Annotated in this window: 48 protein-coding genes (1 of these 48 cut by a window edge); 22 read left to right on the plus strand and 26 right to left on the minus strand. The window is 41.9% G+C overall.

The genetic code is table 11. The annotated features are described in order from the left end of the window. From FHS10_RS11850 to FHS10_RS11870, 5 genes are all read right to left on the minus strand, one after another. Positions 1–101: the beginning of a multidrug effflux MFS transporter gene (locus FHS10_RS11850; protein WP_259090770.1), read on the minus strand. It extends 1,123 nt beyond the left edge of the window; only the first 101 of its 1,224 coding nucleotides appear in the window; the start codon lies at positions 99–101; its stop codon lies off the left edge, out of view. Positions 102–215: 114 nt separating this feature from the next. Continuing rightward, the gene (locus FHS10_RS11855; RefSeq protein WP_259090772.1) at positions 216–1,436 is read right to left on the minus strand and encodes a BamA/TamA family outer membrane protein; all 1,221 of its coding nucleotides are present in this window, start codon (positions 1,434–1,436) and stop codon (positions 216–218) included. Between the two features lie 177 nt (positions 1,437–1,613). Further along, positions 1,614–1,964 (minus strand): YMGG-like glycine zipper-containing protein, encoded by a 351-nt coding sequence (locus tag FHS10_RS11860; protein WP_259090773.1) that lies wholly within the window; start codon positions 1,962–1,964, stop codon positions 1,614–1,616. 223 nt (positions 1,965–2,187) lie between these two features. After that, a complete protein-coding gene (locus tag FHS10_RS11865; protein WP_259090774.1) occupies positions 2,188–3,000 on the minus strand; it encodes an alpha/beta fold hydrolase in 813 nt (270 codons plus the stop codon). 6 nt (positions 3,001–3,006) lie between these two features. Beyond that, on the minus strand, positions 3,007–4,323 hold the full coding sequence (locus FHS10_RS11870) for a gluconate:H+ symporter (protein WP_259090776.1): 1,317 nt from the start codon (positions 4,321–4,323) through the stop codon (positions 3,007–3,009). A gap of 387 nt (positions 4,324–4,710) precedes the next feature. On the opposite strand from FHS10_RS11870, the gene FHS10_RS11875 reads away from it, so the two are divergent. Together FHS10_RS11875 and FHS10_RS11880 are read left to right on the plus strand one after the other, a co-directional pair. Then, positions 4,711–5,070 carry a response regulator gene (locus tag FHS10_RS11875; RefSeq protein WP_259090777.1) on the plus strand — a complete coding sequence of 120 codons (360 nt, stop codon included), beginning with the start codon at positions 4,711–4,713 and terminating at the stop codon, positions 5,068–5,070. 1,005 nt (positions 5,071–6,075) lie between these two features. Next, positions 6,076–6,444, plus strand: coding sequence for a response regulator (locus FHS10_RS11880; protein WP_259090779.1), 369 nt, complete (start codon positions 6,076–6,078; stop codon positions 6,442–6,444). Between the two features lie 68 nt (positions 6,445–6,512). On the opposite strand, the gene FHS10_RS11885 is transcribed toward FHS10_RS11880, so the two are convergent. From FHS10_RS11885 to FHS10_RS11895, 3 genes are all read right to left on the minus strand, one after another. Further along, a complete protein-coding gene (locus tag FHS10_RS11885) occupies positions 6,513–6,887 on the minus strand; it encodes a hypothetical protein (RefSeq protein ID WP_259090780.1) in 375 nt (124 codons plus the stop codon). Positions 6,888–6,960: 73 nt separating this feature from the next. Next, entirely contained in the window at positions 6,961–7,467 is a 507-nt protein-coding gene (locus FHS10_RS11890; RefSeq protein WP_259090781.1) for a GbsR/MarR family transcriptional regulator, read from the minus strand. 154 nt (positions 7,468–7,621) lie between these two features. Next, positions 7,622–8,605, minus strand: a complete 984-nt coding sequence (locus FHS10_RS11895) for a hypothetical protein (RefSeq protein ID WP_259090783.1) — start codon at positions 8,603–8,605, stop codon at positions 7,622–7,624. Positions 8,606–9,002: 397 nt separating this feature from the next. Here FHS10_RS11895 and FHS10_RS11900 point away from each other — a divergent pair, with 397 nt between their 5' ends. The 16 genes from FHS10_RS11900 to FHS10_RS11975 all read left to right on the plus strand — a co-directional run bounded on the left by FHS10_RS11900 (position 9,003) and on the right by FHS10_RS11975 (position 29,731). Then, positions 9,003–12,131 carry a tetratricopeptide repeat protein gene (locus FHS10_RS11900; protein WP_259090784.1) on the plus strand — a complete coding sequence of 1,043 codons (3,129 nt, stop codon included), beginning with the start codon at positions 9,003–9,005 and terminating at the stop codon, positions 12,129–12,131. A 35-nt stretch (positions 12,132–12,166) separates the two neighbouring features. Beyond that, complete coding sequence (locus FHS10_RS11905) at positions 12,167–14,047, plus strand: hypothetical protein (protein ID WP_259090785.1); 1,881 nt, start codon at positions 12,167–12,169, stop codon at positions 14,045–14,047. 35 nt (positions 14,048–14,082) lie between these two features. Next, on the plus strand, positions 14,083–15,219 hold the full coding sequence (locus FHS10_RS11910) for an HU domain-containing protein (protein ID WP_259090793.1): 1,137 nt from the start codon (positions 14,083–14,085) through the stop codon (positions 15,217–15,219). After that, the gene (locus tag FHS10_RS11915) at positions 15,216–15,929 is read left to right on the plus strand and encodes a MotA/TolQ/ExbB proton channel family protein (protein WP_259090795.1); all 714 of its coding nucleotides are present in this window, start codon (positions 15,216–15,218) and stop codon (positions 15,927–15,929) included. Before FHS10_RS11910 ends, FHS10_RS11915 begins: the two co-directional genes overlap by 4 nt. Next, positions 15,926–16,324 carry an ExbD/TolR family protein gene (locus FHS10_RS11920; protein WP_259090796.1) on the plus strand — a complete coding sequence of 133 codons (399 nt, stop codon included), beginning with the start codon at positions 15,926–15,928 and terminating at the stop codon, positions 16,322–16,324. The genes FHS10_RS11915 and FHS10_RS11920 overlap by 4 nt, the downstream gene beginning before the upstream one ends. Before the next feature lie 127 nt (positions 16,325–16,451). Continuing rightward, positions 16,452–17,264: an energy transducer TonB gene (locus FHS10_RS11925; RefSeq protein WP_259090798.1), complete on the plus strand. Its 813-nt coding sequence runs from the start codon at positions 16,452–16,454 to the stop codon at positions 17,262–17,264. A gap of 161 nt (positions 17,265–17,425) precedes the next feature. Next, entirely contained in the window at positions 17,426–18,778 is a 1,353-nt protein-coding gene (locus tag FHS10_RS11930) for a bifunctional folylpolyglutamate synthase/dihydrofolate synthase (RefSeq protein ID WP_259090800.1), read from the plus strand. A gap of 683 nt (positions 18,779–19,461) precedes the next feature. After that, complete coding sequence (mgrA, locus tag FHS10_RS11935; RefSeq protein WP_259090803.1) at positions 19,462–20,454, plus strand: L-glyceraldehyde 3-phosphate reductase; 993 nt, start codon at positions 19,462–19,464, stop codon at positions 20,452–20,454. 499 nt (positions 20,455–20,953) lie between these two features. Continuing rightward, positions 20,954–21,925, plus strand: a complete 972-nt coding sequence (locus tag FHS10_RS11940) for a Gfo/Idh/MocA family protein (RefSeq protein ID WP_259090804.1) — start codon at positions 20,954–20,956, stop codon at positions 21,923–21,925. Next, positions 21,926–24,019 (plus strand): M48 family metalloprotease, encoded by a 2,094-nt coding sequence (locus FHS10_RS11945; protein WP_259090805.1) that lies wholly within the window; start codon positions 21,926–21,928, stop codon positions 24,017–24,019. 19 nt (positions 24,020–24,038) lie between these two features. Next, entirely contained in the window at positions 24,039–24,542 is a 504-nt protein-coding gene (locus tag FHS10_RS11950) for a hypothetical protein (RefSeq protein WP_259090807.1), read from the plus strand. A 426-nt stretch (positions 24,543–24,968) separates the two neighbouring features. Beyond that, the gene (locus FHS10_RS11955; protein WP_259090809.1) at positions 24,969–26,063 is read left to right on the plus strand and encodes an AI-2E family transporter; all 1,095 of its coding nucleotides are present in this window, start codon (positions 24,969–24,971) and stop codon (positions 26,061–26,063) included. Between the two features lie 316 nt (positions 26,064–26,379). Then, entirely contained in the window at positions 26,380–27,366 is a 987-nt protein-coding gene (locus FHS10_RS11960) for an MBL fold metallo-hydrolase (RefSeq protein ID WP_259090810.1), read from the plus strand. Positions 27,367–27,396: 30 nt separating this feature from the next. After that, positions 27,397–28,281, plus strand: coding sequence for an alpha/beta hydrolase (locus tag FHS10_RS11965; protein ID WP_259090812.1), 885 nt, complete (start codon positions 27,397–27,399; stop codon positions 28,279–28,281). 70 nt (positions 28,282–28,351) lie between these two features. Next, positions 28,352–28,729, plus strand: coding sequence for a hypothetical protein (locus FHS10_RS11970; protein ID WP_259090814.1), 378 nt, complete (start codon positions 28,352–28,354; stop codon positions 28,727–28,729). A gap of 117 nt (positions 28,730–28,846) precedes the next feature. Then, complete coding sequence (locus FHS10_RS11975) at positions 28,847–29,731, plus strand: alpha/beta hydrolase (protein WP_259090815.1); 885 nt, start codon at positions 28,847–28,849, stop codon at positions 29,729–29,731. Between the two features lie 164 nt (positions 29,732–29,895). On the opposite strand, the gene FHS10_RS11980 is transcribed toward FHS10_RS11975, so the two are convergent. From FHS10_RS11980 to FHS10_RS12020, 9 genes are all read right to left on the minus strand, one after another. Beyond that, positions 29,896–30,453 (minus strand): hypothetical protein, encoded by a 558-nt coding sequence (locus FHS10_RS11980; RefSeq protein WP_259090816.1) that lies wholly within the window; start codon positions 30,451–30,453, stop codon positions 29,896–29,898. Between the two features lie 29 nt (positions 30,454–30,482). After that, positions 30,483–31,277, minus strand: coding sequence for an FHA domain-containing protein (locus FHS10_RS11985; RefSeq protein ID WP_259090817.1), 795 nt, complete (start codon positions 31,275–31,277; stop codon positions 30,483–30,485). 69 nt (positions 31,278–31,346) lie between these two features. Beyond that, positions 31,347–35,432 (minus strand): FtsW/RodA/SpoVE family cell cycle protein, encoded by a 4,086-nt coding sequence (locus FHS10_RS11990; RefSeq protein WP_259090823.1) that lies wholly within the window; start codon positions 35,430–35,432, stop codon positions 31,347–31,349. Further along, positions 35,432–36,859 (minus strand): PP2C family protein-serine/threonine phosphatase, encoded by a 1,428-nt coding sequence (locus FHS10_RS11995; protein WP_259090834.1) that lies wholly within the window; start codon positions 36,857–36,859, stop codon positions 35,432–35,434. The genes FHS10_RS11990 and FHS10_RS11995 overlap by 1 nt, the downstream gene beginning before the upstream one ends. Before the next feature lie 84 nt (positions 36,860–36,943). Beyond that, positions 36,944–37,906 carry a hypothetical protein gene (locus FHS10_RS12000; protein WP_259090837.1) on the minus strand — a complete coding sequence of 321 codons (963 nt, stop codon included), beginning with the start codon at positions 37,904–37,906 and terminating at the stop codon, positions 36,944–36,946. 31 nt (positions 37,907–37,937) lie between these two features. Then, positions 37,938–39,371 carry a serine/threonine-protein kinase gene (locus FHS10_RS12005; protein WP_259090838.1) on the minus strand — a complete coding sequence of 478 codons (1,434 nt, stop codon included), beginning with the start codon at positions 39,369–39,371 and terminating at the stop codon, positions 37,938–37,940. 320 nt (positions 39,372–39,691) lie between these two features. Then, positions 39,692–41,986 carry a glycoside hydrolase family 20 protein gene (locus FHS10_RS12010; RefSeq protein WP_259090840.1) on the minus strand — a complete coding sequence of 765 codons (2,295 nt, stop codon included), beginning with the start codon at positions 41,984–41,986 and terminating at the stop codon, positions 39,692–39,694. Positions 41,987–42,094: 108 nt separating this feature from the next. Then, a complete protein-coding gene (locus FHS10_RS12015; protein ID WP_259090842.1) occupies positions 42,095–42,928 on the minus strand; it encodes an N-acetylmuramoyl-L-alanine amidase family protein in 834 nt (277 codons plus the stop codon). Beyond that, positions 42,925–43,371 (minus strand): Fur family transcriptional regulator, encoded by a 447-nt coding sequence (locus FHS10_RS12020; protein WP_259090848.1) that lies wholly within the window; start codon positions 43,369–43,371, stop codon positions 42,925–42,927. The genes FHS10_RS12015 and FHS10_RS12020 overlap by 4 nt, the downstream gene beginning before the upstream one ends. Before the next feature lie 568 nt (positions 43,372–43,939). Between FHS10_RS12020 and FHS10_RS12025 the strand changes: the two genes are divergently transcribed. Beyond that, on the plus strand, positions 43,940–44,629 hold the full coding sequence (locus FHS10_RS12025) for a TapB family protein (RefSeq protein WP_259090851.1): 690 nt from the start codon (positions 43,940–43,942) through the stop codon (positions 44,627–44,629). 192 nt (positions 44,630–44,821) lie between these two features. On the opposite strand, the gene FHS10_RS12030 is transcribed toward FHS10_RS12025, so the two are convergent. Together FHS10_RS12030 and FHS10_RS12035 are read right to left on the minus strand one after the other, a co-directional pair. Then, positions 44,822–45,289: a YybH family protein gene (locus FHS10_RS12030; protein WP_259090853.1), complete on the minus strand. Its 468-nt coding sequence runs from the start codon at positions 45,287–45,289 to the stop codon at positions 44,822–44,824. 67 nt (positions 45,290–45,356) lie between these two features. Continuing rightward, positions 45,357–46,172: a helix-turn-helix transcriptional regulator gene (locus FHS10_RS12035; RefSeq protein WP_259090855.1), complete on the minus strand. Its 816-nt coding sequence runs from the start codon at positions 46,170–46,172 to the stop codon at positions 45,357–45,359. A gap of 335 nt (positions 46,173–46,507) precedes the next feature. On the opposite strand from FHS10_RS12035, the gene FHS10_RS12040 reads away from it, so the two are divergent. Then, positions 46,508–47,056 carry an RNA polymerase sigma factor gene (locus FHS10_RS12040; RefSeq protein WP_259090856.1) on the plus strand — a complete coding sequence of 183 codons (549 nt, stop codon included), beginning with the start codon at positions 46,508–46,510 and terminating at the stop codon, positions 47,054–47,056. Positions 47,057–47,067: 11 nt separating this feature from the next. After that, complete coding sequence (locus tag FHS10_RS12045) at positions 47,068–47,811, plus strand: tetratricopeptide repeat protein (protein WP_259090858.1); 744 nt, start codon at positions 47,068–47,070, stop codon at positions 47,809–47,811. Here the strand turns inward: FHS10_RS12045 and FHS10_RS12050 are convergent. The 3 genes from FHS10_RS12050 to FHS10_RS12060 form a co-directional block, all read right to left on the minus strand. Then, positions 47,781–50,318: a CHAT domain-containing tetratricopeptide repeat protein gene (locus FHS10_RS12050; RefSeq protein ID WP_259090860.1), complete on the minus strand. Its 2,538-nt coding sequence runs from the start codon at positions 50,316–50,318 to the stop codon at positions 47,781–47,783. The genes FHS10_RS12045 and FHS10_RS12050 overlap by 31 nt on opposite strands. A gap of 789 nt (positions 50,319–51,107) precedes the next feature. Further along, complete coding sequence (locus FHS10_RS12055) at positions 51,108–53,471, minus strand: outer membrane beta-barrel family protein (protein WP_259090863.1); 2,364 nt, start codon at positions 53,469–53,471, stop codon at positions 51,108–51,110. A 121-nt stretch (positions 53,472–53,592) separates the two neighbouring features. Next, positions 53,593–53,766 (minus strand): class I lanthipeptide, encoded by a 174-nt coding sequence (locus FHS10_RS12060; protein WP_259090875.1) that lies wholly within the window; start codon positions 53,764–53,766, stop codon positions 53,593–53,595. A 194-nt stretch (positions 53,767–53,960) separates the two neighbouring features. On the opposite strand from FHS10_RS12060, the gene FHS10_RS12065 reads away from it, so the two are divergent. Then, entirely contained in the window at positions 53,961–54,359 is a 399-nt protein-coding gene (locus tag FHS10_RS12065) for a hypothetical protein (protein WP_259090876.1), read from the plus strand. A gap of 729 nt (positions 54,360–55,088) precedes the next feature. On the opposite strand, the gene FHS10_RS12070 is transcribed toward FHS10_RS12065, so the two are convergent. The 4 genes from FHS10_RS12070 to FHS10_RS12085 all read right to left on the minus strand — a co-directional run bounded on the left by FHS10_RS12070 (position 55,089) and on the right by FHS10_RS12085 (position 57,437). After that, complete coding sequence (locus FHS10_RS12070) at positions 55,089–55,346, minus strand: hypothetical protein (RefSeq protein WP_259090878.1); 258 nt, start codon at positions 55,344–55,346, stop codon at positions 55,089–55,091. 346 nt (positions 55,347–55,692) lie between these two features. Continuing rightward, complete coding sequence (locus tag FHS10_RS12075) at positions 55,693–56,322, minus strand: hypothetical protein (RefSeq protein WP_259090880.1); 630 nt, start codon at positions 56,320–56,322, stop codon at positions 55,693–55,695. Positions 56,323–56,386: 64 nt separating this feature from the next. Continuing rightward, positions 56,387–56,719 carry a CBS domain-containing protein gene (locus FHS10_RS12080; RefSeq protein ID WP_259090886.1) on the minus strand — a complete coding sequence of 111 codons (333 nt, stop codon included), beginning with the start codon at positions 56,717–56,719 and terminating at the stop codon, positions 56,387–56,389. After that, positions 56,709–57,437: a sensor histidine kinase gene (locus FHS10_RS12085; RefSeq protein ID WP_259090888.1), complete on the minus strand. Its 729-nt coding sequence runs from the start codon at positions 57,435–57,437 to the stop codon at positions 56,709–56,711. The genes FHS10_RS12080 and FHS10_RS12085 overlap by 11 nt, the downstream gene beginning before the upstream one ends. Positions 57,438–57,671 lie beyond the last annotated feature (234 nt).

The raw sequence follows: 57,671 nt of genomic DNA on the forward strand, positions 1-57,671 counted from the left end.
ATGGCCTTGAAGCCCGGCAGGTACATATCAATAGAAAACGGCGCCAAAGCCGTAAGCGAACCCAGTATAATGATGAGGAAGAAATATCGTTTTTTGGTCATAGTTTTTAGTTCATGGATCATGGTTGATAGTTCATGGCAGAAGAATAGATGATAAACCTATTTAACCAGTAGAAACGGCCATGATCTATGAACCATCAACCATGAACTAATTCCTCAGAACGTTTCGCCTAAATTAAGGTTTATTGACGAATAGTGTTTACTTACGCCGTAATCAAGGGCAATATTCGTTCCCGATTTTTTGTTGAACTTAAAACGAAGGCCGGTGCCACCGGCAGGGTGCCAGTAAGCAAATTTCATATCAGATTCGGTAACCGAATTGACATTGGTAAACAACACAAAACCCAGCAAGCCGTTCCGGGTAATATCCCTACGGTATTCCGTTTCAAAATAGGCCAGGCGCTGCCCGCGATAGCGGTTTTGTATAAAGCCCCTGCCCGATCGCTGGTATGGCTCCCAACCCAGGCTGGGCAAATTAAGGTACGGGGTTCCGGGAGTGAGCGACGTCCAATAAAACGACCAAAATGCCAGCACATTTTTAGGCCCCGAATTGGTTAACGCTACATATTTACGCACATCAATGTATAACGATTGCCAGTTGGTATGGCTGCCCAACACTCTTGTATTAAACCGATAGGATACATTGGCATAAACACCTGGCAGCGGGTCTATTGAGTTTTTGCGGGTATCATACAATAAGTTAAGTGTAGCTCCCGATGAAAAAGCATCCTTATCTGTGGCTGTGCCATACTTATAACCGGTAAAGTTGTGCAGGTTATCGTTTCCCCTGCTTTCTATATCTTCATAATAATCCAGGGCATAACCTACCCCAGCATAAAAATAAGGTTTGATTCTTTTAAGCACCGTTTGATAAAACCGCACATAATTATAGTTTACTAAAAATTTGTGATACTCGGGCTGCTTGCCGCCAAGTCCCCAGGTATATTGCGGGTACACCAACAAACGAGTATCGCCTATAATATTCCATTGGTTATTATTTAACCAGATATTGGATCGGATTGGCAAGCCATACCTACCCTTCAGGTTAAAATATGGCGTAAATGTAAAACTCGATAGATTTGTGGTAGCCTCATCGCCAAGGTAAAAACCAGCGGTAGTTGATGTAAACAAGGCCCGGCCACCACTTCGGCCATCTGACGATGATATGGGCAGAAAAGAAAAATAAAATTTCTTTTTTTCCAATGGGGATACCTTGCGTGGCTTTACATTAAATACCGACCGGAAAATATCGATCAGATCCCGCTGCGGAATGGTATCGTTCAACCGTTTGGCAGTATCAGCAATAGGCATACTCACCTGGGCCATTATAGCATATGGAAATAAGCAGAAAACTAATGCTATAAATGTTTTACCCATTATATATTACAAAACTATGTACAAGTGTTACAACCTGCTTTATAACGAATAAATTGACCATTAAGCGTTTACAGATCAAATTTTCATAATGCTGATAAACTGCCCCGTTAAAGCCTTAAGGTAACAAAAAGCCCGCTGTTATTGCTAACGCGGGCCTGTTTTTTTATTGAAAATATCTTATTGATATTTAACCGTAGTTACCGTGGTAGTTTTACTGTACGGGCGATGGTGCACCGGATGTGCCCTGCGCCATGCAATGCGACGGGCACGTTCTTTTTTCTCTTTGGCCCTGCGTGCTTCGTTACCAATAATGTAACCGCCGCCGGCACCAATTGCGCCACCAATTAAGGCACCACCAACATTATGACCAACAAGGCCGCCAACTACGGCACCGCCGGCACCACCTATAATGGCACCTTTACCTTGTGAACTTATTCCTTTTTTGTGCGTGGTTTGCGCCTGGGTGTTTGATGCAAACGTTAGCAGGAGTGCAAAAAACAAACACGCAAATATGATTAGCTTTTTCATGATGAATGTATCTGATAAGTGTTAAAAAATGTAACTGCAAACACCTATGCAAATGCCACACCGCTATATGAACATAACGTCAATAAAAGGTAAAAAGGTATCTTTTGGGCAGATAATACCATGTTTAAAATAGTTCAAGAAGATTTACAGCCAGGTAATTCCGGTTGACTAATAGCTATAATGACTAATTTACTATACAGTATTTGATAACAACGCAGATTGGTTATTTAAAAAATGCCAGCACATCGGTCGAAAACTCCGGTGTTTTAGATGCAGCGTTATGGTCGCCGGGTACGTACATGAGTTTTGAGCCGGCTATCATTTTATTTAAAGCAGTTTCGGAGCCATTGTCATGATCATCGGTGCCATCTATCAATAATACCGGAATTTTAACCTTAGCCAATACCCCAGGACTTGTTGACGGTTGATATTTTTGCTGCAATGCCAATGCCGGCACGTCAAACGCGGGATTGCTATGAATGTATTTTACCATGCCATCCACATCATGAAAACTGGTATCGCCCATTAATGCTTTATAGGCGTGTACCCGCCTTGGCCATTCAGGATTGGTATAACCATCGCCCATACCGCCCATTACCAGCTTTTGTACGCGTTTATCTAACACCAAAATGCGAGAGGCAATGATAGATCCGCGCGAATATCCTACTACATTATATTTTTTGATACCCAGGCCGGTTGCCAGCCCCATAATATCTTTTGCTTCGGCATCGTTGGCATAACCTGCATCGGTATGGGGTTTATCAGACCGGCCATTTCCTCTTTGATCAAGTATGATCACTTTATAACCAGCGCTTAACAGATCGCCATAAAGCTTACCACTTTTCCAACCCTGCCCCGTTCCTGAAAAGCCGTGAATGAGCAAAACAGGAAAGCCATCACCCTTAACTTCGTAATAGATCTTAGTACCATCAAACGAAGTATAATAGCTGCCCGTAACAGTTTCCTGTGCGTAGTTAACTTTACTTAAAAACAGTAATGCAGCTATTGCAAGCACCCACCTGGTTATTTTTTTCATCGCAAATTACTTTACAAACTGGTTTATAATTAATACACCGGCAAGCCCGATGATAGAAACCAACGATTCCATCATCGACCAGGATTTAATAGTATCTTTAATACTGAGGTTAAAATATTCTTTAAACAGCCAAAAACCCGAATCATTCACATGCGAAAACGCCAGGCTGCCCGCGCCAATGGAAAGCACCATTAAATTGGGGTTAACATGCCCCTGAGTTACCAGCCCCGTTACTATGCCCGCGGCGGTAAGGCCAGCCACCGTAGCCGAGCCCAGACTAATCCTGATTATAGCTGCTATAACCCAGCCCAATACCAAAGGCGGCAGGTTAAAAGTTTGCAGCTGATTGGCTATTTGGCCGCTAACGCCGCTGGCCGTTAATACTTCTTTAAAAGCCCCCGAGCCTGCTATAATAAGCAGGATAAGCGCGATATCTTTAATAGCATCGGTATAATTAACGGCTAACTGGCTCATTGTTTTACCCTGTTTAATACCCAATGTAAACGTGGCTACTATAAGGGCTATGAGCATTACTATGGATGGATCGCCCAAAAAAGCAACCAAACTAAGGATCTGTTTATCTTTAATACCCAGGTAAGGAAAAAACGCGGTAAGCATTAACAGCATAACCGGCAACAATGCGGTAAAAAAGCTATTTGCAGCGCCCGGTAATTTATTGGCGGGCAACTCTTCGGCCCTGAAGGTTGCTAAAGGTTCTGAAGGGATTTTTTTTAGGAATTGCGCAAACACCGGCCCGGCAAGTATAATAGCAGGGATAGCTATCATAAACCCATATATAAAGGTAGTTGCCATATTAGCGTGGAACAGCACCACCAGTGCCGATGGCGAGGGGTGCGGCGGTAAAAAGCCGTGGGTTACAGATAAAGAAGCAAGCATGGGCAAGCCAATAAACACCGCCGGCAGCTTGTATTTATAGGTAACCGAAAATATAAGCGGTACCATGAGCACAAAGCCAATACCATAAAATAGCGGAATGCCTATGATAAACCCGGCGGTAACCAATGCCCATTGTATATGCTTTTCGCCAACAGCGTTAACCAATACTTCTGATATTTTTTGCGCCGCGCCGCTGGTAGCAACCAGCTTACCCAACATGGCACCAAGGCAAATGATGATCAATAATGATCCCATAATATCACCCATGCCTTTTTGCACCGAGGAGGTAACCTTGTTTATAGGAATGCCCAACATAAGACCTGCAATAATTGATACAATAAGAAAGGCGATAAAGGGATTTACCTTACCCCAGCTAACCAACAAAACAAGCAGGATAATACAAATGAGAATAGTTAATAGTGCCATTATGTTAAGCTGTAATTTACTGTTGATAAAGGGCCGGCGAAAGCCATTTGTTTTTGCCTAAAGTAATAACAAAATTTGAGTTTGAGTCTTTAACTACTAATTCCTTTAATGCATTGAAATAAATTGCCCTTCCATAGCAATCATTAATTAAAAATTAAAAAAGCAAAACAAGTAATAAAACAATTTTATACTTTAACAATATTTTAATTATAACAAAAAAATAGCGATTATAAAGCATGTTTTTATAAAAAGCTCAAAAAAAAAATCCGTACTTTTACACGCTTATTTATTCGATAAATTATAAGGTCAAACTTTATCAGGTAATTATTTAATTTCATCAACTGCACTTAAATACTTTTTAGGCTATTTCATTTTATTCATTTTTTTATGTCAAAACGTATTTTAGTATTGGATGATAACCGGGATATCTTAGAAATTGTTCATGAAACGCTCACATATGAACAATTTCAGGTACGCAGCACCTCAAACAGCACCGAGGTACTTCCTTTAATTGAAGAATTCAATCCTGATCTTGTTATTTTAGATTACCGGGTAGCCGGTACAAATGGTGGCGAAATTTGCAAAAGCATTAAAGTACACCCCCGCTTTGGTAATATCCCTGTTATCATATTCTCGGCCTATTTAAGTAACGACCACCACCTGTTAAATTATGGCTGCGATGGGGTTATCAATAAACCTTTTGACCTTACAGAACTTGTTGAAAAAGTTAACAACCTTATAAAATAGCTTACGACTAATTAACTACAACCATTTTCAATATCCAAAACGCTCCCTGGCATTGTCAAATTAGCATGTACAAGCTAATAAATAGCCATTATAATTAAAGGAAATTGACAAGTATATAAAAAACAGGCCTGCGATAGCATTTTTTTGCCAATTTCATCAATAAACACTTCAATTTTATTAAAATACCTAATTATTAAAGCGACCCTTTAAGATATTGGCAATATTTTTATCTTTGTTTAATTAAAAACGAATAAATACAATAAACCCCTGATTGTATTATGACACTACCACTAAACTCCGGAGACAGCCTCAAGGCAATTGTCAGAAAAAAAGCTATTTGCCGAAGTTGTAAAACAGAACTTGACAGTAGAATACCCAGAGGCTTTTTTGCAAAGAATATTTTATTTTTTTTACCGTTGAAAAGATACATATGCTATCGTTGTCAAAGGAAGCGCTACATATTAGGTTAATTTATTATTAAATAATTAACCTAATAGTATCCATTCCATAACTTATTAGCCTATTTACAACATAAAACGCGTTTTTCTTATTGGTATGTTGTATTTTGGTCGCCTTATTTATTGATAGTGGACGATCAACCAAAAGTTAAACCAAGGAAATCATATTATTGTTCCAAATGCGGCGCACCATTTCATTTCCAGATGCACAGAAGCTGGTTCTTTAAAAATGTATTAGGTTTTTTACCAATTAAAAAGTATTTCTGCGCTAAATGTAAAAAATCCAGCTACATCATTACCAGCCAGGGAAGCTAATTAAACTGTACTTTGTTTATTACACTTTAATTTATCGGCCTGCATTACGCAACCGTATTTTTCTTGTTTTATACATTATTACACCTATAACAACCATCAATTTGCCCTAAAAGCACTTATATTTAAATTTGGTATAACATTTGTGTATAAATATCCGAATGTTTAATAATGGTATTTGTAGTTCAAATGCTATTATTAAACACCTATTTGAAGATACTAAAGAATGATACTTATGAGGCGAATATTAGCGGTGGACGACGATAACGACATATTGGAGGTTTTACAATACATACTTGAAGATTCGGGGTACGAAGTGGAAACTTTATCTGATGGCCACAACCTGTTTAATACCATCAGGCATCATCAGCCCGATTTGATTTTGCTTGATATCATGCTTGGAGGTTTAGACGGCCGCGAATTATGCAAACATTTAAAGCTGGGCAAAGAAACTCATGATATTCCTGTGATAATGATATCCGCCAGTCATGATATTGCAAAAATTAAACAGGAAAAAGGTAGTCCCGATGATTTTATAGCCAAACCCTTTGATATAGATGTGTTGCTAAGAAGTATTAAAAGACAATTGAACGCCGCTGCATAAGTTTAATAAAACAACAAAGCCGTTTTGCTTAAAACAAAACGGCTTTGTTATTTATGCGCTATCGCATATTACTCAATATTGATATTAAAAGCCCTATCCCGTTTAGCCCGGTTACGCAATTTGAAAAATACCGCGAGGTTTAAAAAGTGCATAGCTCCTAAGGTGAGAATAATCCACCCTATTTTATAACTCAGCACCTCAACTACAACCTGCACGTTGGGGATGCTGCCGGTTTCTTTAAGTGACAGGCTCATGTAACCAATATTAACCAGGTAAAACCCTACAACCAGCAGTTTATTAACAGAGTCGGCCAGTTCCTGGTTGCCGTGAAATATATCAACCAAAAAAATACGCCCGTTTTTAAATAACACTTTGGCAACCCATACTGTTAAAGCAATGCTTACCACAAGGTAAACAAGGTAAGTTAAAATAAAATAGTTCATGACCGTTTGATTTTTATATGTATATTATTTATTGAATTTTCAGGAAAAAATGAAATTTTAAATCAAAAAAATATTACTTGAATATTTTAAATATCGAACCAAAAAACCAACTCTCTTCGGCCTTTAGCATGGTATCTAAAGTTTTGTTTACGTTTTTGGCAAGTTTATTAATATCAGTTACCGATGTTTTAAAGGTTTTAAATGCGGGGTCTTTTTCGTCGCCTTCAATCTCCGTTAACTGGCCCAGGATCTTCAATACAGGGTCAAGCTCACGCTTTTTACGTTCCTCGGCTACTTTGCGGGCAATTACCCAGGTATCTTTTTCAGCAAAGAAAAACTCTTTACGCTCGCCTGTTTTGTGTTGCTTTTCAACCAGGCCCCAGTCTATCAGGTCGCGTAAGGTCATGTTGGCATTACCGCGGGAAATGCTTAGCTCGGCCATTACCTCTTCGGTAGTTAAAGCCTCGGGCGATACCAACAGCAAAGCATGTACCTGTGCCATGGTGCGGTTAATGCCCCACTCCGATCCCAACTTCCCCCAGGCCTCAATAAACTTTAGCTTTGCTTCTGCCAATTCCATATGCAAATATAGATAAGTTTTTAAACTTTCAAAAATAAATGAAAATAATTTTAGTAGCAAGTAGTTAGTATCAAGTAGTAAGATTTTTGGCGGGAAAATACTGATCTTTCCAATGTCAAGCAACTAATGCAGCTATCTTACTACTTGATACTAACTACTTGCTACTCAAAGAAAGTTCTTTATCAATCCTCACATTCCACTCGCTTTGTGCGCCGGGCTTGGTGCCATGGGCGGTGTCGCCATCGTACTTTTCCTGTAGCTGATTCATTTCGCTAAACGAATCGAGGTATTGTACATTTATAGGTCCGTCGTAATTGTCAACCGTGAACTTTTCCTTTAGCAGCGCCTGTTTAAAATGCTCGGCAACAAGTTTCACGATATCAAAATGGCGTTGTTCATGGTTTAGACTATAATCGCTACGGGCATCGCTTTTTACCCAACACGCGCTTTTGGGCAAATAAGCTTTTAAACTCAGGTGTACATTCACTATGCCTTTTATAATTTCAACCCGTTCGTTGTAGCCAAAACTTGGGAATACTTCCGCCTCGTATTTACTGTTAGGCGGCTTTTGCTGAAAATCGGCCCAGGTTAATGGTCGTTTAGCCGAGTAATAAATAGTATCTCCTTCTGGCTGTTCGGTATAGTTATCAAAAATGAGCTTTACGCCTTTGGCAAGCTTAATGTTACCGTCGGCTTGTTTATTCATCCACGAGTTAAAATAAACCAATGCGCCCTGCAGGCTATTACTTAACAATGCGGCAATATCCATTTGCTGACCCTGGCTGCGTGTATAATTTGAGCCGCCCCGATAGTCAACCAAATGCACATCATCGCCTTCCTTTTTGAGCATAAAGCTAAAGTTGATACTCAATTTGCCATCTATACGGCCACCAGATTGTAACGCCTCATCAACCCTTAATTTTTTTACGTGAATAATTACCGGCCGCAATGCTTTATCGGGCGGCAGGCTTTTGATGATAAATTGCCTGATGGCCGGTAAGCCACCATCTTTAAGATCGATAGCGTAAGTTGATGTAGCAGAATTTACCTGTGTTGCCGGCAATAACCGGGCTACCGCGCTCCTATCTTCCCGGTCGTCAACAACCCCGGCAACGTAAAACTCTTTAGATGAAAGCAAAAATTGCTGATCATTTAAAACAATCGGCCTGTTTATTTTTTGTGCATTACAAAACAAAGGATAAAACAAAATGCACAGTAAATACACCTTTCTATTTAAAAGCCCATTTATTACTGCAAATATCAATGTGATAGATAATTTAAAATTGGTTACGCCACAAACATATCATTATATTACGTTTAACGTCCTAAAAAATTGCTCGCACTAAATACCATTGATTATTTGCGGTTTAATCGTTTTAAAGACCTGTAATGGCTAACAATTTTAAAGTTTTCCACATGCATATCATCTTTAGTATTACCTTCGTTAATAAAAGTGTTTTCAACATTTGTTAACTACTTATGTGAATTACGCTTTTTCGTTTCGCTATTTTAGCACCATCGTTAGTATGCGCTTTATGATCAAAAAAAGATACATCCCCCTGCTAATTCCCGTTTTTATAGCTTCAACAGCACTTGCCCAGCAAAATCAGTCCAATCAAATTTACAACACTTATCATTCGGCTATTGACCTGATGACCAGGGGTAACTATGTTTCGGCTGCCGAGCAATTCCGCCTTGTTGAAACATCACGACTTAAAACCAGCACACAACCGCAATTTGAATCAGACTTGTCGCTGGTTAAAGAAAACAGCCAATACTATGAAGCCTATTGCGCGCTTAATTTAAATAATGATGATGCCGAAAGCATGTTTCAGCGCTTCATTAAAGAGCATCCTGAAAACCCGCTTACCAAGCTGGCTTATTTCCAGATAGGTAAATCATACTTTAAACAGGGCAACTACGAAAAATCATTACAATGGTTTGATAAGGTACAGGCCGGCGAACTTAACGGGCATGATAATACCGAATACAAATTCCGTAAAGGCTACGCCTATTTTTCGATAGGTAATTATAAAGACGCCCAGTTACTTTTTGCCGAAGTAAAAGCCAAAAAAACAGAGTTTACCGAGGATGCTACCTATTACTTTGCCTACATAGCCTATTTAAATAAAGATTACCATTTAGCCCTGGTAAACTTTGAAAGGCTAAAAAAATCAAAGAAATATGAAAACAGCTATCCTTACTATATCTCGGCCGTTTACTTTTTAGATAAACGCTATGACGATGTTATAAATTACGCGGTACCTATTGTAAACAGCACCCATCAGCAAAACGAAACTGAGATGCTACGCATTATTGCAGCATCGTACTTTGCCAAGGCGAATTTTGATAACGCGGTTAAGTATTACGGCCGTTTCCAGGACCGCGACCAGGGCCGCACCCAAAACACGCAGGATAGCTACCAGATTGGTTACACCTTTTACAAGGTTGGCAACTACGCCCAGGCGGCCGTTGAGTTAGAGAAGTTAGTTGAGCAAAAAGATGTATACAGCCAAAATGGTAATTATACCTTAGGCGATGTTTTCCTGAAGCTTAACAATAAACAAAGCGCCCGAAACGCGTTCCTTAATGCATCACGGTTAACTTATGATAAACAGTTACAGGAAGATGCCCTATATGAGTACGCCAAGTTATCTTACGAGCTTGATTTTAATACCGAGGCTTTAGCAGCCACCCGTTTATATCTTAAAAACTACCCTCGCTCGCGCCGTAATGACGAAATGAAGGTTTTATTGGGCGAGGAACTGCTAAACTCACGTAACTATAAAGAAGCGGTTGATATACTGGAGCCTATTCCCAATAAATCTGAAAGCGCGCAGATTGCATATCAAAAAGTTACCTACTACCGTGGTTTGGAGTTTTATAACGAACGTGCTTTTGAAAACGCAATAGGCATTTTTCTGCGCTCGCTTAAAAACCCGGTTGATGGCAAAACAGCTGCCTTAACTACCTATTGGATGGCCGAGGCTATGTACGAGGTGCGTAAGTATACAGAATCGGTAGAAACCTTTGAGCAGTTTTTAGCCATGCCAGAAGCCAAAGAAACCGATGTGGCCAACTACGCTAACTACGCATTGGCTTACGCTGCCTTTTATGGCGAACAGTATAAAAAAGCTGCTAATTATTTTGAGAAGTTTTTAGCCGGTGATGTAAAAGACGAGAGCACCAAAAACGACGCGGTAACCCGTATTGGCGATAGCTATTTTGTATTGAAAAGCTACAGCAAAGCCCTGGAATATTACGACCGCATTATTGCCATGCATAATCAGGGCGAAGATTATGCCTTGTTTCAGCGTGGCATGATCCAGGGTTTACAGGGATCGTTGGATACCAAGATCAGCACGTTGAATGACGTACTGAACAAGTTCCCTAACTCGGATTATGCCGATGACGCATCGTTTGAAATAGCCTATACCTACTTCCTGAAAACTGACGGCGAAAGGGCTAAAACCGACTTGCAGGCCATGATCCAGAAGTATCCGCGCAGCAGTTATGTACCGCGTGCTTTGGTTACCATTGGTTTAATTGACTACAACGCCGGTAATGACGACCTGGCTGTTGAATCATTTAAAAAAGTAGTACAGGATTACTCATCAACAGATGAGGCCAAACAATCACTTAAGCAAATTGAAAAAATTTATACCGATAAAGGTGATGCACAAACCTTTATCACTTACGCAGGCACTACTCCAATTGGCAATTATACCACAGCCGACCAGGAGAGCATTATGATAACCGCAGCCAATAACCTTTACTTAAAAGGCGACTGGCAAGGCTGTTTAGGTGCTGTTAATGCTTATTTTGATAAATTCCCCGGTAAACAGATCTATGAAAAACAGGCCAGGTTTATAAGGGCGCAAAGCTTAACCAACCTTAACCGTACCCAGGAAGCGGTGGTTGATTACAATTTTATCCTGAACGACTGGACCAGCGCTTACAGCGAAAAATCATTACTGGCTATGGCTAACCTTTATATTCGCCAAAAGAAATATAACGAGGCTGTGGTGTTCCTGAAAAGGTTGGAAACCAACGCCGAGTATAAGGCCGATTATACCTTCGCCATCAATAACCTGCTGTTGTGCTACTCTGAAATGCAAATGCCGGATGATGCGCTTAGCTATGTAAAGCTGGTTAGGGAAAACGATAAAACAGCCCAGGAAGATAAATTCCGTACCGGTTTGTACGCAGGTAAAGCCTACCTGCAAAGGGGCGATACCACAGCCGCCATTAAAGAGTTAAATTACACCATCACCAATACCAAAACAGTAGCTGCGGCCGAAGCAAAATATAATGTAGCATTGGTTGAGTATTTAAAAGGCAGGTATAAAACATCACAAAAAATGTGTTTCGACCTGGCTAAGGAGATGCCTAATTATGATTACTGGATAGCAAAAACCTATATTTTATTAGCCGATAATTATGTGGCCCTGAAAGATAATTTCCAGGCAAAAGCTACGCTGCAAAGTATCATTGAAAACTACAAAGGCGATGACGAAATATTACCAACCGCCAAACAGCAGTTGGAAGCCATCAACTCGGGTAAAAAAGGCAAAATATCGGCACCGGCTGCAATACAGGAAACCACCCCTGTAGCCCCGGCAGATACCACAAAAGCTAAAGCCGATACTACCAAAACAAACTAACAGGATCACGAAGAATAGTAAAAAGAAGACAAGCAATGAACTTAAGATACACCTACACGCTGCTTACCTTAATAATAGCATTATACTTTGTACCTGCACAAGCACAAACAAAGAAACCCGCGAAAAAGGCAACAGTAAAAACAGCTAAAGCAAAAACACCGGCCAAGGCATCTGCAAAAAAAGGACCTGCAAAACCCGCCGGTAAAAAAGCGGTCGCCACCAATAGCTCAAAAAGCCTTGGCGATGCCGCGGCAAAAGTAAATCAGGATACCACCAAAAAAGGTGGCAATGGCAATACACCGCAAAACCAAGGCAGTATATCTGACGAAATTATAGTAACCACGGCCTACAAACCGGTACTGGCCGATGCTGTAAAAATTCGCAGAAACCCCGATCTGGAAGATAAAGTGCCATTTAAAGCGCCGTTAGTTTATACCCCCATAGATAAAAAATTAGACCAGGATTCAGAGATTAAACACCTGGATGCACAAAAAAGACCAGCCGAGCAGGATTCCGTATTATTGAACAACTACGTTAAAGCCGGTGTTGGTAGTTTAAAAACACTGTTTGGCGAAGCCTACTTTGGCAACGGCCGTGACCAGGCCCTGCAGGTTGGTGGCTTCCTGAAGCATTTTTCACAATCGGGCTCATGGGATAAACAAACCCAAAGCAAGGATGAGGTTGGCGTATTCATCAAAAGCATTAATGCCGAAAACACGATTACCGGCCGGGTGGGATACAAACGCCAGGGTGTTTATTTTTACGGTCACCCGGATTCTATCCCCTTAACGTTTACACCGCAAAAACAACACTTTAGTGATATTAACGGCGAAGTTGAGCTGGCCAAAAACTTTAAAGATGTTGAAAACGATTTCACTTACGCGGTTAAATTAAAAGCCTATTCGTTTAGTAACGCTTTCCAGGCTAAAGAAAGTAACATCGTGATTTCCGGCTTTTTAAACCAAACCATTAAACAGTTTTATACCGGTTTAAGTGCTTCGGTTGATTTGAGTAACCCTAAGGATAGCCTTTATAACTTAAACAACAGTATCCTGAGGTTAAACCCTTACATCAAATTCCAGGGACCTAATTATAAAATTGACGCGGGTGTAAACATTGCCAAGGAGTTTGGCGATTTTAACCGTTTTTATATGTTCCCAGCTGCTAAGTTAGAGTACCAGGTGATCTCTAAATATGTAAGGTTATTTGTGGAAGCTAAGGGAGATATCAACCGCTCATCCATCCGCGATTTTGCTTACATCAACCCCTACATCGATAAAAACATCCAGCTTAAAAACTCGGTTGACCAGTTAGATATCAGCGCGGGTTTAAAAGGCACCCTTGCTCCTGGTCTAAGCTTTAAGGCATCGGTTTTCCGCAACAGCGTAAAGGACATGCCATTATTAGTTAGCAACCAAACTGCCGAAGGTTATAAATTTATTGTGATTTACGATAACGGCCGCTCACGTGTTAATGGTTTTAATGGCGAACTTGATTTTAAAGCGACCGACGACGTAAATATTTTTGGCCGTGTTGAGTTTAAGGATTATTCAATGGCTACTGAAAAGGAAGCATGGAACTTGCCTAAGTTTTTGTTAACAGCAGGTACCGCCATACACATCAACAACAAAGTAAGTATAACCGGTTCATTATTGATCCGCGGTAATACTTATGACAGGCCGTTTGGAATTGTACCGGGGCCGCTGGGCACACCTACTCCAAATACAGCATTGCTAACAGCAAACCGTTCAATCAGTTCATTTGCCGATTTAAGCGGAGGAGTTGAATACAAGGTTACGCCACAAATTACCGTATTTGGAAAGGCAAATAACATTTTAAACGCAGGTTATCAAACCTGGATATACTATCCTAACTACGGATTTAATATCTTTGGCGGCGTCGGTTACTCATTTTAAGCTTTGAAGTTTATAAATTACCGTATTTTTAACGAATGGATATAGCCAATTACTTAAGCGAACTGTTAAGTCAGCACGGGCAAATAAGCGTGCCTGGTCTTGGCTATTTTGCGCATGTACGGGTAAACGCCTGGTATAATGATGCGGAACGTAAGTTTTATCCGCCCGGTTACAAAATACAGTTTGAACCGCAAGCTGTTGAAGGCGATGATACCCTAACCCAGTATATTGCCGATAAAAAGAAGATCTCGCTGGCTTCATCCAAATACTTTACCGATAAATATATCTCGGCCCTTAGGCAGGAAGCGTCCTTACAGGAAGTCCCCTTTGCAGATTTAGGGTGGTTTTTTATGGATAAAGGCAAAATCAGCTTTAAATCAAAAGTAAGCAATACTGATAATGCTGAATTTTGGGGTTACGAGCCCATCAACATAAAAAAACTAAATCAAACTGCCGAGCCCGAGGTTGTTGCCAATGATACCCCGCCTGTAGTTTCAACGCCAGTAGTAGTTCCTGTTGAAGTTTCAGAACCGGAAACCTCAACAGAACCATTGCCATTACCACCTCCCATCAGGACCTATACCCCGGCAGCCGAGCAACCCGAAGAATACTTTGAGGACGAACCAGAAGAGCGTCGCGGGTTAAGCATCTGGGCAATTGTGCTCATTGTGATCATTATTTTAGGTTCGGCGCTATTTACTGTTTACAAATTTAAACCCGAGTTACTTCACTTAAATAAAAGCAACGGCCAGGAAATGCAGTTGCCCACCGAAACAAATACGCCCCCGGTAGCTAAACATGATACCGACAGCCTGAAAAAGGCCACGAAACCTATTGACAGCATCAAGGCAATTTCCAGGCCCGATTCGGCGTTAAATAAAACAACAGCGGCGGTTGCGCCACCTGTAGATACCGTAGCTAAACCCGTTTTTGTTATTTTTGCGGGATCGTTTAGAAAATTGCCGCAGGCCGAAATCTTTATCAAAGAACTAAAAGGACGAGGCATTGAAGCAAGAACATTAACCGGTGCGGGAACCGGGCAACGCGTTAAGGTTATAATTGGCAGTTTTGCATCGTCTGCCGATGCTGAAGCCGAAAAAAATAAATTAATTGGTTTGAAGAAAATAGCCACAGATTCATATTCTCAACAACTTCCTAATATTCAGAAATGACTTTATTATTCGTACAACAGGTAACTGATACAGCAAAGCACTTAGTAGATACAGCAAATCACGCAGCCACACAATTAACAGCCCCGGCAGAAGAATTACGCTTCGGCGACCTGATTATTAAAGGTGGCTGGGTAATGATTCCTATAGGTATATTAGCCGTATTAGGTCTTGTTATATTTTTTGAACGCTACTTTACCATCCGCAAAGCTTCTCGCAACGAGTCGAACCTGATGGTACAGGTACGGGCAAGTATCCACTCCGGCAATTTAGAATCGGCCATTGCTATTTGCCGTAACAGCAACACCCCGCTGGGCCGCATGCTGCAAAAAGGTTTATTACGTATCGGTCGCCCAATTAAAGATATTGAAGGCGCCATTGAAAACATTGGCAAGCTTGAAGTATCCAAACTTGAAAAAAACATTGGTATATTAGGTATCGTAGCCGGTATAGCGCCGATGTTTGGTTTCCTGGGTACTATTTTTGGTGTAATCAAGATATTTTATGACATATCAAAAACCGATAACATCAGCATGGGTGTTATATCTGGTGGTTTATATGTAAAAATGGTAACATCCGCCGCCGGTTTATTGGTAGGTATAGTAGCTTATGTTTGCTACCACATTTTAAATATGATGGTTGATAAAGTGATCCTTAAACTGGAGACTGATGCCATTGAATTTATTGACCTGTTAGAGGAGCCAAGCAAATGAATTTAAGAAAAAGACATAAAAGTGCATCGGCCGAGATCCATACATCGGCTATGAACGATATCATGTTCTTCCTGCTTTTGTTTTTCCTGATCGCATCTACAGTAACCAACCCCAACGTGGTGAAGCTGGTATTGCCAAAATCATCAAGCGGGCAGTCGATATCTAAAAAAACCATCAATGTATCTATCACCAAAGATTTAAAGTATACTGTTGATAAAAAGGAAGTACCGGTTGATCAGTTGATGAACCAGCTATCAACCTATAAGTCATTAGCAAGCGAACTTACCATAGTTTTATCTGTTGATAAAACAGTGGCCATACAGGATGTGGTACAGGTATTGGATATAGCACAAAAATTAAACATTAAACTGGTTTTGGCAACGGAACCAAAGTAATAGTAGCAAGTAGTTAGTATCAAGTATCAAGATTTTTTAAGGAGACTTAAAAATCGAAAATACTTACAACCAATACTAACCCATCAAAAGTCTTGATACTTGATACTAAATACTTGATACTGAACAAATGGAATACAGGGAAGAAAATAACTATCCGAAGGCGTTTTTGGCAACAGGCATTATTATGGCTGTACTGATAGCGGCATGTTATTTTATCGTATTTAAAAATCCGCCTAAAGAGCAGGAAGGTACCGGCGGTATATTGGTGAATTACGGTACTGTTGATGAAGGCATGGGTAACGACTATATGAGCACCGAAGAGCCTTCGGTAGCCGAAAAAGCCAATCACGTAAAACCAACTAAAGTTACACCAGCTACCCCTACTGAAGATAAGCCAATGCCCGAAAGCAGTGAAAAAGCTGTAGTTACTCAAAATACAGAGGACGCGCCTGAAGTTGCAGCACCTACCAAAAAGCCGACAACGGCAGTAGCAACCACACAACCAACCAAGGCCGCGCCAAAACCTACCGTAAACCAAAACGCGCTTTACAAAGGCAAAGCCACCACAGGTACCGGCGAAGGCGACGGAACAGGATCAACACCGGGCAACCAGGGTAAACCCAACGGATCGACCCTTACTAATAACTATAACGGTACAGGATCTGGTAACGGCGGTAGCTTAAACCTATCGCAACGTAACTTTGTAAGCAAACCCAGCATTGACGATGGCAATCGCTTTACAGGTAAAATAGTAGTAGAGATCCATGTAGATAAAGCCGGTAACGTAGTTTACGCCAAAGCCACCCGTGGCACCACGATATCTGACTATAGTCTAATCGAAAAATGTGAAAACGCTGTAAAGAACGCCAAGATCAGTTCTTTAGATACCGCGCCCGATACCCAAATTGGTACGGTGGTATTTGTGTTTAAAGTAAATTGATCTTTGGTTCATAGATCATGGTTAATGGTTCATAGCCGTTTTGCGGATTGTGTACCAAATATTACAATAAGATTTAATCAAATCTATTCCTCAATACTACATTTGCATCACAAATGATTCATGGCTCAGGTGTGCTTGCCATGAACTATGATCTATGAACCATGAACTACCAGGAAACCATCCAATACCTATACACCCAACTGCCTATGTTTACCCGGGATGGGGCTTCGGCATATAAGGCTAATCTTGACAATACCATTGAGCTTTGTAAACGCCTGCACAATCCGCAGGATAAGTTTAAAAGTGTGCATGTTGGCGGTACTAACGGAAAAGGATCAACATCGCATATGTTAGCGGCCATTTTGCAAACAGCCGGTTATAAAACGGGCTTGTATACTTCACCTCACCTTAAAGATTTCAGGGAACGCATCCGCATTAACGGGCAAATGATCAGCGAGCAAACGGTGATTGATTTTGTTGCTGCCCACCTTACCGATTTTGATGAAATAGCTCCCTCCTTTTTTGAAATGACCGTTGGCTTGGCTTTTGACATTTTTGCCAAAGAACAGGTCGATATCGCCATCATAGAAGTAGGTTTAGGCGGTCGGTTAGATTCTACAAATATCATCACTCCACTGCTATCCATCGTCACCAATATTGGCTGGGACCATATGAACCTACTGGGCGGTACATTGCCACTCATTGCCGGCGAAAAGGCGGGAATCATTAAACACGGCATCCCGGTAATTATTGGCGAGAATCAATTGGAAACGGCGCAGGTATTTATTGATAAAGCGGCACAAGTGGGTACCAATCTTGTTTTCGCGTCCGAGTTATTTGAGTCCGAAAGTCCGAAAGTCGGAAAGTCCGAAAGTGAAAATGTTGATGGATTATTAGACATAAGCTTAAAACGAAAAACTCCCGCCACTTCCGCGCTTTCGGACTTCCCGACTTCCCGACTTCCCGACTTCCCGACCCAAAACCTACAACTCGACCTAACCGGCTCCTATCAGCTTAAAAATGTAAAAACGGTTTTAACGGCTGTTGAGGAATTACGCAAGCAGGGCTTCAATATCAGCGATGATGATATCAGGAGCGCCCTGGCACAGGTGAAAACGCTAACCGGATTACACGGCCGCTGGGAAACACTGAGTCAACACCCGCTTACCATTTGCGATACCGGTCACAATCCCGATGGCATACAGGAAGTATTAAAAAACATTGAGGCAGTCAATTATACGCACCTGCACATGGTGATAGGCATGGTAAATGATAAAGATATTACGAAAGTACTTGGGATGTTGCCCACGGATGCCACCTATTACTTTTGCAAACCCAATATTCCACGAGGTTTAGATGCTGAAAGCCTAAAGCTGCAAGCCGAAGGCTTTAATTTGCAGGGAGAAGCTTATGCATCTGTAAACGAGGCATTGCTGGCTGCACAAACTAATGCAGGCGAAAGCGACCTCGTTTTTGTGGGGGGAAGTACTTTTGTGGTTGCGGAGGTTGTTTGAATACCCCGCGTCATTGCGAGTATTAAAATCTGCGGACTGTGAAGGTGGAATGACGCAGATAGCATGGCGGCGAAGACTCACCCGCCAGCGCTACGCGCGGCACCCTCCCTCTTCGGCTTCGCCGGAAAGAGGGGTTTGAAGATTTCTTGTACATATATATTACTTGTAATCAATTGATTAACTATTAAAACCCTCTTTCCACCGCAGGTGAAGAGAGGGTGGCGGGCGCAGCCTCGCCGGGTGAGTCTTAGCCAGCGTTCAAAGCCATTGTTTGTGTAAAGTACAAAACGTCATTGCGAGGTACGAAGCAATCCCCGACTATGCATATTCGCCCTGTAAGTTGGGGATTGCTTCATCGTTCCTCCTACCCATAACGTTTTGTAAAAAACGGTCGCTTTTTAAATCCCCTCTTGAGAGGGGGCGCGCTGGAATGAGCGATGGCAGGGGTGTGTCTGGCCCGCGTTCTATCGCACGCACAACACACCCCTCCGCCCCTCTCAAGAGGGGATTCGCGCAAACCCCTGCTTTTGGTACGTTATTCCAACCTTCAAAGTCTCCGGATTTTAAAACTCGCAATGACGACGAAGATTAAACATTCCGTTAATTCTGATTCCCACAAAAAATTCTGATTAAAATTCTATTTTTACGGGCATCAAAAACACTGAATCTTACCTTTTTAACATATGACCTATATACCATCTGCCGATAGATATAAAAAAATGCGATACCGCCGCTGCGGTAATAGCGGCATTAAATTGCCCGAAATTTCTTTGGGTTTATGGCACAACTTCGGTGGTGTTGATGTTACCGAAAATTACCGAAAAATTTTGCACCTGGCTTTTGATAGCGGTATTACACATTTTGACCTGGCCAACAATTACGGGCCGCCGCCTGGTTCGGCCGAAGATAATTTTGGTCGTATTTTAAAAGAAGATTTCCGTGGCTACCGCGATGAGCTGATCATCAGCACCAAAGCCGGCTATACCATGTGGGATGGCCCTTATGGCGACTGGGGTTCAAAAAAATACCTGGTATCCAGCCTTGATCAGAGTTTAAAACGCATGCAGCTGGATTATGTGGATATATTTTACCACCACCGACCCGATCCGGAAACACCGCTGGAGGAAACCATGAACGCACTTGACCTTATTGTTCGCCAGGGAAAGGCTTTGTATGCCGGCATATCCAATTACCCCGCCGATAAGGCAGAGAAAGCCATCAAAATATTAAAGGAATTAGGCACGCCATGCCTTATTCATCAGCCCAAATACTCTATGTTTGAACGTTGGGTTGAAGGTGGTTTGCTGGATGTTTTGGAAAACGAAGGTGTAGGTTGTATCCCCTTTTCGCCATTGGCGCAAGGCATGCTCACCAATAAATACCTGCATGGCATTCCCGAAGATTCAAGGGCGGCCAGGCCTACCGGATTTTTGCAAACCAGCCACCTAACCGCGGCCAGGTTAAGCCAGATTAAAAGCCTTAACGATTTAGCACTGCTACGCGGCCAGTCATTAGCCCAAATGGCGCTGGCCTGGTTGTTAAAAGATAAACGTGTAACATCGGTGCTGATAGGCGCAAGTCGTGCCGAGCAACTGGCAGATTCATTGAAAGCGCTGGACAATATTGTTTTCTCTGCCGATGAACTGGCACAGATAGAAGTGATATTAGCCCCCTAACCCCCTGAAGGGGGAATTTACAGGGTTTGATTAACCGGATTAAGAGCCTGTTTAGAAATAAATAAAAAGATCGCCATTGCGAGTTTTAAAATCCGGCGGACTCAGAAAGTGGAAATGACGTAGATTGCATGTCGCAGAAGACTCACCCGGCGAGGCTATGCCCGCCACCCTCTCTTCGGCTTCGCCGGAAAGAGGGGTTTGAACAGTGGATATTTTATACAGATAAAAGGTATTAAATTTTCAAGCCCCTCTTTCCACCGCAGGTGAAGAGAGGGTGGCCAGCGAAGCGTAGCCGGGTGAGTCTTCTGCGCCCGGTTTACGTTATGCTTTCCTTCAGTGTCCGCGGATTTTAAAACTCAATGACGGGTGTATATGTGCTTATGCAAGGGTATAAAAATATTTTTGAAAGAAATTTAAACAGGATTAAAAAAATTAACAATAAAATCTCTTAAAAGTCTCCCCTTCAGGGGAGATTTAGAGGGGCAAATGGGCTTGCTTTATGATAAAATGGGGAATTATCGGTTGCGGCAATGTAACGGAAGTTAAAAGCGGACCGGCATTTAAAAAAGTGGCAGATAGCGATCTTGTGGCCGTAATGCGGCGCGACGCGGCCAAAGCCGAAGATTATGCGCGGCGCCACCAGGTAAACAAATGGTACAGCGATGCCAATGAAATGATGAGCGATGCCGGCATTAATGCCGTTTATATTGCCACGCCCCCGTCATCGCACCTCGACTATGCTTTAAACGCGCTTGAAAAAGGCTTTAATGTATATGTAGAAAAACCGGTAACCCGCAATGCCGCCGAGGCGCGCGCAATGGCCAATGCGGTAAAACAAAGCAATGCCAAACTTACCGTTGCACATTACCGCCGCGCAGTACCCATGTTTTTGAAGGTTAAAGAACTGTTGGATAAACAAACTGTTGGCGATGTACGTACCGTACAGATCAGGATGTGGCAAAGCCGCAAACCAATGCTGATAGCAGATACCGCAACTAACTGGCGTGTACAGCCTGAATTTTCGGGAGGGGGTTATTTTCATGACCTTGCCCCGCACCAGTTAGACCTGATGCTTTATTTTTTTGGAGAGCCCGAAAGGTATCATGGGTTCTCATTAAATCAATCGGCGGCTACCCCTGCCGATGATCATGTTTGCGGCGAGATCCTGTTTAAAAACAAGGTGGTTGTTAACGGCTCCTGGTGCTTCAACGTAGCCGAAAGCCTTACTACCGATACCTGCGAGATCATAGGTACCAAAGGTAAGCTCACCTTCCCGTTTTTTGGCAATTATGTAAGCTGGAAAACCGATACTGAAGAGGAAACCATCACCTTTCAGCATCCGCAGCACATTCAGCAACCAATGATTGAAAAGATTGTGACTTACTTCAAAAATGAAGGACCAAACCCCTGCTCTATTGAGGAGGCAGTGGTATTAATGGATATTATCGACGCATTTACCATCCCAAAATAGATGAACAATACCGCCTTTTCATTCCCCCCGATGCCTGCCGGGGCCGATAAAAAGATCATCAGGCCTTCAAAATCATTTAACAAACAGGTTTACAGATCTATAGGCGCTATTTTTCTTTTTTTGATCACCTACTTGGTATTGCTGGTAGCGGCTGTGGCTATTGCCATTGCTTTTGTTTACCTGGGCATTGGCATTGTATCGGGCTTATCCTCATTTATGGGGTTGATTGCCGGGGCCGCATTTATTGGCGCTGCATTTATACTGGTTTTCTTTGTGATCAAATTTCTTTTTAAAAGTAATCCTACCGATCACTCGGATATGATGGAAGTTACCGAAGAAGAACAACCTCACCTTTTTAACTTTATCCGGCAGCTAACTACCGAATCAGGTGCCCCCTTCCCCAAAAAGATCTTTATATCTGCCGATGTAAACGCGGGCGTATTTTATGATTCCAGCTTTTGGAGCATGTTTTTTCCTGTTAAAAAGAACCTCAAAATTGGCTTAGGTTTGGTTAACTCGGTTAATATATCGGAGTTTAAGGCAGTGATGGCGCATGAGTTTGGTCATTTTTCGCAGCGAAGCATGAAGTTTGGCAGTTATGTTTATAACCTTAACAGGGTTATTTATAACATGCTTTATGATAATGAAGGGTACGGCAAACTCATCAACGGCTTTGCCCGTATCCACAACATATTCAGGGCTATTGCCTGGATTAATATCAAGATTATTGAGGGGATGCAGTTTATCCTCAGAAAAATTTACGTGATCGTCAATAAAACTTACCTGGCCCTATCACGCGAAATGGAGTTTCATGCCGATGCCACGGCAGCTTATGTAAGCGGCTCAAACCAAATGATCTCCTCGTTAAAACGGATCGAAATTGGGCAGCTTTGTTATTCCGGTTTGCTCAATTACTGGAACCGTAAGTTTGGTGATAACCAACGGTCTGGTAATTTTTATCCGCAGCAACTGGAAATGATCAGGCATTTTGCAAATCAGCATAATATCCAGGTTGATGATACCTGTTTGCCCATTATTACCGATGAATTGCAGGTGAACAGCACCAGCCAGATCATCATTAACGATCAATGGTCATCGCACCCGTCAAACGAAGATCGTGAAGCGGCTTTAAAAATCATCAACCTTGATGCACCCACGGTTACCCAACCGGCCTGGTTGTTATTTAGCAATGCCGGTGAGCTGCAAACACAGTTAACCAATGATGTTTACTCAACTGCAAAACTAAACCCCGATTTTTCCGTTATTAATCTTGACGATTTTAAGGCCGATTTTTACAAAGCGGTTAACGAAAACTCTTTTAACGGGCTTTACAAAGGCTATTATGACGAGCGCACAATAACCTCGTTTGATATAGATGAGGCGATAACAGAGTCGAAAAATGTGAAGCCTGTTTTTGATGAATTATTTACCGATGCGAATTGCGGCCTGCCCAAAATGATTGAAAGGATGCAGCAGGATATGGCCATTTTGGATACTTTGATTAGTACCCGGAAAGACGTAAAAACATTTGATTATAAAGGCAATAAATACAAAACAGCCGAAGCCGGCTTCATTAGGGGATTGATAGACCAGGAACGGCATGAGGCAGTGAAACAGCAGGAAACTTTGGATAGAAACATATTTATATATTTTTATAACGCTTGTAAAACTGAGCAGGAAAGCGAAATGCTTATTGCTAAATACCGCAAACTGCTGCATTATCAAGCTGATGCCAACCAGGATTATGAACTGTACAATAAAACCATGTCGGTTTTTAGCAACGTTTATAACACCATGACGGTTGAAAACATTAACCGCACAGTTAACCAGGTTTATCGGTATGAACGTGAGCTAAAGCCGAGAATTGAAGCGGTTATTGCCGATGAGGAAACCCGTAGCTATATGATTGATGAGGAGTTTCAAGCACTTGATAAATACCTGTTGTCGAAATGGATCTATTACTACGAGCCTAAATACGATAACGCGGCTATAGGCATTTTCAATGCCGGTGTTAGCGCCTATATATCTGCTGTATCCAAACGTAACTTTGAAATAAAGAAAGACCTCCTGAACTACCAGGCCGGTTTACAATAATTAACCCTTTAAAAACAATATGAAACAACTACTTATACTAATACTTGCAACAATGGCTTTTAGCTTTACCGCCAAAGCGCAAAAATACGATGTACCGATGCATTACGTTTTACAAACCGATGCTGATTTTGAAATGTACGAACCACAGGTTATCAGCACTGCCGATTGGCTACAGCAAACCGGCTGGAAAGATAAACGCGAAAAAAGGCAGGCAGCCCGCTTATTCATATTAGCCTGGGTGCAGGGTTCACACAATGTTAAGGTAGTGGTTAATAAATCGGTAGATGTTCTTTGTGATCAAAATCCCGAGTTGATGTTTACCTATACATCGCAATTTGCAAAATTTGCCTTGCAGCATAAAACTGATTTTGACAGGAACACAGCCAATCTGGTTGCCTTAAGGGCCATGATAGCCAAATACAACGTGGAACCAACCCACCAAACCGACCCTGATGTTGAAAAGATAATAGAGATTAACAAGGAAGGTAATTTGGCAAGCTGGATTGCAACCGATTTTAAGTAGATTTAAAACAGATGATGATAACAAAGCCATCCATTAAACAGGATGGCTTTGCTGTTGTTTAGCTTTTATTTAGGAACCTTTACAGCTTCCATCTAATAGAGCACACCAATATTTGGATGCGCCTAAATTGCACGATACATCAGTTTAGTGTTAACCTTGCTAAAATACAAATCATTGATTATTAGATTTTTATAAAATAAATATCTAAAATATGTTAAGTTATGTTAACCCAATTAAATGCGTTTGCCCTGTTAACAATAGGCAGTTTGTAAGTTTTTCATTCTTATAACCCTTGCAACTGTCTGCTACAGCCTCCTCCTTTACTGCTAACCGTAAACTGATAAGTGCAAACTAAATTTCGTATCTTCAAACATCTGATTTCACTAAACGTTATCCATCAAACAAAAAGGATAAATCCCCTACCATATGCCAACAAAAAAACTAATAGCACCTTTTTACGAACGACTTGCATTAACACTTATTGGTTTCCTGGCCCTTGGTTATCTTATTATTGTAGGTAAAGACATTCTTGATCCGCTTATCTTCGGGTTCATCTTTGCCATTTTATTGCTTCCTGTTTCCAATTTTTTAGAGAAAAGATTGAAGTTGCCGCGGAGCATGTCGTCGCTTGCATCTATCCTGCTGTTGGTAGGGCTAATCGGCGGAATTTTGTACCTGGTAGGATCACAAATTTCAAACCTGGCCAATGACTGGCCTATGTTGAAAAAACAGGTAGCGCAGTCGCTGCACGATCTGCAGGAGTGGGTACAATCTGCCTTTCATATCAATGCCGATAACCAGTTAAAATATGTACAGGATGCATCTAAAAAGATCATGGAATCGGGCACAGATGTGGTTAGTACTACCTTTGGCGCGGTATCATCATTGATGATCTTTTACGTATTCATCATGATCTTTACTTTTTTCATCTTATTATACCGTCGCCTGTTAATCCGCTTTATCATCTGGGTTTTCAGGGATGAGAACCACGATGTGGTGATGGATATTGTAGAAAACATTCAATCGATATTAAGGCAATATATTCTTGGGCTTTTGTTAGAGATGGTTATCGTGGCCAGCGTTGCTATTACTGTTTTCTGGCTTATCGGTATTAAATACGCGGTTTTATTGGGTATTATAGTTGGTTTGTTTAACATTATCCCTTACATCGGCATCTTTTCGGCTCTGCTTCTGAGCACCATCATCACCTTTGCTACGGGTAATATCAGCAAAACAATTACCGTAGTTATCAGCGTAATATCTATACACGCGGTTGATGCCAACTTTTTGCTGCCAACCATAGTGGGTTCAAAAGTGCGGCTTAACGCACTGATCTCTTTTATTGGTATTATACTTGGCGAAATGATATGGGGGCTTTCGGGCATGTTTTTATCCATACCGGTTATTGCCATCTTCAAGATCATCTTCGACAGAATAGAAAGCCTTAAACCCTGGGGTTACCTGCTTGGTGGCGATTACGAGAGCAATAAAAAGGCCGCTGAAAAAATGAAGACTGAATGAATTTGTAACAAAAAAATTACTCCCAAGCCTTAACCTTCAAGCATTTTATATAGATTTGGAGCTTACAGATACCCCTGATAAAGTAATGCAAATTGTTAAGAATGCCCCACGCCCGGTGTACAGGTGCAAAAAGTGCAAGCAAATTTTAGATACCCGTCGCCGAAGAGGTATACTCCTTAAAACTTTCCTGTTTTGGCTCCCCATAAAAAAGTTCTTTTGCGAAAACTGCCTCACCAACAGGTACCACTTTTAAAACTTATTTATTTTGCTAAATTAACAGCTATATCATTAATTTAGTGGTGGAACATTTGCCCACATGGCATTTGAAAAACTACCTGTAATGACCCGTAAATACACCTCAATAATTATTGTTTTAGTTTGGCTATTGCCGTTTTTTTCATCGGCACAGGTTACAAATAAGCCGGCTTTCAGGTTGGTACCTTTAGGTGTACTGGGTGGCATTGATGAAAGTAACCTATCAGCCTATATGCTGGCTGCTAATGGTACAAACAACTATATTTGCCTTGATGCCGGCACCTTGCATGCGGGTATCAAAAAGGCTATTGAGAATAAAGCGTTTGGTGTACCTACCGAAAAAGTGTTGCGCCAGTACATAAAAGGTTATTTTATATCGCATGCCCATCTTGATCATCTTGCTGGCTTGATCATCAATTCGCCCGATGATAGTACCAAAAACATATATGGACTACAAAGCACTTTAGAGACCCTGAAAACCCATTACTTTACCTGGGCAAGCTGGGCCAACTTTGCCGATCAGGGCGAAGCCCCGGCATTAAAGAAATTTCGTTATCAACCGCTTACCCCGGGTACCGAAACAGCTATTGCAAATACCGATATGAAGGTGCAGGCGTTCCCGTTGAGTCACTCTAACTTAACCAGTACCGCTTTCCTGATACATAGTGCCAATGCTTATGCTTTATATCTTGGTGATACCGGTGCCGATGCCATTGAAAAAAGCACCAACCTGCAAAACCTGTGGCAGGCCATTGCGCCGTTGATAAAAACCAAACAGCTAAAAGCCATCATGATTGAGGTTTCCTTTCCGGACGAACAGCCGGATAAAACACTTTTTGGTCACCTTACCCCGCATTGGTTAATGGTTGAAATGGACAAGCTTGCCGCGCTTACCGGTACCGACGCTATTAAAGGACTTGATATTGTGGTTACCCATTTAAAGCCGCCTGCGAATAGCATCGTCAAAATAAAAACCGAGTTAAAGTTGGAAAACAAACTGCAGTTAAATTTAATTTATCCGCAGCAAGGTAAACCACTTACTTTTTAATAGCTACCGAAAACTAAACCATTTATAGGGATGAACATTTTAAAAAAATGCCTGCTATTTTGCTTTTTACTAAGCGCAAGTACCACCTTTGCCCAGCAGGGTAAAGTAATTGAGGAGCAAACCGTTAAAAGTAAAGCCTTAAAGCGCACCGTAAAGTACACCATTTACTTGCCGGCCGACTATGAAACAGCCAACCGCACCTACCCGGTTGTTTACCTTTTACATGGTTACACCGATGACAATACCGGCTGGCTGCAATTTGGCGAGATTAACCGCTATGCCGATAAGGCTATCGCCGAAGGCACCATCCCCCCAATGATTATTGTAATGCCGAATGCCGACTCAAGCTGGTACATTAACTCCTACGATGGCAAAGAAAAATATGAAGATTTTTTTATTAAAGAGTTTATCCCGCACATTGAACAGGCTTACAGAGCCAAAACCGAAAAGCTTTACCGTGGCGTAGCCGGCTTATCTATGGGCGGTTATGGCACCATGATATATGCTATTAAATACCCGCAGTTGTTTTCGGCGGCGGCGGCCTTGAGCGCGGCCGTGTTTCCGGATGAAGACCTGATTGGTATGCCCGATGATAATTATGAGCGTGTTTTTGGTCAGCTGTACGGTCGCGGGTTGAAAGGCAAAGATAGATTGAGCAAAGCATGGGAGGCAAACTCTGTTTTAGGGTTGATTCAAAGTAAAACGGCAGACGATTTAGACAAAGTAAGATATTGGATTGACTGTGGCGACGATGATGGCTTAAGCAAAGGCAATTCGCTGATGCATATTGCCCTGATGGAAAAGAAAGTACCCCACGAGTTCCGTGTACGCGACGGTGCCCACAACTGGACCTACTGGCGGACCGGCATTACCAATGCGCTTATTTTTATGGGCGATAGTTTTAGGCAGAAATAGATATTAGTAGTAAGTAGTTAGTATCAAGTAGTAAGACTAACACATTGGCAATAGGGGATAGATTTCAGATATGGTGAGAGATTTTGAGTTACCAGTTCTTGCAAATGACTTATCAAAACTGATAGAGAATCAAATTTCTATTCAACAGTTTTTGGATAGCTTATTTACAGATCAAGAAACCTATACAACCTTTTGCCAAAGTCTGGCCTCGTACTATTATGATGATGGAGGCTCGCCAGAGGTAAGGGAGTTCATCATTAGCGATACTGATTTTAACAAGCAAACTTTAACAGGCGCATTCAAATGCAGCTTTAAAGTGTACTACTTTTTTACTTGCAGCGATATTAAAAACGACAAAAACGAATACCTCACCTGGACATTTAAAATTGACAAACAAACCAACAAAATAGCCTTAGTCGGCGAAGAACCGTGGATAATTGATAATTAACAGATGTGCAAATTTCAGGTGTGCAGATGATATTGAACAACTGAAAACATCTGCATATTGAAATCTATAATCTGCTCATCCGTCTTGATACTTGATACTAACTACTCGATACCAAAAATGAAAAGATTTATTTTAATCCTCCTATTCCTCTCTCCCTTCGCTCTTTTTGCGCAGAACATTCCTGTGGGCAAAGTGATAGAAGAGCAAAACGTGAAGAGCGATATATTAAGGCATAATGTAAAATACGCCATTTACCTGCCGGCCGATTACGAAACATCAAACCGTACCTACCCCGTAGTTTACTTGCTGCATGGTTATGGTGATGACCAAACCGGCTGGCTACAGTTTGGCGAGGTAAACCGTTACGCCGACAAAGCGATTGCCGAAGGCAAGATTCCCCCGATGATTATCGTAATGCCGGATGCGCAGACCACGTTTTACATCAACTCCTATGACGGCAAACGAAACTATGAGGATTTCTTTTTCAAGGAGTTTATTCCAACTATCGAGAAAGAATATCGCACCAAAACAACCAAACAATACCGTGGCGTTGCCGGCCTTTCGATGGGTGGCTTTGGTACCATGGTGTATAGTTTAAAACACCCTGATATGTTTGTGGCAGCGGCGGCCTTAAGCGCCGGTATCCGTACCGATGAAGATTTTGCAGGTGTAACCGACGCCCGCTGGGCAGAAGTCTATAGCAAAGTCTTCGGCCCGAATTTGAAAGGTGCAGAAAGATTGAACGACACCTGGAAAGCCAATTCGGTTTTGGGCCTTGTCCAAAGTAAAACAACCGACGACCTTAATGATGTGCGCTACTGGATTGATTGCGGCGACGACGACGCGCTAAGCAAAGGCAACTCGCTCCTTCACATCGCACTTATGGAAAAGAAAGTACCCCATGAATTCCGCATCCGCGACGGTGCCCACACCTGGACATACTGGCGCACAGGAATTGTTGACGCCCTGGAATTTATTGGCGACAGCTTTAGGCAGAAGTAAGACCGGATGTGCAGATATGCAGATTTCAGATGTGCAGATGATGGATATATATTCTTGATCTGAAGATTCTCATTTTCGTTTTTTTAGACGAAGTAGCTCTCAACATATGGTTAAAATTGATTTAAATCATTTGCACATCTGAAATCTGCATATCTGCACATCGTCTACTGATCACTCAGCAGATCCACGCAGTTTTTCTTTAGCTTTTCCAGTCGCGCGGGTAGGCTGTTCAGCCCGGCTTCGTCTCTTAAATTTTTGTAGAGTACTTTGATAATGGCGAGGGTATTATCGTCCGGGTCGCAGGCCTGTGCTTTTTCGAGGTGTGGCAGGGCCAGTTTGGCTTTCTGGATGTAGTTTGCGTCAACCACGGCTTGCTTGCCCGAAATATCCTTAATGTACAGGTAACCTAAAGCCCGGTGAGCCACATAATAATCGGGTTGGGCTGCTGATACCATTTTATAGTATTTGATGGCGTTGACGCTCTGGCTATCGTCTTCGTAAAGCTTAGCCAACGAATTATAAAAACTAACGCGTACTTTAGGGCTAAGCTTGGCAGTATCCGGCAATATCTTTTCGGCCAGCGTCATTTGCCGGGTGGCATCGGCATTCATTTTGGCTTCGTTAAAATCAATATAGGTGTTGTATACCTCATCAGCTGTTTGAGCCTGTGCAAAACCAACTCTTGCTATTATCAGGGTGAGTAGTAATATCTTTTTGATCATAGTTTTAAAACTACCTGGCAGGTGAAAAATTATCCTTCGGCCTTCACACTAAACAAAAACACGGCCGATTCGCCTAAAATCACCTGATCACCTTCATTCATGGGGTGTCCTATCTGGGTTGAATTGAGTTTGATCATTTTTTCATCGGCAGCAATATGAATCTTGGTTTTATTGCGCGGCGGTACACCGCCTTCATCGGCATAGATCATAAAGCGCTCGTCCTCTTTGTTCCACTCGATATGGGCATGTTGCCTGCTGATAAACTTATTGCTTTCGTCGTTGCTATCCGGCGGGAAAATGATTTTATTTATACGGAATGACCCATTCTCGGTAACTGACTTTTTATCTCTGCCGATATTGATCTTACCATCTGTGGCTTTAATTATGTACTCATCCTGCTCGGCCTGTCCATTCAAAATACGGATATAAGCCACTGCCGATGAGGCATTGTGCATCACCTGCCTTTGTGTAAGCATAGTAAAAGCGGCATCCAACTCGGGAATCTTGTTAACATCAACCGGTAATTCATCGGTAAAGATCACTTCAACAGACCAGTCGGCAGGCAAATCAAGGGCATAATCATCCGCAATCCGTTGAATCTCGTGCCTGAATTTTTCTTTATCGTGTACATACACCGCGCCTTCATAAATATGTTTATCCTCGGCATTGGCGGCTATATATAACTGCAATTCCTTAATATGGCCGGCTTCGCCGCCCTCTACCTTTTGTAGGGCTTCTTTAATATAACGCAACAAAGCATCGCGCAGGCTTTTTACGTCCCATGCCTTGTCGCCACTATTCCTGCTGAAAAAACTAAATGCCATATTTTATTAATTCTAATTCCACAAATTTTATCGAATTACACGAATTTGATAAGTTATTAATCTAACCTTTTATTGATCTACTGGCTCAGCCGTTTCTCCTGGTATAATACTCTTCATATACCCCTTTTGTAATAGGAACGGTATTACATGCTTCCCGGCTAAATGTACCGCGTCTGACGATCCACGGGTTGATTCTACGCGGATGCAGACCACCATATTGCTCTTGCCGTTGGCTTCAGGTGCGAAGAATACGTACCAGCCGTCGTTTACGCTTTTGTTTTTTACTATACGTTCGGGGGTACCGCTTTTACCGGCTACCGCTATGCCTAATATCGGCACTTTGGGCGCGCTTTGTGCTATCATGTATTGGGTTAACAAACCGGCGTATTCAGGCTTTTCGGCCAGTTTGATGCCAGTTTTAAGGGGTTGTTTTGTACCGCCTATATTTAAAACAAAACGGTTCGGCATTAGCATTCCATCATTCGCCACTCCCGATACCAGTCTGGCTACAGATGCCGGTGTGGCAATCAGCTCGCCCTGGCCCCAGGCCATGCCCGAGATACCTTTAGCCCTTGTTTTATGGATATTGTTAGGGTCGTACCTGGGCTTGGTATTAAATTCGGTTTTACGCCACAAGTTACGCCATTTTTCTTCCTGGGCATCGTTCTCTATGGGCTTGTTATAGTAGTAACCGCCTACACCATGCAAAAACATCCCGGTTTTCATGTACAGGTTAACCATGTACTCTTCCAGGTGCTGCTGGTTGGCCAGCTTAATGAAATATACGTTGTTTGATTTGGCAATAGCCCGTTCCATGGTGATCTCACCGGTTTCATCCGGCTCGATGCCTTTGGTACGGATGCGCTCCTCCGTGCTTACGTGGTAAGTTACATCTGCGGCTGCCAGTCCCAACTTGTTAAATGCCGACATGGCAGTTAGCACCTTGGCTGTTGAACCCGGTTGCGAGGCATAAGTAAAGCCAAGATCGGTGGTGGTCATCCAGGTTGATAGTTTGTTCTGATCTGCCTGCGACATCGTAAGCTTATCCCAATTATGCACCGGTGGCAGCGGGTATTGCGCCGAAACCAGCACATCGCCGGTTTTGGCTTCCATCACCACCACAGATACCCGGTTATCATACAACGATGTATCCGTAGCAATAGACTGCTGAATGCTTGTTTGCAGATCGGCATCCATCGTTAGTTTAACATCGCGGTTACGGTTTTTAAATGCTGCTACCTCGGGGCCGTTAATATCGGCAAGCAGTAAAGGAGCCAATTCGCTGTAGTCTTTTTTAGCAACGGTCATTTCCTTTACACCGCGTGGCAAAAAGCGGTCTTCCTGGTAACGCGATGCTTTTACGTTATAACTGCTGATGGGCATTTTAAAGCCGCGCAGTTCGGCGGCAAGCTCGTACTCGGCAAAGTAGCCGTTGGTGCTGCCGTTAAATACACCGGTATTGTTATCGCCTGTCCAAAAAAACATCTGCTCTTCAAAAGGGTAAAAACGTTCAAGCCTTTTGTGCATAGCCGAATCCAGATCGTAGTTTTTAATACCCGATGCCGATAGCTTATTTTTTTGCTTTTCTATCAACTCGGGTTTGCTGGTTGCCAGGATCAATCCATTACGGTCAAGCAATGAGCCGGCTTGCAGCTTATTCATCAATATGGCAATGCGGGGATTGTAGCTAAACATTCGCAGCCCACTTTTATCGGCTACTAAGGCAGGTTTTACCACCCATTTTTTATTATCGGCGCTATAGCGCGATACATTTACTGTTAACAAAACCACACCCGCTAAGGCAGCTGCCAATGCCGGCACCAGGTTTTTATCCTGCTGTTTGGTAATGTAGGTCATTTGCACCTGGGTGCCTTTCACCAGCGATACCGAAAGCAAAAAGCCAGTAGCCAACATATTAATAACCAGCGACGAGCCGCCATAACTTTCAAATGGCAATGATACTCCCGATAACGGCAAGGCACCGATAGAGCCACCCGCGATGAGCAAGAACTGCACAAAGGTACAAATCCCTATCCCGGCGCTGAGGTAAAACAATAGCGGCGTACCCGTCTGTCGCCCAATGATGATGGACCGGTGTAAAAACAGCAGGAACAGGATAAAGATGCCCGCCATGCCTGCCCAGCCAAATTCTTCGCCAATGGATGGCAATATCATATCGGTGTGCGCTTCGGGAATAGTTTTGGCAAAGCCCTGCCCTACGCCCTCGCCGGTAAGGCCGCCGCCCGCCATGGCCCAAAGCCCGTTGGCTACCTGGTCGCCGCCATATACTTCGTTATTCCATGGATCCTGCCAAATGGCTTTACGCTCTACCAATCGTTCAACCGGGCCAGGGATAATTTTCTCCAGTCCCGGAATTTTATCGATAGTTAAAAAAGCCGTGATCACAATAAGCGCCATAATGGCCGATTCGCTCAGGTATCTCGGTTTTAAAAATCCAACCAAAATTAAAATACCAAAGGTAATACCCGCGCTGAGCCAAACATTATCAAAAAACCAGGTGGTTAATACAAATAATACCACGAAACCTGCCATTGACAAAAAATCGCCTCGTGAAAAAGAGAACAGGATGATGAAGGTAAAACAGATCACCATTGCCGGCCCCAGATCGCCCAAAATCAAAAACAGCAACAGCGTCATCACCGTAGCAATTAATGCCGATGAAAAGAACGACCAGCGCTTGCCCCAGCTGGCATACTGGCTGATAAATTTTTCGTTAGCAGCAAAAAATCCAGCCAGGAAAATAACCACTAAATATTTTACAATCTCGCTGGGTTGAAAGCCTAACAGGTTCACTTTAACCCCGCTGCCTTCGGGGCCGGTACCAAACAATATCGTACTAAACAATACGCCCATGGCCAGCACTATCCAGGGCCAGCCGTTTGCCGCGCTACGTACCTGTTTAAAAATGAGCAAGCGGTACAAAGCCGAATCGGCAGTAAGGCGGCGCAGGTTAATAAGCAGCATAACGCAAACGGCGGCAACGCCTATCCCTAAATAAATGAGGGTATCCTTAGCTAAAAACCGATCTCGTAATGGGTCTTGCAAACTTAATAACGTCAAAAAAGAGATGCCTGTAAGCATCATTACCAGGGGCAGCATCAATTGATCGGCCTGCGGAAAACGGGTGCTCAACAACAGGTGGATGATGATAAATCCTACAAAAAAACAGGCTACAATGATCCAGTACCATTTATTAAAGTCATCAATGGTGCGCACGATAAAAGCACCTTCCTTTTTCAGTATATTAAAATCTTTGGTAGATAGTAATTTGATGCTATGCGGCGACTGGCTAAAATTGATGGTTTTATTGGCATCCAGATCAACCACACCTTGCGACCGGCCAAACTCAAAGCCGGGTTGCAGGGGCAACAACTCAAAAGCTTTATCGGTAGGCAGATTTTTAAACTCATACCGGCCATTGGCATCGGTACGGGCAAAAGCGGTTAAGGATTGCAGCTGCCGCCTTTTCTGATCGTTTAAAACATATATTTTTTTTGCTGACGCTGATTTTTCAGTTGTGGTATTCTTGGCAGCGGTTTCCTCGTCGGAGTAAATACTATCCTTCGGTAAAATCATGTTCAGTCTTACCAATACGCCTGCCACAGCTTGTTCTTTATGACTTATTTTTCCGCTGATGCTGTACTCGCCCAAAGCCAGGTCTGTTTGAGCCGGGATTTGTGGCGGACTATTTTTTTCCTGCGTAAACCTTACCGAATCATCGCCGGTATAACCCAACAATTCACGCGAATCCAGCACCCTTTGCCGGTACGATTCGCCGCCTTGCTCCATCGCTTCATCCGCATTTACATAGTATTTACGTTTGTTTATTTCGCCGGCGTTATCAAACTGCCCGGCGGTGTTTGATTTACCCCCCACTACCGATTCGATGTAGCTGATATCCCGCGGATCGTCAAAATAATAGCCCTTACGTAATAATGCCGCGATGTTTTTGCCCGGGTTTGGCGCATTGATGTTTACAATGGTACCATCCTGCAGGCGTTTATCAACATCAACAAACTTCAATTGCAAAACAGTATAGAGCTTGCCAAAAAGTACAGCCAGCACAATCCCTGTCAGCACTATAAAAAGCCGTTCCATTCCACGGCCCGGGGCCTTTGGTGTACCCTTATCCATTATTTTTTGATGGCTTTAGGTAACGAATCTATTTGAAACATCCCTCCAAACAACCTGCCCGAAATGTATTTTTTATCGGGGAACAAATAAGAAGTTTGTACCGGCGTAACACAGTTAGTAAACTGAACATTTTTTAAAACCAGCGCATCGTTATGAGTTGCCACCGCTACTTTAAAGCCATCAAAGGCCAGGCTATCCAACACTACGTATTTACTTTTTGCCGCTAACACCAGGGCTGGGCCGCTATATACCGAATCTTTTTTAAATACAATTTTCCCTTTTGCCTTAATGTACAGGCTATCCTTACCAATAAATATAGAATCGCTCAGGATAATAGGCTCCTTAAAATCGGCAGCCGATAGTACCAAAGTATTTCCTATTAACTTGTTCAACGTATCCTGTAGTTTGATCTCGCCTGCACTTTTTGGTTTTACCGGGGGCGCTACTGCTTTAAGCGGCTCGGCCTTGGGCTGGTGGTTAAGCCAGTACTGCCATATAAAGCCGCCTAAACATATCACAAATAAAATGACTAATATCAAAACCGTACCCTGGTTGCTTTTGGATTTTACAACAGGTTCGGCAAGCTCTTCAACCACTTTGGGCTGAGGTTTTGGTTCGGCAATTTCTGTGGTGGCTTTTACCGATACTGCTGGCCGTGTGGCATTTTGCTGGCGCGGGGCCTTGTCGTTTTGAGCCAACACCACGGTTACGTTATCCTTGCCGCCTTTGTTGTTTGCCGCGGTGATTAGTTTTTTTCCTTTATCCTCTAAAGTGCCGCTTTCGGTAAGGATGCTTTTGATCAGCTTCTTATCAACCAGGTCGGTTAAGCCATCGCTGCAAACCAGCAGCATATCGCCGGGTAAAAATGGCGAATGGCCTGTCTCTACAAAATCGCTATCCTTGGTTATGTTGGGGGCAAAACCCAGTGCTTTGTTAATCTCGTTTCGTTTAGGGTGATCCATCGCCGCCTCTTCCGTAAGCCTGCCGGAATCTTCCAGGAAACCTACAAAAGAGTGGTCTTTAGAGATCTTGATAAGCGAATTATCGCGCAGTAAATACAAACGGGTATCGCCCACGTGGGCATAGTAAAACTGGTTATTTTGCAGATCGATAACGGCCAGCGTTAATACGCAGGCCATGTTTTCCAAACCTTTTTCCTGCAGCTTTCTATCGTAAATCTGCTGGTTGGCGTTTGCAAAAGTATTAACCAACAACGGCGTAACATTACCAGCTATATAGGCCAGATCTTTTAAGATGCATTCACGGGCGATATCGGCTGCAACTTCGCCACCCACATAGCCGCCTACGCCGTCAATTACGCAGGCAATAATAAAATTACCGTCGTCCGTTTTTTGGGCAATAAAGGTGTCCTCGTTATTATCCCTTTGCTTACCGGTATCTGTAATGCCGAAATAATTATTTGCCATGGCTGGATCTTTTTATATCGATAAAATGGGCAAGCAATAATAAAACACATATTGCAAGTAAGGCTATTGATAGTATTTGCGACATTATGCTTCGGGTTTAAAGATGTTGATACCGATGATACCGTTCAGCAATATTTTGGAGTTGAAAGGCAATTCCACCCATTGCGGCGAGTTTACATCGCTGCGGGTAACCTCCTGTTCGTTGATCATGGTAAGCTCGCCAAAAGATGCCAGGTAAAATTTTCCATCGGCTTTGTTTAGGCGGATGCGCAGGTGCGGGGTATTTACCCAATCGCTCGGAATTTTAAATACCGACGCGTCTTCGCGGGTTTCTTCGTTACCCGATACTACTATATCATCGTTCTTTACCAAAAACTCTACTTTACGGCCCACAAACTGCTTATCGGGCATAATGGTATCCAAACGCGCCAACACCTGCTGACCGGGCCTTACCACGTCCTTTTCGTTATAATGCAACTCGTTTGAGTATGGCAACTCATAATAACCTTCGCTGTAATAGGTAAAACCTTTTAAAATATCATTGCTGATATCAAGCGTTTGGGCCACCCCGGTATGGCGTGGGATGAACGTTACCCTTAAGTTTTCTTCCTTTTTATTGCTGCCGGGCATCAGCTTGCCAATAAAGCCTTTATCCCCTTTTTTATAGTCGGGGTGCGATACCAGTCTGAAAACCCATTTCGAGCTTGATGGCTCCACCTTTTTACCAAACTCCTGGTGCTCGCTCAGCAACTCATAAAACTTTTTAACGGACTCATGAACAATAATGCCAAACAGACCCGAGCGGTTATTGATAAACTCCTGGTAATCCTCTTCGTTAAAGCTGATGATATACTCGTGGTAAAACACTACCCTATCGGCAAATGAAAGCTGGGCTATTGATTCTTTAAATTTTTCGATGATGTACATGTAAACATCATCTGGGGTAAGGGATTTATTTTGTACAGCAGCCACGGCGGCAGCTTTGCCATTTGGCAAAAACCAATCCTGCAGGCCTATCTTTTGCCAAAATGTAGATTTTGATTCCATTCGGTACGGAATTTAGATGTCGTTATATTAACTAAAAACTCAATTTTGCTGTATCGGCAGCTTTCACACTATCGCGATAAAACTGCGGATTGGTAGATTTATGCTTCACGCCCCTCAATATCGAGTCGGCCAGTGAATCAACCTCCGGTGGCACGCTTGACCCGTTGTTGTTATCATCCAGGTGCTTGTTTACCTCGGTATCTTGCTTAACCGCACTATCGGGCTTGTTGGCCGGCGCGCTTCTGCTTAACGAGTCCCTTGGCGGCGTTGCTGATTTAAAAAGTGTATTATAAATACCCCTGCGGTGTTTGAAACCTAAAACTGCCGAGAACCCGGTAAGCGCGATGAGTAATACAACCAGACCGATAAAAATTGGCCTGGAGATGCGTACCGCGTGCTTGCCTACTACTACCGGGGTTTCGGTAGGGTTGTTAATTACATGTACACCCCGGGCGCTTTCAGCCTCCTGGTAGTATAGTAACAAGCCTTGCAAGCGTTCGTTCTCTTTTAACAGTACAGACGCGTTCCATGAATCATCAACCTGGTTACTGTTTACAGCTGCAATACTGCTGTGCACCAGGGCATCCTGTAGCTCAATACCGTTCATGAACCTGTTTTCGGGTTCTTTTTCCAGGCATTTTGATACTATGTTTAAAAGCCAGGCAGGCACCAGCATTTCATGCTGTTTTTTCTGTTCTGTCCAGGCGTCGGGTAGGTTTTTTTTGCGCAGTTCCATTACATCGGGCACCGCGTTTTCCATATGGGCCAGCATCACCGCGTTGCGGGCTGTTTCGCCATTGTCCTTTAGGGGAAAAGGTACCTGGCCGCCAATTAGTTCATACAGGATAATACCGAAGCTGTATACATCCGTCTGGAAGTACATTAAACCCTCATTCTGCTCGGGTGCCATAAACTCGATAGCGCCGGCATGGCGGATGCTGGTACGGCGCTGATCATCAGACATAGCCGAAAGACCAAAATCCAGCAGCACATAATTGCCCGTATGGATGTTGAACTTTACGTTATTACTTTTGATATCGCCATGCTTTACCGATACCTTGTGGCAATGCGATAAGGCATTAGCCAGCTGATCGGCCAGTTTGATGATCTCCTTAATGGTAAATATGGCCTCATGCGGTGGCTTCAGCAGGTCTTCCAGGTCGGGGCCATCAATATATTCCATCTCGATAAAGGGAAACGAACCGCTCTCGGTAATGCCCGAATTTAAGATTTTAACCACATTGGGGTTAGGCTCTTCGTTCACCTTTTTTAGTTTTTCAACCTCGTTCTGAAAATTTCTGAAGTTCTTATCGTCGGTACTTTCGGTATGAATAGGGGTCGGCAATAACTTTACCGCTGTGATGATGGGGCCGTAACGCCTGCCTTTATAAACTGAGCCTTGTCCGCCCGTTCGCAAAGCCCCCATATTCTCCAAGCCTTCGGTTATTGTAAATACTTTGCTCATTGAGTTATACTTGCAGTGCTATAAGGTAAAAAAACAATTGTTAAACTGTGTTATCACAACATAACGCACATAATGATGTTTGGTTATAAAAATATGAAAAAAAGTGCGAAGAAGATGTGCAGATATGCAGATGTGCAAATTTCAGATGATTGATGTGCAAATGATCTAAAAAACGAGAGGAAACATTATTGCGAGTTTTAAACCTTCGCCCTCAGAGCGGGAAAGCATACCGTTAAACATGGCGCAAACGACTCAATTACGCCGTTTTTCAAACATTTTCATCGGAAATCTGCACATTTAAAATCTGCACATCTGCATATCTACTCTACACTAATTTCATCCACCAATAACCACGCCTTCGCCCCTGCAATATATTCTCCCGGCGGGATGGTGCCTTTGTTTGTGCCTTTAATCCTGATGTAGCGCGCCTGAATCGGTTTAATGGTTGCCCTTACTGCGTTGATCCCATTGTCATTAAATGCTGTTTGGCGGTAAACTTCGGTATAGGTTTTTCCGTCTGCCGATGCTTCGAAGGTGAGCAGGGTTGGTTCCCACATTTTTTGCCAGTGGTATTTAAGGATGTTGATGCCGAGTTTGGTAACGGGCTGCACCGATCCCAGGTCGACTGTGGCATCCAGGTCATCGCCGTTAAAACCATACCATTGACCATCGTTGTACAGCTTATTGCCAAATACGCCGTTCACCAGGCCCGAGATATCGCCGGTGTTATAGGTGCCTTTAGGCTGATTTACCAGCGTTACCGTTTTGCCAACGGCTTTGTGGATGTTAAAACTTTGCATGTATGTGCGCCCAGTTTGTTTACCATTACTAAACACCCCGGCTTTGATATTACCCGATGAGATGATGGTTAAGGGTTTGTTATAAACCTTACTTTTAAGCCCCGGTGCCAATCCATCGGTAGTGTAAAATATTTTGCCGCCCGGCAGGGTTGTATTGAGACTGAGCGATGTTTGATGATCTGCTGTTGTGCCTATATCGCCGGTTATTTCATCATAGGTGTTGGCGGCATTAATATCCAACCTTTGAAGCATTGGATGCTGATAGCGCAGCCGCTTCAGGAAGCCGTTATAATTCTTGTTCGCTTTATCTGTCCAGGCCACCTCGGCCAGGGCCAGCATGCGGGGGAACAATTGTCGCTCGGCCTGGGCAGGGCTGGCCATGTATTCGCTCCAGGCGTTGGCTTGTACACCTTTAATGTATTTAGCCTCATCGCCGGTTAGCTCTTTGGTTATGGGCTCGTAATTGTAAACCTTGCTTAGGGGTGTGTAACCACCACCCGCAATAGGCTCCGCCGGGTAAAGCGACTGGAAATAATCAAGGTACACATATTTTTCGGGCGTCATGATGGCATCGTGGTGTTGTTTGGCTGCGGCAATGCCCCCCTCCTCGCCTGTCCAGCTCATTACGGTAGCGCCGGGGGTTAGGCCGCCTTCCAATATCTCGTCCCAACCAATTATCTGCCGCCCTTTGTTGTTCAGGTATTTTTCCATCCGGCCTATAAAATAGCTTTGTAATTCGTGCTCATCTTTCAAATGCTCGTCCTTAATGCGCTGCTGGCATTTGGGGCAGGTTTGCCATTTGGTTTTAGGGCATTCATCGCCGCCAATGTGAATGTATTTTGAGGGGAAAAGCGGCAGCACTTCGTCCAGCACGTTTTGTAAAAAGATAAAAGTCTCCTCATTACCGGCGCAATACACATCGTCAAAAATGCCCCAGTAAGTAGCCGTTTTATACGGACCGCCCGTGCAGCCTAATTGCGGGTAGGCCGCTAAAGCAGCCAGCGCGTGGCCGGGCATTTCAATTTCGGGGATAATGCTGATATGCCTTTGCATGGCGTATTTCACCACATCTTTAACCTCATCCTGGGTGTAATAACCGCCATAGCGTTTGCCGTCGAATTTATGTGGGCTGTCCCTTTTATGGCCAATGATGGTTTCATCCCGGTAGGCGGATATACTTTGCAGCAGTGGATATTTTTTGATTTCGATGCGCCAGCCCTGGTCGTCGGTAAGGTGCCAGTGAAAGGTGTTGATCTTGTACAGGGCCAGCAGGTCTATCCACTTTTTGATGGTTTGCACGGTAAAAAAGTGGCGACTAACATCCAAATGCATCCCCCGGTAAGCAAAACGGGGATGATCTTCAATAGTGCAAACCGGTACCGTAGCTTTACCATTGGCCATATGGATGAGTTGCACAAGCGACTGCAGCGCGTAAAATACACCGGCCTCATCGTGCCCGTGAATGGTAATATGTTTGGATTTTATAATGAGTTGATAGCCTTCTTTTTGTGGTACGCGTATCGAGTCGATAACGATATCGATATCCGGGATCACCGCCACATTATTAACGGATGAGACACTGCCCGAAACAGACATGAGGTACTGCTCAAAAAAATCAAGGTTATGCTGATCGATCCCCTTCTCCAGTTCTATCCCGGCAGTACCCGAAAACGTGAAAACGCCTTTACCTTTTTGTATTTTATACGGTTGGGGAATAATACCTTGCTCCTTAATTTGTGCCGATGCAGCGTTGAACATCAACAAAAACCAAAAAGTATAAAAAAGGGGTTTACAGGAGTTGGGCAGCTTATTCATCGGTACAGATTTGTAAAGCCGAATATAGCTGATTAGGTTTAATATAGCGAGGGGTTTAAAACCCATCGCTATATTAAACAGCCTGATGGTAAACGTTATTTTTAAAAATCACAACGCACCAATAGCTTTACGATAGTTATTAATGGCGGTAATGATAGTTTGCACAATCTCGTTCTGCCCGTCGTTGGAGTTCAGGTAGTCTTCTTCCTCGGGGTTGTTCACAAAGCCGGTTTCTATCAGTACGGCGGGCATGGCGCTGTGGGCCAGTACCAGTACGCCCTGTTCTTTTACGCCCTCGCTGGCACGGCCATCGTGATCGGTGAACTCGGCATTCAGCAAATCGCCAAAAAGGATACTTTGCTTGCGGTATTTTTGGATGTAGGCGTTCAGGATGATGGCATTAGCCGGATCAGTTTGATCATACGCCTCATAGTTTTGCTTATAATCCTTTTCCTGGAAGATGGACGAGTTTTCCCTTACAGCTTCTTCCTGCTCCTTCAACCGGTGGAAACCGTAAACCAACAGCAATACCCCCTTGCGTTTATGCGCGATAGCCGCGGTACCTTCGGGCGATGAGTTACAGTGGATAGAAATAAACAGGTTACCATGTGCCTGGTTGCCAATGTTCGACCGCTGGTTAAGCGGGATAAAGGTATCATCGGTGCGGGTCATTACGGTGGTAAGGCCTTTAATACCGGTATCAATAGCCAGTTTTAGCTTTTTGGCGATGGCCAGTGTTACATTTTTCTCTACCGAGTATGAACCCCTTGCGCCAGGGTCTTTACCGCCATGCCCCGCATCAATGATCACGGTTTTAAACCTGAAGGTTGATGTGGCCGGGATGGTATCCTTTGCGGATTGGAAGGAACAAAGAGCAAGGAATAAGGACAGAACCCCAATATTTAGGATGATGGCAGATAATAACCGTTTAGTAAACCTCATTGTTTTACCGCCTTTTTACTGCATTTGGGGCATAAGCCGGTTGCATATAAGGTAAAAGCCTGCGGCACGAAACCGACGGGCAGGTTAATGGCGGGCAATTGCAGATCATTAAGGCAGTACACATTTTTGCATTGGGTACAGTTGAAGTGCAGGTGCTCGTCGTGGTGGTGGCCTTCATCGCAGTTGGAGGTGCATAGCGCGTAGTTGGCGGTACCATTCAGGTCGAACACCTTGTGGATGATGCCTTTTTCTTCAAACGCGCTCAGAATGCGATACAGGGTAACACGGTCGATATCATTCATCACACTTTCCAGGTCGGGCTGTGAGGTGGCCGTATTGCGCGACGACATCATGGAGAGTACTCTAAGCCTGGGAGCAGTTTTTTTTAGATGGTGCTTGTTAAGCAGATCTTCGAAATGAAAGTTATGGAGCGTTTGTGCCATTATATGTTGATGGATACAAATTTAGCAAGAATATACCTGTGATGAAAAATAACGTAACGTTAATTGTAATATTGTTGCGTTTACATGGCGTGAGATCTATTGTTTGCGTGTATGTGTTCCACCGGAACGGGTGGAACATTGGAACACCCCGAACACCTTTATTACTCATTATCAATCACTTATGATTTTTAAAAAATCAATTCCGCAGAACATCTTAATAACTCATTACCAAGCAGTTAATCAAAATTTCGAAAAAATAAATCCAAAAATCCCGCTTTACTGACAAACCAGTGTCACCACCCTAATAAGCGTGTAGTACTGCAAAAAGTTTACACTTTTATTGATTAGTCCTGTATGTAGTTTACAGTCCGATATCGGATAATTACGTTTAATGTCCGGTGTCGGATATCTGATACTTCCCTCTCCATCCTTAATCATTGCTCCAAAATCTTTTCTCCCAAAGTCGCCATAAAAAACGTACCATCCGCACACCAATACCGTGGTAGTACGCTTGTATGCAAGGCAATAAGCCTACAACTTTACGGTAAATAACAATCAAACAAATGCCATGAAAAAATTTATCGCCATACTACTTGGTACTGCCGTTTTATGTGGTACCGCGGCAGCCCAAAATTGCAGCCAGTTTGTAAACAGTGTAAACGGCAAAAAACTTACCTACATTAACCAGGATGCCAAAGGCAACCCGCAAATGACCGCCGTTTACACCTCCACTAAAAAGGATGCGTCGACCATTAGCACCCACGCCGAAATAAGTGATAAAAACGGCAAGCTCATGGGCACCGGCGACTCGGAAATGATTTGCGATGGCAACGCCATCAAAGTTGATATGAAATCGTTTATCCCCGCCTCCTCCATGAAACAATACAGCGACATGAAAATTAGCGGCGAAGCAAAATACCTCACCTACCCCAGCAATATGCAGACCGGACAAACGCTTGATGATGGCTCTGTTACTATTGAGATGAATGGTAACGGCTCGCCAATGACGCTGCAAATGGATATTGTAAACCGTAAGGTTGAACAGGCCGAAACCATCAGCACCAACGCCGGCAGTTTCGATTGCTTTAAAATTAGCTATGAGGCCACCACCAAAGTAAAAATAGCCGGCATTGGCATCCCCTTCCACATGAAAATTACCGAATGGTACGCTCCCAAACTGGGCCGCTTTGTAAAATCAGAAACGTACACCAAGGGCGGCAAGCTGATGGGGGTTATGGTGTTGGATTCTGTTAAGTAGTGAAGTGATGCACTACTTAACTTTGACTTTGGTAAAACCGTTGTCATTTCGACGAACAGTTATGGGCAAAAGAAAGGGGTGAGGAGAAATCTCCGGCGCACAATCCCCCCTTGGTTCGTTCGAAATGACATCGGTTTTTATTTGGAGAATAGGTTTAACAAGATATGGGTATACGCCAGCCCCCCAGTCTTACTACTTGCTACTATACTTAACGTCGCTATTAAAAATGTCCCTGAATATCTTCAACCCCGTTTTCGTTTTTTGCCACATCTTTAAATAGTTGCCGGTATCAACTACCTTGTTATCGGTACCCAGCACCTCCCAGGTTCCTTGTTCCATTACAAAGCTTTTACCGCCCTCATAAACGTTGCGCGTGGTAAATTTTACGCCTGCTATATGGGTATCGGCAAAGGCGGTTGTAAAATCCTTGACTAATGCAGCTTTTCCGTTAACTGCCGGGCCGTTGGGTGGCAGCAGGGTGGCATCGGCTGTATAAAGATCAACCAGCGCCAGGTCTTTCTTCTTAAAAAGCTCAAAATAACGTTTGTTGGTTTCTGCTATGGTTTTCCTGGCGGTTGTTAAATCCTGACCATTAACCGAATGCCCGGCAAGCAACAGCATCAAGCCGGCCGCCGTGGCGTAAAAAAATTTCATTTTCATAATTATTGGATATTTAAAGCAAGTTTACGCCCCTGCCAAATCCAAAAATTGTAAAAATCGGAACTGCTTAATTATTTAGGGGGACAAATAAATCGGTAGAACTTTCCGCGTAAAAACGGGAAGGTTGCGAACCTGTAAAATATTTGAAATCTTTAATGAAGTGCGATTGATCGAAATAACCACATTGGTAAGCAATGGCGGTGAGCGACAATTGACCTGCGGCCACCAGATCGAGGCTTTTGCGGAAACGGCCTATCCTGGCGTAAAGTTTCGGGCCCAGGCCCGAGTAGGTTATAAAAAGCGTTTGAAGATACCGGGACGATAAACCATGATAGTTGGCTATGCTGTTGATGCTCTCAAAAAAATCGTCGCGCCCCAATGATTTTACAAGGCTGCCCATCAACGCCACCTTAGCCAGTTTAGCTTCCGAACGGTGAAGCAGCGCCAGCAGGTAATGCTCAACCAGCGCTATCCTTTTACCAGGCAAAGGCGCATCCAGCAACTGATCATAAAGCACCCGGCTTTGCGGACCGGCTACATCCCGCAGATCGGTCAACAAGTCATTGAAGTTGCCAATGGGCTCGTCGAAAAAGTACGCTGCGGTATGGCCAAAAAAACGGATACCCAGCATAGAATGTTTGCCAACAGAAGTAAATGAAAAGGGCCGGATGGTTTGTCCCCACAGCTGCACAGCCGGCTGGACGCTGTTTTTACCGTCGATGATCATTTGCGGGGCCTCGCTGCCTAAATTGAACATGATCTCCACATTGCCCGAGGCAAATACGTGATCATCGTGAACAACCGCATCTTCGCTTTCACAAATAAAATAGCATTGCACGTAGTCCTTCAAAGCATCCCCCGGCGCGTACTCCCGATATGGCATAAGTGTTTTTTTAGGTTAAACCCGGCCTTTGTATTAATCTAATATCGGGTATTATTTGATTAGATGAAAGGTGAGTTGGGTATTTGTTTCAGCGATGAGGCATGAATACGCTAAGGAGCTGTTTAAAAACGAAAAGTGACGTTATTGCTTTGTCGCTCCTACCATGATATTCTCGAAAAAATGTTTGTCATTCAGAGTGGATTAATTATAGTAATTATGCGGTTTTAAATTAACCCATCATTCAACACCCTAATAATAGAAAGCATGAGAATAATGGTTTATAAATTACGGGAAAATTTGAAAATCATGCCACTTTGTTCATCTTTAGGCCTTAAATGAAAGACTTGCATGTGTTAGTAAATGAATACCTAAAAGGCGATAATTATGCTGTCGCTGAATTATACGGTAGGTTTAAAAACCGATTGCTCTTATTAGCATATAACTATTGCCAGGATAAAGAAATGAGCCGGGATATCGTGCAGGATGTTTTTGAAAAACTATTGCTTTTGCCACTTGAAAAACGAATACAATATTTTGGAAAAATAGGTGCAAATATTGAAGCTTACCTGTGTGTTATAGTAAAAAACAAATGTATAGACTCGCAAAGAATTACTAATAGCCGGGAGAAAATCTTGTACAATATTCGTTATCCATTTGAAGCTTCGATAAAAAACACTTCAATGGAAAGATTTTGTATGGATGGATTAAAGGAAATGTTAACCAATCTGCAACCAAGGGAGCAGCAAATAATTCAACTTCATATAGATGGTTATAAGAATGAAGAAATTGCGTCTCGCTTAAACATTACCTATAATACGGTGAAAAATAATATTTATGAGGCGAAAAAGAAACTGAAAACGCTTTGGAACTTATTTATGTGTTAATTAATTGACCGATGTATCTGGAAAATACTAATTCCCCCACAATTGAAGAAGTGATTGCCGCATGTAAACCGGGGGTTGCTGCGGAGGTGCGTGCATCACTCAAAACAAAACTGCACAACAGTTTTTCAGAAGATGACGCACTTCAAGGTGCGATAAAATTTCTTGAAGATAGTGACTATGATTTTGATGCATTATACGAATTTCTTGATATGCCAATTGGCCTGTCAGCTAAAAAGGTAACTTCAAGATTTAATTATAAGCATGTGTTAACCGTTGCTGCATCCGTAATCCTAATGATAGGAGTCTGGTGGATATTTTATAAAAAAAATACGGAAAGCGAAATAAGGCGTAATGTATTTCATGAACCGGGGCTGCCTGTTTTTGCAACTATCGAGGGAAAGAAGGATTTTCATGAATTGATGTCGGCATACAGAATGCAGGATGTAAAAACAGGACTTAAATTTTATTACAAGCTTATTAAAAAAGAACCTCAAAATGACACGCTGCATTATTGGGGAGGGTGGCTTTTTTTCATCGATAAACAGCCTGATTCAGCAGTTGTTCATTTTGAAAATGCGGTAAAAACGATTAACGGGAAATATTACTATAAAGCGCAATACATGGAGGCAATTAGCTTATATCTTAATAAGCAAAAATCCTTATCAAAAGAATTATTTAAAAAAATCAAACTGGACAAATCCAGCCCTTACCAAAAGGATGCCATTCATTTATTGTCTGAACCCAATCTTTGGTAATTGACAGGATGTTGTTTTCTTCTTTTTCTGGTTAATATCAACAGCGGTGTAAATAATAAAACAGCAAAATACCAATATTGCCGATGGTTGTCTTCTTCAAGCTTAATCGGCGAATCATCTCCGATTAACGTTAAACCAGCCCAATATACCGGGTTCTTTTCCTCTTCGCTTTTGGCTTGCAACAGGTAATCCTGTTGGGCTTTTCTTAAAGCATCTGACTTTCTCATTCCCAATGCCAAGTAATGATAAAACTTTTCCAAAATAAAAGATGTAGAACGATCATCCAATTTCCAATAAGAAAACAGGCAACTTTTGGAACCTGCATAAGTAAACCAATAAGCCATATTGAGGTAGCTGTCTTGTACCCTGGTATCACCTTCACCAGTTTCGCAGAGTGACAAAACAGTAAGATCGGCTTGTAATTTGGTATTGATAATATCATCCATAGTTAAAAACCTGCTATCCCCTTTCCTCGTGCTGTCCATCGCTATTTTTAGATCCTCTGCTGCAAATTGGTTGACCGAACTATGTCCTGCAAATTGAATAATCCTGGCCTTTCCGGCATTTGCCTTATAGTTGGCGATATTGGAACTTGAATGATCAAAAACATTAAAGTCAAACGCTGTTTTTAAAGAGTTGCCTAAATTCGTAAAAAAGGGTAAACTGTAAAATCTTGTATTAGTGTAGTCAGGTATATAAGCCTGGATATTCGTAGATGCGTCTTTTTTCTGTTTTGCTAATTGACCTCTCAGGCATTGAAACTGGTATGAAAAATCATATCGTATTTGATAATTATTATTCAGATAAGGAAGACCACTAAACGAATTTATGCCCAGTGTGTCGGAGACCATCATGTCAAACTTAAAATATGAGGACAGGGTGGATGGAAATACAAGTAAAGCATTAATTCTGTTATTCAATAAACCTTTTAGAGGTTTAAAAATAACCTGGTACGCAGCGTTAGAATATCCTTTGAATTTAGTCAAATTTTCGCATATATCTGATGCCGGTAAGCCAGCAGGTGTATGTAAACGTCCGAAATCAATTTTTTTTATTGAAACTGTATCGGCAGTTATCACAATTGCATATAGACTTTTATAATAAGATCCCAAATCTGAAAAACTTATTATTGCCTGCTTGGGCGAAAGTTGATGTTGTATGTTTTGTATATCAGGCAATACAGGTTGAGTTATATGATAGCGTTTTTTATACTCGTAATTGAGAAAATAGTTCTTGCCATTTTCCTGTGCTTTAAATGCCAAATCAATATATTTTGGATCTTTTTCAGTTTGGTATAGCTGATAACAAAGCCGAACAATATTATCGAATGGACTTTTTGCATAATTATCACGGAAATAATGTAATGATTTATTTTGATTGATTTGCATCCAGCTTTGCCAGTACGGTGCTAAATGTATCCATTCCGATAGTTCTTCTTTTCTTTTTTGCAATAGTACCTTTCCTGTATAAACACTATCCTTAACAGCGGATTCCCACAGGTATGTTTTTGAATAGGTTAAAGTGTATTTATCAATAGGATACTTTTGTTCTGCCAAAATCGCTTTGGATAACCTAAAATAGTTTTCCGCAGATCTAAATAAGCCACAATTGTAGTTGAGCAAACCGCAAAGATTATTCACAGACACAAGTCCAATATGATTAGATGGATAATGTGTCCTTAATATTACCTTCGCCCTTTGATAGGCAAATAACGCCTTGTAATGTTGTCTTTTAATAATCTCCTTGTTTTGCCCGTTATTATCATTTATGCTGTCCAAAAATACACCACCGATAGTTTGCCATAATAAGATTTGATTATACCGTTCTCTACCGTAGTTGCCATTTACAAGTTTAACAACTGTATTTATTGCCGGATCCAGTTTACATCTATCCAAATCACGATTTAAATCGATGATAGCAGTATAAATGGATACTGGATTGTAATATTTCTTTTCTTTTTCAGGAGCATTGTTGTATAATGATAATGCGGAGTCCAAAAAAGGTTTTCCTGTATTGGGAACAATTGCATAAGCATAATATCTCGCCAAGTTGGTGTAAGCCCTTGCCCTATAATAGGTTTGTAAATGGTTATGGATTGCAAGCTGTAAAACACTATCAGAAATACTTTTAAAATCTTCTATTTTAGATATTCCAAAGTAACATTCCGCTAAAATCAAATAAGCATCTGTCCTTATTCCAATATTTTGAGGGATATTTAAAACAGGTAATACGAGAATGCTTTTCAACTGTTCTATAGCTCTTACCCTGTCGCCATTTTCATTCAAAATTCTTGCTGATAGCACAAGTGCTTGCAATAGGCGGGTTTCTGCCTGTGGCCTTTTTTGTACTTTATTTAAAATAATGTATGCTCTGCGATGATGCCCGGCTTCTATTAATGAATCGGCCTGCTGAAGTTTAAAACTTTGATTTAATATATGCTGAGCGTGGCAAGGTATCTGAAGAGCCACCTGGCTAACGATAATAAGGAACAGGTATTTTATTTTCATACATGAGCAGATGGCTTAAAAGCAATTATTTTGATAATTTTCTCATAAGGCTGATAAGACTATTTTGCTGTTTCCCCTATAAATATTAAAACGGGTCTTCAAATATATGCATTCATAAAAAATATTATTGCAACAAGGGAGAAAATCAAAAGGCCGAATCGTTAAACACAGCAGATGGGAAAAGCCCTCAAAACTCATGTCTTTAAAATAAATGAAAAATAAAAACGTGTAATCCTTCAATTCACAACTATGGAATTATTAAACGTTTTCTCAACAAGCTATCCAGACACTAATCAATTACATACATGAAAATCTCAAGCAAATCATTACACACTAAACAATAAAAATTCAATAAACCTAAACTCCTACCCTTGAATTATGAAACACCTATTCCCTATTGTAATTTCTTTAATCATAATCCTACTTACATCTTGTAAAAAAGACTTGGCTACCACTACAATCAATTTAAAATCCTCAATGGATGCACTTCAAAAAAAATGCAACTCGCTTTCAAATGCCATTAGTAATTCTGATACAACCATTTTAAACCGAAGTACCCTACATTTTGTTACACAAAAACTAAGCGTTGGCAATGTATTCCAAAACATCGCTTTTTACACCTTGATGGTCTGTTTGGTTTGCTTAATAATTATGCAGCTTCAAACCAAATCCTCACTTGCAAAGCGCAGATCAAAATAAAACTTTCCTGGTGGCTATCACGAAAAACTAACCTTTCCCAATAACCAAAACAATCAGAAATTGAGTATCGCCCTATACGCAACACTTGCGCTAAAATGCTCTTCTTTTCTCATCAAAAGATATGTTCTTGTTGTTTCCGGAAACATTTGATCTTCCGAATAAGTAGGTAAGACCAAGACTGAAGGTTTTATAATGATAGTCCGTTCTTTCTGTCTGCACAAATTCACTAAAACGTGCATCATATTTGTTTACCGTACCCAGAAAGTAAGATGGGTTGATGATCAAATTATTGTTAAGCAACTTTAATCTGGCCCCCACCCTGAAATCACGTTGACTGTATGTGTAAGTATTTCCACTGGTTGAGGGAAGGCTTTGGCTGTAGTTCAGATAGAAATTTAACAGTTTAGTTGCCTTGAAATTATTATTGACGCTAAACGATGCAGAGGTTCCGTTTTGGATGGGAATAGCTTCTATTTTGGATTTTGAGGACGAATAAAAAAAAGAGGCTGAGCTGCTATTTTCCCACCAATTAAAAAATGCCCGGTTAAAGGAAACATAGGCCCCCACGTTATCCCGTGTTAAAAAGTTTCCTCTACTTGAAACCACTAATGGCCCCTCAATCGTTGTAAGTAATGAATTTACATCACTGGCATGTTGTGTAAATACAGTAAAAGAAAACATGCTTTTATATAGGTAATTAAGTTCGAAATTGTTACTGTATGAAGGTAAGAGCAGTGGATTTCCGGTAGAATAAGTATAAATGTTTGTATAATAGTCAAAGGGATTTAAGGAACTGAGGCCCGGGCGGTTGATCCGCCTCGAATAATTTAAAGAAAAAACATCGTTTTCGTCAGCTTTGTAAACGATATAGGTTGTAGGGAATAGGGCGCCATAATTACGCTTATTACGCTGGTCTAAAGTAGGCGAATAACCATCCGTCATCGTGTACTCATAACGCAATCCTGCCTTGGCCGTCCATTTTTTCGATAGGTCAGATTCCATACTGTAATACGCAGCCAGGTTTTTTTCGGTATAATCGAAATCATTACTGCGCGTTTGGTCCTGCAGGAGATTATTCTGGATATTATTATAATATGCTACGTTGGCATTGTTATTATAGTTTGCAAACTTAGCACCAGTTTCTATTTTAGCCCATTTATAAGGTAATGTTAAATCTGATTGAATAGACCAGATATTGTATTTTGACGAGTTATTATTTTGAACTGCAGCATAGGTGCTTTCAGATTCAGAAACAAAATTATTTCTTACTTCAGGCCTGTTCGTGAAAAAATTAACAGAACTACTTAATTTCTTTCCGGCCGAATCAATCTTTATATCGTGGTATATATTTAAGGTCTGTGCAAATAATGGCCTTGACATTTCGCCTTTAGTGTTCAAAGCCGAGTCGACAGTATTGCTCGTGCCATAGCTATAATTATTAACATAGGTATCCTTCTCTTTGCTGTGTGAAATATTATAAATAAACCCGATGTTATTGTGTTTGTTTAACCCATAATCTATACTTAAACCGGCCTGCAAACCTGGTGTATTTGATATACGTTGTTCGTTACTAAGGATTTGACCGGAGTTCCCAATTATATTGAGCCAATCGTTCAGGATAGTGTGATAACGTGATTGGCTAAATGTAAAAGAGCTGTTAACTTTTTTTGAGCGGAAAAAAAGAGCGAGATTGTTGTTATAGGAGGAGTAGACGGCCTTCCGATATGTCGAACTTAATGACCCGCGCCAGCCCAAAGATTCGTTTTTCTTTAAAACAATATTAATCAGGCCGGCATTCCCCTGGGCCTCATATTTTGCTGGCGGGTTGGTAATGATCTCGATTTTTTCCACACTTTCAGATCTGAGTGCTTTCAGATAATTAGTCAGGTCGGTTCCGCTTAAATAAATTATTTTCTCATTTACCATAACCCCCATAGCACCTTTGCCCACCATAGAGACGCCATTATCGGATACCTTTAAAAAAGGTGCCACCTGCAAAGCCTCAAAGAGGGAAGCACCATTTGCCATTATAGAGTTGTTCAAGTTAAATATCCATCGATCAACCTTTCGTTCAAGCACAGGACGTTTACTTGCAATGGCGACTTCCTTGAGCTCTTTTAGTTGCTTGTTGAGAGCCACATCAGTTAATTTAACAGAAGAGCCGTTAAATCTAATATTTTTTAACAACTGGCTGTTGTAGCCTATGCACGAAACGTTAAGGGTAAATACGCCGTTATTTAAATTAGTGAGCTCGAAATAGCCTTCTTTGTTACTTACCTCATATTTTACAAGGGTTGAGTCTGTAGCATTTAAAACTGTTATAGTTGCACCTTCAATTCCCCTACCCCCGGTTTCTATTACCCTGCCAGAAACAGCCTGTGCAGAACTTTGATAAATTAAACTTAAAAGCAAAAGAAAACTTAGTGTGCTGACCTTGTAAAAAAATAAATTCATACAAATTTTTATTGGTTTGTATAGAATACTCAACCAATAAAAAAAGGTTACAAGGAATTAATTAATTCGTTCAATATTAGCATCTGTTACAAGTGTTGTACCTGATGTTTTAAATGGAATTTTATACACAGTTACTGCTTCCTGTGCTACAATCTCCTGAATTGCCTGCATAGTTGTTAGAACTACCTCCATTACAATTTCCAGAAACTAACGCTAAATCTGCAACAACTCCTCCTAAAATTTCTTGAAGCTGTCTTTCGTCCAATTTAGAAATGGTTTGTTTATCCAATGCCAATGGATCAAGTTTAATCCCCGCTTAGCGCAAGTGTTGTATGGCTGCCCGCGGACTGGCTCAATGTCGCTTATTGACGAAATATATACGTAACACAGGTCAGCCATCACTCCAACCCATAGCACAAGACCTGCGCCATGTAGAGCACTTCTGGCTGCTGTTATTTTAAACTTATTATTAAGTTTATAAATTTAAACATGAAAAAAATTATACCTCTTTTGTTAGTCTTATTTATTTCGAACGTAGTTACCGCGCAGGTTACTAATGCTCATCTATCTAAAGTGGCGGTTATGACCCCTGCTTTTGCCGATACCTTGAAAAAGAATATAATGGCGGTAATGCCGGCCAATTATAATATTAAGCTTTCTTATATCGGCGTGATATCTGCCGAAGGAAAATTATTAAAGCCGATGGTAACCAAGGAAGTTTCAGATGACCAAAACAGCGACTTTGTTCACAAAATGCGACTTTTTATTTTGGCAGCACCCGCGTGGCAACCCGCCTTAGATGATTTGAATAAGCCGGCAGAGAGCCCTGTTATGTTTGAGGTGGAAGTAAAAAATGGCAAGATAAAGATAGTCGATCGCACAAAATAATGAAGAAATTGCGGTGATCGTCATGGCCGCTGCTGTCATAAACAACCAAGGCTAACCATACCCTGGTTAGCCCCATTTTATACCCTCAATTAAATTCAATTATTAACATTCGCTTTCGCTGGTGTTACTTGCCACAAAATATCCGCTAATAGCGCTAATGGCTAAAGCAATCAATAATACTATCATAACTTTAAATTTAGGTGAATAAATTAACTATTACTATAATAATTAAACGGCTTAAATTTTCAAAAGTTTCATGTAAAACAGGTTGCACAGCATTTTTGTAAACATTTGAATAACACTTCGCTAACATTAAGGAACTGTTAATATTATTGCCACATAAGAAACTTTTTATTAACCAAAATCCCAGCTACATCACATTACTTCTCACATTTAGCCAACTGTTATACAATTAGCCTGTATAATAACTGGTTATCAATCACTTATTAGGATATTAGTTGGGTAGAGTTTTTCTATGTCAATGAATAGTTATGGTATGGGAATTAAAGGCAAGCTTGATTCCCATATTTTTTTGCTCCAGGATGTAATGTGTAGCTAAGACAACATAAAGAGAAGATACCAGGAATGAAGGCAGCCGAAAGTACCCAGCGGCGGTTGGTGATTTTTGAAAACTGCTATGCGAATACTTGTCCCGTGGGGGCCTGAAACAAGTTCAGGATGACATCTGTTTTATTACTTCGTAGTAGAAGTACCGAAAATCCCTTTGCTCTATATTCTTTTCTTTTTAACAGCCTGCCAGTTGCTTTTCAGTTCTTTGTATTCCTCAATTTCTTCGAAAGAGAGTTTTTCATTTACGTTCATTGATTTGCCGTCGAGGCCTTTAATAACGTAATTGCTTTTGGTTGGGGTGTCAAAAAACTGGATGCTGTACTTTTCGTTCAGGCTATCGTTATGCTCTACAATTTTGGCGAATCTTTCTTTAAAATCTTCTTTTTGCGCATTGGTGGCAAATACTTTATCGGTCATATTTTATTAACTCTTTTGGCCCGTTAATGTTTCAAACAGGAGTGGTACAGGTGCAATTTAGCTAAGATAGCTTTAATTTATTTAATAACAGGCAAATACCTTAATTAGCGGGCTTTAGCGAAGAAGCAATCTGGTTTAAAATTGCAGGTAGAAGGGTAGCTCCGATGGAGCAAAAGAAGGATTTGATTATTGTGCTACAAATAGGTAGCCGCTATGCGGCATTCCACCTTGTAAATTTGTGTTATGCCGCATAGCGGCTGCCTGTTTGTAGAAAACAATATACCCTAACGTGCAATGCCGCATAGCGGTTATCTTTTACGGGCCGGATACTACCAAAAAGAAGTAACTAAGAAAAATCTTCCCCTTCTATTGATGATAGTTCATTAACGTTTACTTTGGGAGTTGTATAATTCCTTTCCGGCAAAGCTGGTAATTGCTTCTGCGCACGCGATGCAAAGCTCAATTTATAGCCTATATTGTCTTCGGTTGTCATCAAAACAAAATCGTATTCAGTATCTATTTTGGGTAGAAACAACATTGCTTTTTTGCTTACAGCTCCGGATTTAATCCAATAATCGCCCGGGCTTGTGGTGGTCCAGCCGGTAACTTCAGGATTGATATTTAAATCCTCCGGATAAGCCAGATAATTTACGAAGAAGCAGAGTATCCTAAATTCAACATCATAAGGAAAGGTGATAGCAAACTGACCCTCGGCTAATTTTATCAGCCTTGGTAAAGCCGCCCAATCTTTTTGATTGTACATATTGCAAAAGCCGGTTATTGCATTTTTAACATCTTCATAAGATATTTTACCTACAATAACCTGCTTATCATTTGTTATTTCCTGATTGGGTTTACTGCCTGACAAGGGTCTTGATGTGTTTTTTGCCCCATCGTTTTTAAACAGTGATGGGGCAAATTTCATTAAAACAATAGTCACCAAAATAAGAGCCCCAATTGAGAAAAGTATATTCATGATCATTTAGGTTGCAGTGCTAAGATATTTAAAAGAAAACATTTGCACCTACTCCCACACACTTTTACACATCAGCAAAAAACCTAAAATACAACACGCCTGCAAAATCGTCACCATCATAAACCGGCAAACATTCGGTTTGGGCCTGTTTCATAAGCTCCAACGCTTCAAAAACTGTTTGGCCGGGGGCAATAACCGGTTTTAAAAAATCACAGTCAATCACTTGCTGATGAGTGGTATTTTCAACATCTTTCGGTGTAATGATACCAACTACCTTCAGGTGCTCATCCATTACCGCGTAGTAATCCCTCATGGCAAACCACATGTGCATTTGCCGGGTATCTTCTAAAATAGATACCGTAAGATAGTCCTTGTCTATAAGCAAATCAATTTTCATGCAGCAACAGAATATCTTGTGGTATTGAATAATAAAATACTGTGCCTTTACCATATATGGATTTTGCCCAAACGCGGCCATTCATGCTGTTGATCATATCCTTGCAAATACTCATGGCTATCCCTGCCCCTTTAAGGTGGCTGGTAAACGATGTATCGGTTTCGTGCACTGCAAAAAGCGACCTGATCTGCTCGCTTGTCATCCCTTTACCATGATCTCTGAACGCTACAGTAAGCCAGCCATTGCTGGTACTACAGGTAACCTCGATAACACCACCCGCCGGCGAATGCTTGGTGGCATTGCTTAAAATATTGCGGTTAATAAACTGAAGCATCTCTTTTGGGCCCCAGATCACCTGGTTATCCGGGATAAAATTATGCAGTGTAACGCTCCTGTTAACCTGCTCATGCAGGTACAGGCCGTTTGCTTCGGTAATCATCTCGGCCAGTAAAAATGGTTGAGCTTTATAATCTATGCCATCCTTATTGGCTTTATACCATAACAGCAGGCCATTTAAAAGCTCAATACTTATTGATGCTGTGTAATGTACGGCTTCAAACACCTGTTGGAGCTCGGCATCGGTAAACGAGCGGCGCGACTGTTTAACCATATCTGCAATGGCGATGAGCGAAGCAAAGGGTTGCCTGAGGTCATGTGCCAACACAGAAATGAGCATATCGTTAAATTTTTCAGAGACGTTGGTAGTTTGTAGCTTCATGTGTACGGGGGTTAAACTTTGCAATTAGATTTTCATTCGGGGGCGATTGCGCCTTTTGTGCTCATATTTTGATGTGATAAAACTTATCGGTTTTTCTTTATGGTTAATAAGCGTCAATCTCATTTTCGAAACGGAAACGATACCGGTTCCCTTTCTTCTTACTAAAGAAATACAACAAAATGAATCTGTGCTGATGGTTTCGTTAGAAACGGATTTATAACCGACAGAAAACGA

Origin of the sequence: Mucilaginibacter dorajii, assembly GCF_024808255.1 — a bacterium.
GTDB classification, from domain to species: Bacteria; Bacteroidota; Bacteroidia; order Sphingobacteriales; family Sphingobacteriaceae; genus Mucilaginibacter; species Mucilaginibacter dorajii.

Bases quoted from the DNA above. Each gene is read 5' to 3' on its own strand.
- FHS10_RS11855 (WP_259090772.1), bottom strand. From the start codon at position 1,436: ATGGGTAAAACATTTATAGCATTAGTTTTCTGCTTATTTCCATATGCT.
- FHS10_RS11860 (WP_259090773.1), bottom strand. From the start codon at position 1,964: ATGAAAAAGCTAATCATATTTGCGTGTTTGTTTTTTGCACTCCTGCTA.
- FHS10_RS11865 (WP_259090774.1), bottom strand. From the start codon at position 3,000: ATGAAAAAAATAACCAGGTGGGTGCTTGCAATAGCTGCATTACTGTTT.
- FHS10_RS11870 (WP_259090776.1), bottom strand. From the start codon at position 4,323: ATGGCACTATTAACTATTCTCATTTGTATTATCCTGCTTGTTTTGTTG.
- FHS10_RS11875 (WP_259090777.1), top strand. From the start codon at position 4,711: ATGTCAAAACGTATTTTAGTATTGGATGATAACCGGGATATCTTAGAA.
- FHS10_RS11880 (WP_259090779.1), top strand. From the start codon at position 6,076: ATGAGGCGAATATTAGCGGTGGACGACGATAACGACATATTGGAGGTT.
- FHS10_RS11885 (WP_259090780.1), bottom strand. From the start codon at position 6,887: ATGAACTATTTTATTTTAACTTACCTTGTTTACCTTGTGGTAAGCATT.
- FHS10_RS11890 (WP_259090781.1), bottom strand. From the start codon at position 7,467: ATGGAATTGGCAGAAGCAAAGCTAAAGTTTATTGAGGCCTGGGGGAAG.
- FHS10_RS11900 (WP_259090784.1), top strand. From the start codon at position 9,003: ATGATCAAAAAAAGATACATCCCCCTGCTAATTCCCGTTTTTATAGCT.
- FHS10_RS11905 (WP_259090785.1), top strand. From the start codon at position 12,167: ATGAACTTAAGATACACCTACACGCTGCTTACCTTAATAATAGCATTA.
- FHS10_RS11910 (WP_259090793.1), top strand. From the start codon at position 14,083: ATGGATATAGCCAATTACTTAAGCGAACTGTTAAGTCAGCACGGGCAA.
- FHS10_RS11915 (WP_259090795.1), top strand. From the start codon at position 15,216: ATGACTTTATTATTCGTACAACAGGTAACTGATACAGCAAAGCACTTA.
- FHS10_RS11920 (WP_259090796.1), top strand. From the start codon at position 15,926: ATGAATTTAAGAAAAAGACATAAAAGTGCATCGGCCGAGATCCATACA.
- FHS10_RS11925 (WP_259090798.1), top strand. From the start codon at position 16,452: ATGGAATACAGGGAAGAAAATAACTATCCGAAGGCGTTTTTGGCAACA.
- FHS10_RS11930 (WP_259090800.1), top strand. From the start codon at position 17,426: ATGAACTACCAGGAAACCATCCAATACCTATACACCCAACTGCCTATG.
- mgrA (WP_259090803.1), top strand. From the start codon at position 19,462: ATGACCTATATACCATCTGCCGATAGATATAAAAAAATGCGATACCGC.
- FHS10_RS11940 (WP_259090804.1), top strand. From the start codon at position 20,954: ATGATAAAATGGGGAATTATCGGTTGCGGCAATGTAACGGAAGTTAAA.
- FHS10_RS11945 (WP_259090805.1), top strand. From the start codon at position 21,926: ATGAACAATACCGCCTTTTCATTCCCCCCGATGCCTGCCGGGGCCGAT.
- FHS10_RS11950 (WP_259090807.1), top strand. From the start codon at position 24,039: ATGAAACAACTACTTATACTAATACTTGCAACAATGGCTTTTAGCTTT.
- FHS10_RS11955 (WP_259090809.1), top strand. From the start codon at position 24,969: ATGCCAACAAAAAAACTAATAGCACCTTTTTACGAACGACTTGCATTA.
- FHS10_RS11960 (WP_259090810.1), top strand. From the start codon at position 26,380: ATGGCATTTGAAAAACTACCTGTAATGACCCGTAAATACACCTCAATA.
- FHS10_RS11965 (WP_259090812.1), top strand. From the start codon at position 27,397: ATGAACATTTTAAAAAAATGCCTGCTATTTTGCTTTTTACTAAGCGCA.
- FHS10_RS11970 (WP_259090814.1), top strand. From the start codon at position 28,352: ATGGTGAGAGATTTTGAGTTACCAGTTCTTGCAAATGACTTATCAAAA.
- FHS10_RS11975 (WP_259090815.1), top strand. From the start codon at position 28,847: ATGAAAAGATTTATTTTAATCCTCCTATTCCTCTCTCCCTTCGCTCTT.
- FHS10_RS11980 (WP_259090816.1), bottom strand. From the start codon at position 30,453: ATGATCAAAAAGATATTACTACTCACCCTGATAATAGCAAGAGTTGGT.
- FHS10_RS11985 (WP_259090817.1), bottom strand. From the start codon at position 31,277: ATGGCATTTAGTTTTTTCAGCAGGAATAGTGGCGACAAGGCATGGGAC.
- FHS10_RS11990 (WP_259090823.1), bottom strand. From the start codon at position 35,432: ATGGATAAGGGTACACCAAAGGCCCCGGGCCGTGGAATGGAACGGCTT.
- FHS10_RS11995 (WP_259090834.1), bottom strand. From the start codon at position 36,859: ATGGCAAATAATTATTTCGGCATTACAGATACCGGTAAGCAAAGGGAT.
- FHS10_RS12000 (WP_259090837.1), bottom strand. From the start codon at position 37,906: ATGGAATCAAAATCTACATTTTGGCAAAAGATAGGCCTGCAGGATTGG.
- FHS10_RS12005 (WP_259090838.1), bottom strand. From the start codon at position 39,371: ATGAGCAAAGTATTTACAATAACCGAAGGCTTGGAGAATATGGGGGCT.
- FHS10_RS12010 (WP_259090840.1), bottom strand. From the start codon at position 41,986: ATGAATAAGCTGCCCAACTCCTGTAAACCCCTTTTTTATACTTTTTGG.
- FHS10_RS12015 (WP_259090842.1), bottom strand. From the start codon at position 42,928: ATGAGGTTTACTAAACGGTTATTATCTGCCATCATCCTAAATATTGGG.
- FHS10_RS12020 (WP_259090848.1), bottom strand. From the start codon at position 43,371: ATGGCACAAACGCTCCATAACTTTCATTTCGAAGATCTGCTTAACAAG.
- FHS10_RS12025 (WP_259090851.1), top strand. From the start codon at position 43,940: ATGAAAAAATTTATCGCCATACTACTTGGTACTGCCGTTTTATGTGGT.
- FHS10_RS12030 (WP_259090853.1), bottom strand. From the start codon at position 45,289: ATGAAAATGAAATTTTTTTACGCCACGGCGGCCGGCTTGATGCTGTTG.
- FHS10_RS12035 (WP_259090855.1), bottom strand. From the start codon at position 46,172: ATGCCATATCGGGAGTACGCGCCGGGGGATGCTTTGAAGGACTACGTG.
- FHS10_RS12040 (WP_259090856.1), top strand. From the start codon at position 46,508: ATGAAAGACTTGCATGTGTTAGTAAATGAATACCTAAAAGGCGATAAT.
- FHS10_RS12045 (WP_259090858.1), top strand. From the start codon at position 47,068: ATGTATCTGGAAAATACTAATTCCCCCACAATTGAAGAAGTGATTGCC.
- FHS10_RS12050 (WP_259090860.1), bottom strand. From the start codon at position 50,318: ATGAAAATAAAATACCTGTTCCTTATTATCGTTAGCCAGGTGGCTCTT.
- FHS10_RS12055 (WP_259090863.1), bottom strand. From the start codon at position 53,471: ATGAATTTATTTTTTTACAAGGTCAGCACACTAAGTTTTCTTTTGCTT.
- FHS10_RS12065 (WP_259090876.1), top strand. From the start codon at position 53,961: ATGAAAAAAATTATACCTCTTTTGTTAGTCTTATTTATTTCGAACGTA.
- FHS10_RS12070 (WP_259090878.1), bottom strand. From the start codon at position 55,346: ATGACCGATAAAGTATTTGCCACCAATGCGCAAAAAGAAGATTTTAAA.
- FHS10_RS12075 (WP_259090880.1), bottom strand. From the start codon at position 56,322: ATGAATATACTTTTCTCAATTGGGGCTCTTATTTTGGTGACTATTGTT.
- FHS10_RS12080 (WP_259090886.1), bottom strand. From the start codon at position 56,719: ATGAAAATTGATTTGCTTATAGACAAGGACTATCTTACGGTATCTATT.
- FHS10_RS12085 (WP_259090888.1), bottom strand. From the start codon at position 57,437: ATGAAGCTACAAACTACCAACGTCTCTGAAAAATTTAACGATATGCTC.